General features: G+C 64.8%; 42 protein-coding genes, 1 tRNA gene and 1 pseudogene. 12 read left to right on the forward strand and 32 right to left on the reverse strand.

Translation table 11 applies throughout. The annotated features are described in order from the left end of the window. Positions 1–177: 177 nt before the first annotated feature. Together prfB and OP498_RS16070 are read right to left on the reverse strand one after the other, a co-directional pair. Positions 178–1,273, reverse strand: a protein-coding gene (gene prfB, locus OP498_RS16065; RefSeq protein ID WP_280550104.1) for a peptide chain release factor 2 whose coding sequence is annotated in 2 segments (ribosomal slippage) — positions 178–1,200 and positions 1,202–1,273 — 1,095 coding nt in all. Because the reading frame shifts where the segments join, the coding sequence is not laid out codon by codon here. Positions 1,274–1,726: 453 nt separating this feature from the next. Further along, positions 1,727–3,094 carry an OmpP1/FadL family transporter gene (locus OP498_RS16070; RefSeq protein WP_280554390.1) on the reverse strand — a complete coding sequence of 456 codons (1,368 nt, stop codon included), beginning with the start codon at positions 3,092–3,094 and terminating at the stop codon, positions 1,727–1,729. Positions 3,095–3,367: 273 nt separating this feature from the next. Between OP498_RS16070 and OP498_RS16075 the strand changes: the two genes are divergently transcribed. The 3 genes from OP498_RS16075 (at position 3,368) to OP498_RS16085 (ending at position 7,124) form a co-directional block, all read left to right on the forward strand. Further along, positions 3,368–3,811: a MerR family transcriptional regulator gene (locus OP498_RS16075; RefSeq protein WP_280554391.1), complete on the forward strand. Its 444-nt coding sequence runs from the start codon at positions 3,368–3,370 to the stop codon at positions 3,809–3,811. After that, positions 3,808–6,588 (forward strand): heavy metal translocating P-type ATPase, encoded by a 2,781-nt coding sequence (locus OP498_RS16080; protein WP_348533493.1) that lies wholly within the window; start codon positions 3,808–3,810, stop codon positions 6,586–6,588. The genes OP498_RS16075 and OP498_RS16080 overlap by 4 nt, the downstream gene beginning before the upstream one ends. Before the next feature lie 116 nt (positions 6,589–6,704). After that, on the forward strand, positions 6,705–7,124 hold the full coding sequence (locus OP498_RS16085) for a VOC family protein (RefSeq protein WP_280550071.1): 420 nt from the start codon (positions 6,705–6,707) through the stop codon (positions 7,122–7,124). An 11-nt stretch (positions 7,125–7,135) separates the two neighbouring features. Here the strand turns inward: OP498_RS16085 and OP498_RS16090 are convergent, their stop codons facing one another. The 12 genes from OP498_RS16090 to ffh form a co-directional block, all read right to left on the reverse strand. Beyond that, positions 7,136–7,753, reverse strand: a complete 618-nt coding sequence (locus OP498_RS16090; RefSeq protein ID WP_280550070.1) for a YitT family protein — start codon at positions 7,751–7,753, stop codon at positions 7,136–7,138. 11 nt (positions 7,754–7,764) lie between these two features. Further along, a complete protein-coding gene (gene recJ, locus OP498_RS16095) occupies positions 7,765–9,576 on the reverse strand; it encodes a single-stranded-DNA-specific exonuclease RecJ (protein WP_280554392.1) in 1,812 nt (603 codons plus the stop codon). A gap of 184 nt (positions 9,577–9,760) precedes the next feature. Next, complete coding sequence (gene thrC, locus OP498_RS16100; protein WP_280554393.1) at positions 9,761–11,149, reverse strand: threonine synthase; 1,389 nt, start codon at positions 11,147–11,149, stop codon at positions 9,761–9,763. Positions 11,150–11,152: 3 nt separating this feature from the next. Further along, positions 11,153–12,469 carry a homoserine dehydrogenase gene (locus tag OP498_RS16105; protein WP_280550102.1) on the reverse strand — a complete coding sequence of 439 codons (1,317 nt, stop codon included), beginning with the start codon at positions 12,467–12,469 and terminating at the stop codon, positions 11,153–11,155. An 86-nt stretch (positions 12,470–12,555) separates the two neighbouring features. Further along, complete coding sequence (locus OP498_RS16110) at positions 12,556–13,296, reverse strand: DsbC family protein (RefSeq protein ID WP_280554395.1); 741 nt, start codon at positions 13,294–13,296, stop codon at positions 12,556–12,558. Positions 13,297–13,299: 3 nt separating this feature from the next. After that, on the reverse strand, positions 13,300–14,202 hold the full coding sequence (xerD, locus tag OP498_RS16115) for a site-specific tyrosine recombinase XerD (RefSeq protein WP_280554396.1): 903 nt from the start codon (positions 14,200–14,202) through the stop codon (positions 13,300–13,302). A 118-nt stretch (positions 14,203–14,320) separates the two neighbouring features. Then, entirely contained in the window at positions 14,321–14,677 is a 357-nt protein-coding gene (gene rplS, locus OP498_RS16120; RefSeq protein WP_280550065.1) for a 50S ribosomal protein L19, read from the reverse strand. Between the two features lie 161 nt (positions 14,678–14,838). Beyond that, on the reverse strand, positions 14,839–15,600 hold the full coding sequence (gene trmD, locus OP498_RS16125) for a tRNA (guanosine(37)-N1)-methyltransferase TrmD (protein ID WP_280550100.1): 762 nt from the start codon (positions 15,598–15,600) through the stop codon (positions 14,839–14,841). A 29-nt stretch (positions 15,601–15,629) separates the two neighbouring features. After that, on the reverse strand, positions 15,630–16,178 hold the full coding sequence (gene rimM, locus OP498_RS16130) for a ribosome maturation factor RimM (RefSeq protein ID WP_280550064.1): 549 nt from the start codon (positions 16,176–16,178) through the stop codon (positions 15,630–15,632). Between the two features lie 45 nt (positions 16,179–16,223). Further along, entirely contained in the window at positions 16,224–16,472 is a 249-nt protein-coding gene (rpsP, locus tag OP498_RS16135) for a 30S ribosomal protein S16 (RefSeq protein ID WP_133637530.1), read from the reverse strand. A 110-nt stretch (positions 16,473–16,582) separates the two neighbouring features. Continuing rightward, the gene (locus OP498_RS16140) at positions 16,583–16,729 is read right to left on the reverse strand and encodes a hypothetical protein (protein WP_280554397.1); all 147 of its coding nucleotides are present in this window, start codon (positions 16,727–16,729) and stop codon (positions 16,583–16,585) included. 30 nt (positions 16,730–16,759) lie between these two features. Continuing rightward, positions 16,760–18,169, reverse strand: a complete 1,410-nt coding sequence (gene ffh, locus OP498_RS16145; protein ID WP_280554398.1) for a signal recognition particle protein — start codon at positions 18,167–18,169, stop codon at positions 16,760–16,762. 222 nt (positions 18,170–18,391) lie between these two features. On the opposite strand from ffh, the gene ccsA reads away from it, so the two are divergent. Together ccsA and OP498_RS16155 are read left to right on the forward strand one after the other, a co-directional pair. Further along, positions 18,392–19,192, forward strand: a complete 801-nt coding sequence (ccsA, locus tag OP498_RS16150; protein ID WP_280554399.1) for a cytochrome c biogenesis protein CcsA — start codon at positions 18,392–18,394, stop codon at positions 19,190–19,192. A gap of 76 nt (positions 19,193–19,268) precedes the next feature. Continuing rightward, entirely contained in the window at positions 19,269–20,552 is a 1,284-nt protein-coding gene (locus OP498_RS16155) for an HlyC/CorC family transporter (RefSeq protein ID WP_280550061.1), read from the forward strand. 3 nt (positions 20,553–20,555) lie between these two features. Here the strand turns inward: OP498_RS16155 and OP498_RS16160 are convergent, their stop codons facing one another. Continuing rightward, positions 20,556–21,266 carry a 1-acyl-sn-glycerol-3-phosphate acyltransferase gene (locus tag OP498_RS16160; protein WP_280554401.1) on the reverse strand — a complete coding sequence of 237 codons (711 nt, stop codon included), beginning with the start codon at positions 21,264–21,266 and terminating at the stop codon, positions 20,556–20,558. Continuing rightward, entirely contained in the window at positions 21,266–21,883 is a 618-nt protein-coding gene (locus OP498_RS16165; RefSeq protein ID WP_280554402.1) for a TetR-like C-terminal domain-containing protein, read from the reverse strand. Before OP498_RS16165 ends, OP498_RS16160 begins: the two co-directional genes overlap by 1 nt. A gap of 186 nt (positions 21,884–22,069) precedes the next feature. On the opposite strand from OP498_RS16165, the gene OP498_RS16170 reads away from it, so the two are divergent. Together OP498_RS16170 and OP498_RS16175 are read left to right on the forward strand one after the other, a co-directional pair. Continuing rightward, positions 22,070–22,756 (forward strand): SOS response-associated peptidase, encoded by a 687-nt coding sequence (locus OP498_RS16170; protein ID WP_280554404.1) that lies wholly within the window; start codon positions 22,070–22,072, stop codon positions 22,754–22,756. Then, positions 22,756–25,614, forward strand: coding sequence for an insulinase family protein (locus OP498_RS16175; protein ID WP_280554406.1), 2,859 nt, complete (start codon positions 22,756–22,758; stop codon positions 25,612–25,614). Before OP498_RS16170 ends, OP498_RS16175 begins: the two co-directional genes overlap by 1 nt. 253 nt (positions 25,615–25,867) lie before the next feature. On the opposite strand, the gene OP498_RS16180 is transcribed toward OP498_RS16175, so the two are convergent. The 11 genes from OP498_RS16180 to minC all read right to left on the reverse strand — a co-directional run bounded on the left by OP498_RS16180 (position 25,868) and on the right by minC (position 41,126). Next, positions 25,868–27,472, reverse strand: a complete 1,605-nt coding sequence (locus tag OP498_RS16180) for a type I restriction-modification system subunit M (RefSeq protein ID WP_280554408.1) — start codon at positions 27,470–27,472, stop codon at positions 25,868–25,870. Further along, entirely contained in the window at positions 27,469–28,038 is a 570-nt protein-coding gene (locus OP498_RS16185) for a Fic family protein (RefSeq protein ID WP_280554410.1), read from the reverse strand. The genes OP498_RS16180 and OP498_RS16185 overlap by 4 nt, the downstream gene beginning before the upstream one ends. Further along, positions 28,016–28,192, reverse strand: coding sequence for a hypothetical protein (locus OP498_RS16190; RefSeq protein WP_280550453.1), 177 nt, complete (start codon positions 28,190–28,192; stop codon positions 28,016–28,018). Before OP498_RS16190 ends, OP498_RS16185 begins: the two co-directional genes overlap by 23 nt. Next, a complete protein-coding gene (locus OP498_RS16195) occupies positions 28,189–28,761 on the reverse strand; it encodes a zeta toxin family protein (RefSeq protein WP_280554411.1) in 573 nt (190 codons plus the stop codon). Before OP498_RS16195 ends, OP498_RS16190 begins: the two co-directional genes overlap by 4 nt. A 191-nt stretch (positions 28,762–28,952) precedes the next feature. Next, the gene (gene dsr2, locus OP498_RS16200) at positions 28,953–32,885 is read right to left on the reverse strand and encodes an anti-phage defense-associated sirtuin Dsr2 (RefSeq protein ID WP_280554413.1); all 3,933 of its coding nucleotides are present in this window, start codon (positions 32,883–32,885) and stop codon (positions 28,953–28,955) included. Between the two features lie 82 nt (positions 32,886–32,967). Then, the gene (locus OP498_RS16205; protein WP_280554414.1) at positions 32,968–34,218 is read right to left on the reverse strand and encodes a restriction endonuclease subunit S; all 1,251 of its coding nucleotides are present in this window, start codon (positions 34,216–34,218) and stop codon (positions 32,968–32,970) included. A 4-nt stretch (positions 34,219–34,222) separates the two neighbouring features. After that, positions 34,223–37,270, reverse strand: coding sequence for a type I restriction endonuclease subunit R (locus OP498_RS16210; RefSeq protein ID WP_280554415.1), 3,048 nt, complete (start codon positions 37,268–37,270; stop codon positions 34,223–34,225). 362 nt (positions 37,271–37,632) lie between these two features. Next, positions 37,633–39,123 (reverse strand): exodeoxyribonuclease I, encoded by a 1,491-nt coding sequence (gene sbcB / locus OP498_RS16215; protein ID WP_280554416.1) that lies wholly within the window; start codon positions 39,121–39,123, stop codon positions 37,633–37,635. Positions 39,124–39,219: 96 nt separating this feature from the next. Then, on the reverse strand, positions 39,220–39,471 hold the full coding sequence (gene minE / locus OP498_RS16220; RefSeq protein WP_040184914.1) for a cell division topological specificity factor MinE: 252 nt from the start codon (positions 39,469–39,471) through the stop codon (positions 39,220–39,222). After that, complete coding sequence (gene minD / locus OP498_RS16225; protein WP_280550442.1) at positions 39,468–40,286, reverse strand: septum site-determining protein MinD; 819 nt, start codon at positions 40,284–40,286, stop codon at positions 39,468–39,470. Before minD ends, minE begins: the two co-directional genes overlap by 4 nt. Before the next feature lie 72 nt (positions 40,287–40,358). After that, complete coding sequence (minC, locus tag OP498_RS16230) at positions 40,359–41,126, reverse strand: septum site-determining protein MinC (protein WP_280550440.1); 768 nt, start codon at positions 41,124–41,126, stop codon at positions 40,359–40,361. 270 nt (positions 41,127–41,396) lie between these two features. Here minC and OP498_RS16235 point away from each other — a divergent pair, with 270 nt between their 5' ends. Beyond that, the gene (locus OP498_RS16235; RefSeq protein ID WP_280554418.1) at positions 41,397–44,177 is read left to right on the forward strand and encodes a DUF349 domain-containing protein; all 2,781 of its coding nucleotides are present in this window, start codon (positions 41,397–41,399) and stop codon (positions 44,175–44,177) included. A 105-nt stretch (positions 44,178–44,282) separates the two neighbouring features. Here the strand turns inward: OP498_RS16235 and phbB are convergent, their stop codons facing one another. Next, positions 44,283–45,029 (reverse strand): acetoacetyl-CoA reductase, encoded by a 747-nt coding sequence (gene phbB / locus OP498_RS16240; protein WP_280550438.1) that lies wholly within the window; start codon positions 45,027–45,029, stop codon positions 44,283–44,285. A gap of 189 nt (positions 45,030–45,218) precedes the next feature. On the opposite strand from phbB, the gene OP498_RS16245 reads away from it, so the two are divergent. After that, positions 45,219–45,295, forward strand: a tRNA-Met gene (locus tag OP498_RS16245). A 184-nt stretch (positions 45,296–45,479) separates the two neighbouring features. Here OP498_RS16245 and OP498_RS16250 read toward each other — a convergent pair. Both OP498_RS16250 and OP498_RS16255 read right to left on the reverse strand, forming a co-directional pair. After that, on the reverse strand, positions 45,480–45,689 hold the full coding sequence (locus OP498_RS16250) for a helix-turn-helix transcriptional regulator (RefSeq protein ID WP_280550437.1): 210 nt from the start codon (positions 45,687–45,689) through the stop codon (positions 45,480–45,482). Positions 45,690–45,791: 102 nt separating this feature from the next. After that, positions 45,792–46,202: pseudogene (locus OP498_RS16255) on the reverse strand (IS1595 family transposase); the annotation flags it as partial. Between the two features lie 332 nt (positions 46,203–46,534). On the opposite strand from OP498_RS16255, the gene OP498_RS16260 reads away from it, so the two are divergent. Next, positions 46,535–47,695 carry an ATP-binding protein gene (locus tag OP498_RS16260; protein ID WP_280554420.1) on the forward strand — a complete coding sequence of 387 codons (1,161 nt, stop codon included), beginning with the start codon at positions 46,535–46,537 and terminating at the stop codon, positions 47,693–47,695. A gap of 560 nt (positions 47,696–48,255) precedes the next feature. Here the strand turns inward: OP498_RS16260 and OP498_RS16265 are convergent. Continuing rightward, positions 48,256–49,041 carry a DUF3750 domain-containing protein gene (locus OP498_RS16265; RefSeq protein WP_280554421.1) on the reverse strand — a complete coding sequence of 262 codons (786 nt, stop codon included), beginning with the start codon at positions 49,039–49,041 and terminating at the stop codon, positions 48,256–48,258. 77 nt (positions 49,042–49,118) lie between these two features. On the opposite strand from OP498_RS16265, the gene OP498_RS16270 reads away from it, so the two are divergent. Then, a complete protein-coding gene (locus OP498_RS16270; RefSeq protein ID WP_280554422.1) occupies positions 49,119–50,057 on the forward strand; it encodes a tetratricopeptide repeat protein in 939 nt (312 codons plus the stop codon). Positions 50,058–50,212: 155 nt separating this feature from the next. Here the strand turns inward: OP498_RS16270 and OP498_RS16275 are convergent, their stop codons facing one another. Next, positions 50,213–51,391, reverse strand: a complete 1,179-nt coding sequence (locus OP498_RS16275) for a PatB family C-S lyase (RefSeq protein WP_280554423.1) — start codon at positions 51,389–51,391, stop codon at positions 50,213–50,215. Between the two features lie 43 nt (positions 51,392–51,434). Between OP498_RS16275 and OP498_RS16280 the strand changes: the two genes are divergently transcribed. Then, positions 51,435–51,866 carry a hypothetical protein gene (locus OP498_RS16280; RefSeq protein ID WP_280550458.1) on the forward strand — a complete coding sequence of 144 codons (432 nt, stop codon included), beginning with the start codon at positions 51,435–51,437 and terminating at the stop codon, positions 51,864–51,866. Positions 51,867–52,140: the final 274 nt, after the last annotated feature.

The following is a 52,140-nucleotide window of genomic DNA, read 5'->3' on the forward strand; positions in this document are numbered from 1 at the left end:
GGTTGCTCTCCACCCCGCCTCGCGGCGACGCAGTTACCTTCGGCTACGGGGCCATGGCTTACCCCGACTCGGACTTTCACCGAGTTGTGTGCACGCCTTCACGGGCGCACTGGGAGCCCAGCTTGCTGAGCGAATGGAGGCCGAAGGCCTCCCCCGCAGGCGGCATCGGGCTTGCGGCTAGAGGCCTTGTTTAAGGCTGGCGACGATAAACTGATCCAGGTCACCGTCCAGCACCTTGTCACAGCTGCTCGACTGCACGCCGGTGCGCAGGTCCTTGATGCGCTGGTCATCCAGCACATAGGAGCGGATCTGGCTGCCCCAGCCGATATCGGCCTTGGAGTCTTCGGCCTCCTGCTTGGCGGCGTTGCGCTTCTGCATCTCGTGTTCCCACAGCTTCGCCTTGAGCTGCTTCATGGCGAAGTCGCGGTTGGCGTGCTGGCTGCGCTGGCTCTGGCAGGCCACCACGATGCCGGTGGGCTCGTGGGTGATGCGTACGGCCGAGTCGGTGGTGTTGACGTGCTGGCCACCGGCCCCGCTGGAGCGGTAGGTATCGGTGCGCAGGTCAGAGGGATTGATTTCGACCTCGAAGCTGTCATCGACCTCCGGCGACAGGAACACCGAGGCGAACGAGGTATGCCGACGGCCACCGGAGTCGAAGGGGCTCTTGCGCACCAGGCGGTGAACGCCGGTCTCGGTACGCAGCCAGCCGAAGGCATACTCACCCTGGACATGCACCGAGGCGGACTTGATGCCCGCCACCTCGCCGGCGGAGACCTCGATGATCTCGGCCTTGAAGCCGTGGTGCTCGGCCCAGCGCAGGTACATGCGCAGCAGCATGTTGGCCCAGTCCTGGGCCTCGGTGCCGCCGGAGCCGGCCTGGATGTCGAGATAGGCGTTGTTCTCGTCCATCTCGCCGGAGAACATGCGCCGGAACTCGAGCTTCTCGAGGCTGGCCTGCAGCCCCTCGAGCTCCTTCTGGACCTCGGCGACGGTGCCCTCGTCGTCCTCCATCTCGGCGAGTTCGAGCAGGTCGCGGCTGTCGCCGAGCCCCTGGTCGAGATCATCGATGGTAGCCACGATCACCTCCAGGGTCGCCCGCTCCTTGCCGAGCTTCTGGGCATTGTCCGGGTCGCTCCAGACGTTCGGGTCCTCGAGCTCGCGGGTGACTTCCTCTAGCCGATCCTTCTTTTCAGCATAGTCAAAGATACCCCCTCAGGACGTCTGTCCGCTCAGACAGGTCCTTGATCAGGTGGTGAATCGGGTTGGTTTCCAGCATGGGGCTCATCCGAGTCTGCGATGGAACGATGGCCGCCGGGGCGCGGGCTCGACACCAGGGCCCCGACGGCACGGAAAAGGCGCCTAGTGTAGCGAAAGTGCCGCCCTGCCGCATCCATCCCCACGCCGACGGAAGGGTTGCCGCGGTTACCCCGATCGAGAGGCGCCGGGGACAGGTCGAAGGGGAGGTCCTATGCCAGGGGTGAGGAGCACTGCTCCGAACGGGCTGGCCATGGATGGCCAGCACCGGCCCTGCAAGCGGAGCAGGACGCGAGAGCGACGCAGGGCATCGGTAGCGCCCAGGGAGGGGTTCACAGCGCCTCCCCGAAGTCCTGTCGCCGGAACAGCCTCGAGAGACACTTCAATCTGCAATAGCCCTGATGCCGGCGGGAGCCCATGACGACGAGACCCGGCCGAAGCCGGGTCTCGAGGTCGGGCGCGTGATCGAGGCTTAGAAGCGATAGTCCACCGAGAGGGCGAAGACATCCGCCGAGACCTCGTAGGTGCCGGAGAGGTTGCCCTTGCTGGCGTTCTCGTTGGTGGCGGTCGCCTGCTGGTCGATATCGCCATCGTCGGCGAAGACATGCATGTAGCCGGCGGTGACGCCGAGCTCGGGCGTGGGCATCCAGGTGGCGCCGAGGGTCGCCCACTGGCGGTCGGCATCCGGCACCCGCGGGGTGCGGAACTCGGCGCTGGGCACCGGGCTCTCGTCGAGGCCCAGGCCGGCACGCAGTAGCCACTGCGGGGTCAGCGCATAGTTGGCGCCCACCGAGAAGGCCCAGGTATCCTCCCAGTTCTCGGTGGTTGGGCTATTGGTGCCGTCCTCGAACTCGACCACCAGCTCATCGAAGCTGCTCCACTCGGTCCATTCGGCATTGGCCATCAGCGCCAGTCGATCGGTCAGCTGGTGGTAGACGCCCAGATTCAGGCTGGCCGGCGTCGTCAGGTCGGCCTTCCCTCCTTTATCGGTGATACGTGGATCGGACTCATTCGCCACGGCAGCGGAAGAATACGCAGTCGTTCCGCTGAACCCGACATCCCCTTCGAGGGTCAGGTCAATTTTGGAGCGGTAGCTGGCACCAAGCCGTGTCTTGTCAGTGACCTGGAAGAGCGCACCCAGCGTATAGCCGTATCCCCAGTCATCACCCTCAACCGTACCGATCACGTCGTCACGCCCGGGGATCGCTCTAGGATCTCCCTTCAGAGCAGCCGCGGAGCCAAAATCCACCGCATTAGACAACGTCGCATCCACATATTGCGCCCTCAGGCCCACGGCCAGGTTGAGGCGGTCGGTGGCCCGGTAGTTGAGTGTCGGCTGGAAGTCGATCGTCTTCAGCTCGGTCTCGATGGCGTGGTAGCGGCCGACCCAGTCCTCGTCATACTTGGTGGAGAGCCCGTAGGGGGCATAGATGGCCAGGCCCAGGTCGAACTGCTCGTTCAACTGGGTCTTGGCGGCGAAACTCGGCACCACCGCCGTCTCGCCCCCTTGTCGCGAACCACCTCTATCGTAGCTAAGTAGGGGGGACGTTCCGGTAGGGTAGGCTTCGGCATCCTGCAGGTCGAAATTGGCATCGATATAGGCCACCCCGCCGACGACCTGGTTGCCGTCGATATTGCCGATGGCGGCCGGGTTGTAGGCCATGAAGCTGGCGTCCTCGGCCCCCGCGGCGGCATTGGAGAGGGCATTGGCCAGGGTCTTGGCACTCTGCTCGCGGACCTGGAAGCCTGAGGCGGCGGCCTGGCTGGCGATCAGCGTCGTGGAGGCGAGGGCGATGGCAACGGTCAGCTTGTTGAAGGTGTTGGGCATATGGCGAGGCATCCCTTTTCCTGGTGAAGGATTGTTGTCGTTCTTGCCGCGGGGCGGCCAGGTCCAGGCCAGTGTTTGCGAATCCACCATCCGGGATCAAGCACAAACGGCCGTTTGAAAACAAAAAATGCTAATACTTTGGTCGCACGGCCGTTTCATCCCTCGAACTTTCATTGACTTAGGTAATTCATGCTCACCGTGGCCGGCGCGGTTCCATTGTCCCTTGACCTATGGGTAACCCAAGGGTTTTACACTTGCCGGATGACATCCCCGAGAGGCTCCGCCATGAAGGTCAGCGAACTGGCACGCCTGGCCGGCGTCACCGCCGAGACCGTGCGCCACTACACTCGCGAGGGGCTGCTGCATCCCGAGCGCCATCCCAAGAACGGCTACCAGCTGTTCGGGCAGGGTGACCTGGACCGGCTGCGCTTCATCCAGCGGGCCCGCACCCTGGGCTTCGGCGTGGCCGAGATCCGCGACATCCTCGACCACGCTGACCATGGCGACTCGCCCTGCCCCATGGTGCGCGACCTGCTGGCCAGCCGGCTGCCGCAGATCCACGAACGGATCCGTGAGCTGCAATCCCTGGCACAGCGCATGGAGCAGGCCCTGGCCGCCTGGGAGGAGATGCCCGACGGCACCCCCGACGGCCACAGCCTCTGCCGCCTGATCGAGAGCTTTCCCGAACCGCTCACTGCCGGCCACGAGACCGGCGAGGAGACCCAATGAACGCCAGACAGCCCCTGGAACGCCAGGTCCCCGGCATGAACTGCCAGGGCTGCGTGGCCACGATGCGCCGGGCCATCCAGGCCCGGGACGCGAAGGCCGAGGTTACCGGCACCCCTGCCGAGAAGCGCCTCGAGGTCACCACCACCCTGGCCGATGGTACCCTGGACGAGGCCCTGGCCGAGGCAGGCTACCCGGCCACCGGCAGGCAACGTCACGAGCGCCGGGTGCCCGGCATGAGCTGCCAGGGGTGTGTGGGCAGGATGCGCAAGGCGATCCAGGCCGAGGACCCGGAGGCCGAGGTGGTCGGCATCCCGGACGAGAAGCGCCTTGAGGTGGAGACGGCCCTGGAGGGCGCCATTCTTGACCGGCTGCTGGAAGAGGCCGGCTACCCGGCCGCTCGAGCGTCGCAGTCTGCCGAGCCCTCCCCCGCGCAAGAGCCCGAGCGTCCCTCCGCCGAGGAAACACCCGAGAAGGCGAGGGTTCCAGAGGCGGAAGAGGGCGACACACGTGCCACCACCCGGCGGCTGTCGATCAGCGGCATGACCTGCGCCAGCTGCGTGAAGAGCGTGCAGCAGGCCCTGGAGCGCACGCCCGGGGTGGTCGGCGCGGAGGTCAACTTCGGCACCCATACCGCCCAGGTGCGCGGCAGCGCCGACCCGGATGCCCTGGTCCGTGCCGTGGAGGACGTGGGCTACGGTGCCGAACCCATCGTCGACATGCGCGAGGCCGAGCAGGCCCGCGCCGAGCGTGACGAGCGGGACTATCGCCGGCGCCTGAAGGGGAGCGCCTGGTCGCTGGCCCTGGCCGTGCCGCTGATGGCCAGCATGTTCGTCTTCCACCCCCAGCCCGTGGGTAGCGGGCGGCTCTACTGGCTGGCGATCGGGGCGCTGACGCTGGCGGTGATGGCCTTCCCCGGCCGCCACTTCTTCATCAATGCCTGGAAGAACTTCCGGCACCACCAGGCCAACATGGATACCCTGATCGCCATGGGTACCGGCACCGCCTGGCTCTACTCCATGGCGGTGGTCGCCTTCGGGCCCTGGCTGCCCGAGGTGGCCCGCGGCATCTACTTCGAAGCCTCGGCGATGGTCATCGGCCTGGTGCTGCTGGGCAATGCCCTGGAGCTACGGGCGCGGGGCCGGACCAGCGACGCCCTCAAGCGGCTGCTCGACCTGCAGAGCCGCACCGCACGGGTGATCCGCGACGGCGAGGAGCGCGAGGTCGAGATCGATGAGGTCCGCGAGGGGGACCACATCCGCGTGCGCCCCGGCGAGCGCCTGCCGGTGGACGGCGAGGTCACCGAGGGGCAGAGCCATATCGACGAATCCATGCTCACCGGCGAGCCCCTGCCGGTGACCAAGGGCGAGGGCGACGAGGTGAGTGCCGGCACGGTCAACGGCAAGGGTTCGCTGGTCTATCGCGCCACCCGCGTCGGCAATGACACCCGCCTGGGGCAGATCACCGAGCAGGTGGCCAGCGCCCAGAACTCCCGCCCCCCCATCGGCAAGTTGGCCGACAAGGTGTCGAGCGTCTTCGTGCCCTCGGTGATGATCATCGCCGTGATCACCGCGCTGGCCTGGTTCAACGTTGGTGCCGAGCCACGGGTGATCCATATGCTGGTCACCGCCACCACGGTACTGATCATCGCCTGCCCCTGCGCCCTGGGCCTGGCCACACCGATCTCCACCATGATCGGCGTCGGCAAGGCAGCCGAGCACGGCGTGCTGGTGAGAAGCGGCGATGCCCTGCAGACCGCCAGCAAGCTCACCACCCTGGTGGTGGACAAGACCGGCACCCTGACCGAGGGCAAGCCCGAGGTGACGGAAGCGGAGGTGATCGAGGGCGACGAGCAGGACGTATTGGGCCTGGTAGCGGCCCTGGAGCGCGGCTCCGAGCACCCGCTGGCGGCCGCCCTGATGGGGCATGCGGAAGCCCGGCAGGCCACACCCGGCGAGATTCGCGACTTCGATACCGTCACCGGCGGTGGGGTCAAGGCGACCAGTGCCGACGGCCGAGCGCTGCTGCTGGGCAATGCCCGCCTGCTGGAAGAGGCCGATATCGACCTGGCCAGCGGCCGCGAGATCGCGTCGGGTCTCGAGCAGAAAGCACGCACCGTGGTCTACCTCGCCGTAGACGGGCGGCTGACCGCGCTATTCGGCATCAGCGACCCCTTGCGCCAAGACACCATCGCCGCCGTGAAGCGCCTGCAGGCCGACGGCCTCAAGGTGGTGATGCTCACCGGCGACAACGCCCACACCGCCGGGGCCATCGCCCGCGAGGTCGGCATCGACGACTTCCGCGCCGGCCTGCTGCCCGAAGACAAGCACGCCGAGATCGAGCGCCGTCAGGCCGAGGGCGAGGTCGTGGGCATGGTCGGCGACGGCATCAATGACGCCCCGGCACTCGCCCGCGCCGACGTGGGCTTCGCCATCGGCCAGGGCACCGACGTGGCCATCGAGAGTGCCGGCATCACCCTGGTACGTGGCTCGCTGCATGGCGTGGCTGCCGCCATCGAAGTCAGCCGGGCCACCCTGCGTAACATCAAGCAGAACCTGGTGGGCGCCTTCGGCTACAACACCCTGGGCATTCCCATCGCCGCCGGAGTGCTCTACCCCCTTACCGGCACCCTGCTCTCGCCGATGATCGCCGGGGCCGCCATGTCGCTCTCCTCGATCACCGTGGTCAGCAACGCCAACCGGCTGCGCCTGTTCCGCCCCTCCGCCGAGGCCGCGGGCGATGACAGGGTCAACCCCCAGAAGCAGGAGGACGCACGATGAGCTGGATCGTCAATCTCGCCGGCCTGGCCCTGATCGCCCTGATCGCCTGGTGGTTCTGGGGGAGCCAGCGCTGACCCTTGCTAGACTGAAGGAACATGCAAGGATCGGAGGTGGCCATGCCCGGGCTCAACGGTGTGCTGGAGACCGCGCTCTACGTGGAGGACATGGCCCGGGCGCGGAGCTTCTTCGAGGGCGTGATGGGGCTTTTGCCCTTCAACGCCGACCATCGCTTCACCGCCTATGACGCCGGGGCCGGCTCGGTGCTGTTGCTCTTCCTGCGCGGCGAGACACTGGAGACCGTGGTGCTGCCCAACGAGATGGGCACCATCCCGCCCCACGACGGCAGCGGCCGAGTGCACCTCGCCTTCGCCATCGCCGCCCGCGAGCTCGCGGCGTGGGAAGGCCAGCTCGAGGACCACGGCATTGCCATCGAGGGGCGCACCCACTGGCCGCGGGGCGGAGAAAGCGTCTATTTCCGCGACCCCGACAGCCACCTGCTGGAGCTGGCCACCCCCGGCGTCTGGCCCAATTACTGAGCCACCATGCCTCAGCTGACCCCCATATAACGCCCCGGCTTGTGGTTCAGCGCGATGATCAGGTTGAGCGCCACGGCGCCGAGCACCGAGAGCCCCACCCGCTCCACCGGCAGCACCAGCAGGGCGACCAGCATGATGAGCGCATCGATGCCCAGCTGCACGTAGCCCGCCCGCCAGCCGTAGCGGTCCTGCAGGAAGAGCGAGAGGATATTGATGCCGCCGAGGCTCGTGCGGTGGCGAAACAGCACCAGCATGCCGATGCCGATCAGGCTGCCGCCCATCAGGGCCGCGTAGAACGGCTGCAGCCACTCGATGCGGATCCAGCTGGCGGTGAGTTCCGAGAACACCGAGACCAGGCCGATGGCCACGAAGGTGCGCAGGGTGAACGACCAGCCCATGCGACGCACGGCCAGCCAGTAGAACGGCAGGTTGATCAGGAAGAACCAGATGCCGAAGCGCCAGCCGGTGGCGTACTGCAGCAGGAAGGCCAGGCCCGCAGTACTACCGGTGAGCAGCATCGCCTGGGTATAGAAGCTCACGCCGAGGGCGACGAAGAGCGTGCCGACCAGCATCGCCATCACGTCCTCATGGGGGCGATGGGGGTCGGTGGGTAGTTCCTGGGGATCCATCAAGGGCTCCTTTAGAATTCGTGAGCGCTCGCGTGCTCGATCATCAGCTGGAGACTCTCGCGCCCCCGCCAGCGGTTGCGGTTGAGCTTGAAGGCGCAGTGCAGCGTGGCGCCGACGCCGAAGGCCGGCATCTCACCGGGGGTCAGGGCACGGAACCAGATCGCCTTGAGGCTCGTGGCCCCAGCGGAGAGCTCCAGCATCAGGTGGCTGCCATCAGCCCCCACCGGACGCAGCGCCTCGACCAGGAACTCGCCCTGGAACAGCGGGGCATCGAACTCCCGGCCGTAGGGCGCAAGTCGCTCGAGCTCGTCCAGGGTGGCGAGGCCGAGCTGATGGGGCGCCAGCTCGCCGTCGGTGAATATCCGAGGACAGAGTTCGGTATCGCCCAGCTGCTCGCCCACCGCCCGCAGGAAGGCCGTACGGAAGGCCGCCAGGTGCTCGCGCGGTACCCCCACCCCGGCGGCGCCGCGGTGGCCCCCGAAGCGCGGCAGCGCCTCGGGGGCCAACTCGAAGGTCCGCTGCAGGGCGTCGCGCAGGTGCAGCCCCTCGATGGAGCGCCCGGAGCCGGTGAGCATGCCGGGGGCCGCCGCCGGGGTCAGCACCAGGGCCGGTCGGCCAAAGGCCTGCACCAGCCGGGAGGCGACGATGCCCTGCACGCCCGGGTGACCATCCTCCAGGAAGACGACGATGGCGGGCTCTTCGGCGACCAGGGCCGGCAGGGCCAGGGCCTTGGCCTCCTCGGCCATCTCGGCCTCGATCGCCTTGCGCGACTGGTTATCCTGATCCAGCGTTTCCAGATGCCGTGCCGCAGTGGCGTCATCCGCCGCCAGCATGTAGTGCAGCGCCGCATAGGGATCGTCGAGGCGCGAACGGGCATTGATTCGCGGCCCCATCTGGAAGGCCAGGGTCTCGGCGTCGAAGGGCACGCTGTCGGCCCCCAGGCGCGCCGCCATGGCCCGCCAGCAGGCGGCCTCCATGCGATTGATCAGCGTCAGGCCGTGGGTCACCACCGCGCGGTTGGCCACGCTGCCACCCAGCGAGACGCAGTCGGCCACCGTGCCCAGCGCCACGTAGGAGAGCCAGGGCGAGAGCTTCGGGGTGGCCGGCGCCAGCACGCCCCACTCGACCAGCACCCGGCGGGCCAGCGACATCACGAGCCACGCCACCATGCAGCCGGCGATGGTCGGGTCGGGATAGTCGCAGTCGTCGCGGGTGGGATTAACCACGGCGTAGGCCGAGGCCGGCGGGCCCTCCTGCGGCAGGGCGTGGTGGTCGCTGACCACCACCTCGATGCCGGCGGCCTTGAGTCGGGCGATGCGCGGCTCGTCGGAGCTGCCGCAGTCGGCGGTGATCACCAGGCTCGGCTGCGGCGAGAGTGCCAGGGTGCGCTCCACCAGCGGCAGGCTGATGCCGTAGCCGTCATGGATACGGTGGCCGATCAGGCTGTGCAGCTTCGCCTCGGGCACCCCGAAGAGCTCGACCAGGGTGCGCCGGATCACCACGTGGGAGGTGATGCCGTCCACGTCGTAGTCGGTGAGGATGCCGATATGCTCGCCATCCACCACCGCCTGGGCGATGCGCTCTGCCGCACGGCGTGCGTCGGCGAGCTTCTCGGGGTGGGCCAGGTGGCGCAGGCTGGGCGAGACCAGCGGCGCCAGCTCGCCCTGGTAGCCGGAAAGCCGCCCCGCCAGCACCCGCGCCTGGAGCTCGGTCAGGCCCTCTTCGCGGGCACGGGCATAGAGCGCCTCATCGCGGGGCCTGGGCTGGATGCGGGGGCGCAAGCGCGCCTGCAGATCAATGGGATCGGTGGTGGCGGCGTCCAAGCCTGACTCCTGTAATTCGCACTCATCGGCATGGCGATGGATCATCGCCGTGCCAAACGAGGGGCGCCGGGGACAGGCCGAAGAGGAGGTCCTATGCCAGGGATGGCATCGGTAGCGCCCATGGAAGGGTTCACAGCGCCTCCTCGCAGGCCTGTCGCCGGATCAGCCCCGAGAGGGAAGGCTACTACCGACGGTTCTCGGCCACGAACTGCTGCACGGCGGAAAGCTCCGCGGGCAGCACGGTATAGCGCTCCTCGCGCTCCAGCAGGTCGTCCATGTGCGGCGGCAACGGCACGCCCGGGAAGCCGGCCTTGACCACCGCCTCGGCGAACTTGGCCGGGTGGGCCGTGGCCAGGGTGATCACCGGGGTCGTCGCATCGGCGCGCGCCCGCTCGGCGGCACGGTAGCCGGTGGCGGTGTGCGGGTCGAGGATCTCCTGGGTGCGGTGATGCGCCTCACGGATCACCTCGAGGATGGTGGCATCACTCACGCTGTGGCTGGCGAAGGACTCGCGCAGCCGGGCCAGCGGCGCCTCGGCCAGCGCCGAGGGCTCGCTCTGGAAGCGCTCGAGCAGGGCCTTCACCGCCGCCCCGTCGCGCTCGTAGGCCTCGAACAGCAGTCGCTCGAAGTTGGAGGACACCACGATGTCCATGGAGGGCGCCAGGGTGGCCACCAGCGCCTGCTTGGAGAAGTCGTTGTCGGCCAGGGTGCGGTGCAGAATGTCGTTGGCGTTGGTGGCGATGATGAACTGCTTCACCGGCAGTCCCATGCGCTTGGCCATGTAGCCGGCGAAGACGTTGCCGAAGTTGGCCGAGGGCACGCAGAAGCTCACTTGGCGGTGCGGCGCACCCAGCGCCACGGCCGAGGCGACGTAGTAGACGATCTGGGCCATGATGCGCGCCCAGTTGATGGAGTTCACCGCCACCAGCCGGGTGCCATCGAGGAAGCCCTGGTCGGCGAAGCTCGCCTTGACCATGGCCTGGGCGTCATCGAAGTTGCCCTCGATGGCGACATTGAAGACGTTGTCGGCCAGCACCGTGGTCATCTGGCGGCGCTGCACCTCCGAGACCCGCTGGTAGGGGTGGAGGATGAAGATGTCGAGGTTGTCGCAGTGGCGGCAGCCCTCGATGGCCGCCGAGCCGGTGTCGCCGGAGGTCGCCCCCATGATGACGGCCCGCTCGCCGCGCTTGCGCAGGAAGTGGTCGAGGATGCGGCCGAGCAGCTGCAGGGCCACGTCCTTGAAGGCCAGCGTCGGGCCGTGGAACAGCTCCAGCAGGAAGTGGTTGGCATCGAGTTGATTGAGCGGCACCACGGCGTCGTGGCTGAAGGTGGCATAGGCCTCCTCGACGATGCCGCGGAAGGTCGCGTCGTCGATCTCGCCGTTGACGTAGGGCTTCATGACCCGGAAGGCGATCTCGGCGTAGGAGAGCCCGGCCATGGCCGCCAGGTCGTCATGGGAGAGCCGCGGGACATCCTCCGGCACATAGAGGCCGCCGTCGCTGGCCATGCCGGTGAGCACGACTTCCTCGAAGGAGAGCGCGGGCGCCTGCCCGCGGGTACTGATATAGCGCATGGCTTACTCCTGCTCGTCCAGCGACTCGACGCGGATCCGCGTCACCGGGCCGGCGATGTCGGCCAGCGACTCGATCAGGCGCATCGCCTCGTTCATCTGCTTCTCGCGGGTGCGATGGGTCAACAGGATGATCGGCACCAGTTCGCCCTCGGTGGCCTCCTTCTGGATCAAGGCCTCGATCGAGATCCCCTGCTCGGAGAGGATCGTCGCCACCCGTGCCAGCACGCCGGGGCGGTCCACCGCCAGCAGCCTCAGGTAGTAGGCGGTGATGATGTCTTCCATGGGCATGATCGGCAGGTCGCACTCCGGCTCGCCGATGCCGCTGAAGGCCAGGTAGGGCACCCGATAGTGGTGGTCGGTGGCGATGTCGCGCGCCACGTCCAGCAGGTCGGCGACCACCGCGGAGGCGGTGGGCTCGGCGCCGGCACCGGCGCCGTAGTAGAGGGTCGGCCCCACGGCATCGCCCATGATGGCGATGGCGTTCTTGACGCCATGGACGCTGGCCAGCAGCCGCTCCTTGGGAATCAGGGTCGGGTGCACGCGCAGCTCGAGGCCCGCCTCGGTGCGCTTGGAGATGCCCAGGTGCTTGATGATGTAGCCCAGGTTGTCGGCCTGCTCCACGTCATCGGCGGTGATGCGCGAGATGCCCTCGGTGTAGGCCTTGTCGAACTGCAGCGGCACGCCATAGGCGATGGAAGCGAGAATGGTCAGCTTGTGGGCGGCGTCGATGCCCTCGACGTCGAAGGTCGGGTCGGCCTCGGCGTAGCCCAGTGCCTGGGCCTCGGCGAGCACGTCCTCGAAGGCACGCCCCTCGTCGCGCATGTGGGTCAGGATGTAGTTGCCGGTGCCGTTGATGATACCGGCCACCCACTCGATGCGGTTGGCGCCCAGGCCCTCGCGCAGCGACTTGATCACCGGGATGCCGCCGGCCACCGCCGCCTCGAAGGCGACGATCACGCCCTTCTCGTGGGCGGCGCGGAAGATCTCGTTGCCGTGCACGGCGATCAGCGCCTTGTTGGCGGTGACCACGTGCTTGCCGTTGTCGATGGCGGTGAGCACCAGCTCGCGGGCCACGTCGTAGCCGCCGATCAGCTCGACCAGCACGTCGATGTCGGGGTTGGTGGCCACCTCGAAGACGTCGGAGGTGGTCCGGATGCCGGTGGTGTCACAGTCGGGATTGAGGCTGCGGAAGGCGACCTGCTCGATGACGATCGGACGCCCCGCGCGCCGGGCGATGTCGTCGGCATTGCGTGTCAGCACGTTGAAGGTTCCGCCACCGACGGTCCCCAGGCCACAGATTCCCACTCTCACCGGTTTCAATGTCATTCCCCTCGTTCTGGCGTGTGTCTCAGCGTGGATCGGGCCCCGTCCGGGCCCGCCGTGCCGACGTTCGTCGACGTCGGTCATCACTCGTTCAGGCCGAGCATGGCGGCCAGGCGCTCCGCCGGCACATAGCCGGGCACCAGGCGACCGTCGGGCAGCACGATCGCCGGTGTGCCCTGGACGCCGAGCTCCATGCCCAGATGATACTGTTCCTCGACCGGATTGTCGCAGTCGGCAGCACCCGGCAGCGCTTCGTCACGCTTGGCCGCGGACAGGGCCTCGGCCGGATTGTCGGCGCACCACACCTGCTGCAGCTGCCGCCCCCCCGGCGAGCGCAGGCCGCTGCGCGGGAAGGCCAGGTAGTGCACCTCGATGCCCAGTTCGTTGAGCCGCGGCACCTCCTCATGGAGCTGCCGGCAGTAGGGGCAGGTGGTGTCGGTGAAGACCACCAGCGTGGCGCGTGGCTCGCCGGTACCGCGGAAGATCACCCGCTCGCTCTCCGGCACCGCGGCGAGACGCGCGGCGCGCTCGGCGTTGCGCCCCTGCTCGGTGAGGTTGACCAGGCCGCCCTCGCCATTCTCGTAGAGGTCGCCGACCAGGAAGTGGCTGCCCTCGGCGTTGCTGTAGAAGGTCTCGCCGCTCTCCAGCCTGACCTCAAAGAAGCCGTCCAGCGGTGTCTCGCGCACGCGTTCCACGGACATGGACTGGCCATTGACCGTGAGCGTCTCGGCCAGCTGCTCGGCCATATCGGCCTGGGCGACGGGCAGCAGGGCCAGGGAGACGGCGAACAGTGCGCCGCCGAGGGTAAGGGTCGATCGTCTCATGAGTCAGCCTCGAGGATGATGGTCGGCGTGCAGGGCTTCCAGTCGCACCTGCGCGACATGGGTATAGATCTGGGTGGTCGAGAGGTCGCTATGACCGAGCAGCAGCTGTACGACACGCAGGTTGGCCCCATGATTCAACAGATGGGTGGCGAAGGCGTGGCGCAGGGTGTGCGGCGACAGCGGTCGGTCGATGCCGGCGGTACGCGCATGGGCCTTGATACGGTGCCAGAAGGCCTGGCGCGTCAGGCAACGGTCGCCGCGCCCGGGAAACAGCGCCGGCCGGGTGATGTCGACCATCAGCGCACCCCGGGCGCCACGCAAGTAGCGCGACAGGCACGCCACGGCCTCCTCGCCCAGTGGCACCAGGCGGTCCTTGTCGCCCTTGCCCCGCACCCGAACCACGCCCTGGCGCAGATTGACCGCGTCGGTGGTCAGCCCGACCAGCTCGCTGACCCGCAGCCCGGCGCCATAGAGGACCTCGAGCATCGCCCGGTCGCGCAGGCCCAGATCGGTGGAAAGGTCCGGGGCGGCGAGCAGGCGCTCCACCTCGGCCTCCTCCAGGGTATCGGGGAGCGAGGGGCGCACCCGGGGCAGTCGCACCTCGGCCAGCGGGTCGTGATCGACAAGCCCCTCGGCCAGCGCCCAGCGGTAGAAGCCGCGCAGGCTGGAGAGCAGCCGAGCGTTGCTGCGCAGGCTGTAACCGGCCTCGCGACGCGCGTCGAGCCAGGCCGGCAACACCGCGCCGGCCGGTGCCAGCAGCCGCTGGTCGACACTCTCGAGGCGAGCCTGCCAGGCGCTCAGGTCGTGGCGATAGGCGGCCAGGGTATTGTCGCTCGCGCCCCGCTCCAGCCACAGGCCGTCGAGGAAGGCGTCGACCAGCGCGCCCGCATCCATGGTGGTTTCCATACGGCTCCCGGACAAGTCCCAGCAGCACGAAACCCCGCCCCGCGGCAGCGGTGACGGGGTTTCGCAAGGGGTGCGGGGCCTGGGGTCCCGACACCACGGGCCGGCAGGGGCTCTCGCCTCAGGCCAGCTTTTCCTTAATGCGGGCAGACCTGCCGCTGCGCTCGCGGAGGTAGTACAGCTTGGCCTGGCGCACGTCACCGCGACGCTTGACCTCGATGGAGTCGACCAGCGGGCTGTAGGTCTGGAAGGTCCGCTCGACGCCGACCCCGTGGGAGATCTTGCGCACGGTGAAGGCCGAGTTCAGGCCGCGGTTGCGCTTGCCGATGACCACGCCTTCGAAGGCCTGGAGGCGCTCGCGGGAGCCTTCCTTGACCTTGACCTGGACGACCACGGTATCGCCGGGGGCGAAGGCCGGGACTTCCTTGCTCATCTGCTCGCTCTCGAGCGCCTGGATCACCTTGCTCTTGCTGCTCATGACATTGACTCCTTGATAACCTGATCCGCTGGTCGGCTTGCGTCGCCGGCGAATCGTGATCCCGGCGCCCGAGACGAGCTCGAGAGCGCGGGAATGCGTTGGTGACACAGGTCCGCCTGGCCCGCTCATGGGGTCGTGGCGTCCTGCACCTCCGCCCTGACCTACCGGGTGGACAGGGCGTAGTCCTCGAGGAACTCCTCGAGCAGCTCGCGCTGCTCGGCACTCAACGTCCTGCCTTCCAGCAGGTCTGGACGCCTGAGCCAGGTCCGCCCCAGGGACTGCTTGAGCCGCCAGCGCCGGATAGCACCGTGGTGGCCGCTGAGCAGGACCTCCGGCACCCGCCGCCCGTCGACTTCCTCCGGGCGCGTGTAGTGCGGACAGTCCAGCAGTCCGTCGTTGAAGGAGTCCTCGACCGCGGAATCCTGATGGCCCAGCACCCCGGGCACCAGCCTTGCCGCGGCATCGATCAGCACCATGGCCGGCAGCTCGCCGCCGCTGAGCACATAGTCGCCGATCGACCACTCCTCATCGATGTCGGCTTCCACCAGCCGCTCATCGATGCCTTCATAGCGTCCGGCCACCACCACCAGGGGTGGGCCCGATGCCAGTTCCTGCACGCCGCGCTGATCCAGGCGGCGCCCCTGGGGCGACAGGTAGATGACCTTCGCCCGTGTCCCGGTGGCCGCCTCGGCCCGCTCGCGGGCGGCGTGGATGGCCGAGCGCAGGGTGTCGACCTTCATCAGCATCCCCGGGCCACCGCCATAGGGGCGGTCGTCAACGGTGCGATGCCGGTCGGTGGCGTAGTCCCGGGGGTTCCAGAACTCGAGCGCGATGCGCCCCTTGTCCACCGCCCGGCCCGTGACGCCATGGCAAGTGATCGCCTCGAACATCTCGGGAAACAGCGACACCACCCCGATCCACATGGCCGGCCCCGCCGGGGTCGAGCCGGGCGTCAAAATTCGGGATCCCAGTCGACGGTCATCACGCCGGCCTCGAGGTCCACGTCCCGCACCACCTCGCCGGGCAGGTAGGGCAGCAACCGTTCGCGGGCCTCGATGCCCTCGTCGACCTCGCCCTTGACGACCATGACGTCGTTGGCGCCGGTCTCGAACAGGGAGTCGATGCACCCCAGCGCCAACCCGTCGCGGGTCACCACCCGGAGCCCTTCCAGCTGATACCAGTAGTAGTCATCAGCGTCGAGCGCGGGCAGTTCGGCCTTGGGCAGCAGGATCTCGGCGCCGGCCAGGGCCTCGGCCGCTTCGCGGCTATCGATGCCCTCGAGCCGGGCCACCAGGCCCTTGCCCTGGCGACGCCCCTGGACGACGCCCACCCGGGTCAGCGTTGTCCCCTGGCGCAGCACCCAGGACGCGTAGTCGAGGATGCCCTCCATGGGGCTGGTGTACGAGTACACCTTCAGCCAGCCCTTGACGCCGTAGGGGCTGGTCAGATTGCCCAGCACCACATGATCGTCGGCGGGCTGCGCTTGCGCGTGTTCGCTCATCGACGACCCCTGGACCGTTGCGTTGCAGCAGGCAAGTCAGGCCCTTCAGGCCTGCTTGCGGGCTTCCTTGACCAGCTCGGCGACGCGGTCGGAGAGCTGTGCGCCCTGGCTCTGCCAGTGGCTGATGCGTTCCAGGTCGACGCGCAGGCGCTCTTCCTGGCCACGGGCCACGGGGTTGAAGAAGCCCAGGCGCTCGATGAAGCGGCCGTCACGGGACTTGCGAGAATCGGTCACGGTGAGGTGGTAGAAGGGACGCTTCTTGGCGCCACCACGTGCCAGACGAATGGTAACCATGCGTTGATTATCCTTCGGGTTGAAGTTGCGGATGTTTCGGCCGAGGTGCCGATACCCTGCTGGCCCTCGACGAACTGCTACGGAAAGCGGGCCGACGGCCCGGCTTCGGGTCATTCGGTCACGACGATGGCCGCGTCGATCGCGGTCTTGCCAGTGAAGACGCGACATTCTACGGAAAACCGCCCGACTTGGAAACCTTTTTGCGCTCGACGCCGCGCCATGCGCCGCGCCATGCGCCGCGCCATGCGCCGCGCCATGCGCCGGCTCAGCGCCGGCTCAGCGCCGGCTCAGCGCCGGGGCATGCCGCCAGGGCCGCCCATACCCCCCATGCCGCCGGGCCCACCCGGGCCGCCACCGCCCATCATGCCGGACATGCCGCGCATCATCTTCTGCATGCCGCCCTTCTTGCCCGCCTTCTTCATCATCTTCTGCATCTGCTTGTGCTGCTTGAGCAGGCGGTTAAGGTCCGGCACCTGCAGGCCGGCCCCGGCGGCGATGCGCCGCTTGCGCGAGCCGTTGATGATCTCGGGCTTGCGCCGCTCCTGGGCGGTCATGGAGTTGATCAGCGCCTCGAGCTTGCCCAGCTCCTTCTCGGGGCCGGGGCCCTGGGCCATCTCGGCCATCTGCCCCATGCCCGGCAGCTTGCCCATCAGGCCGCCCATGCCACCCATCTTCTTGAGCTGCTGGAGCTGGTCGCGGAAGTCCTCGAGATCGAAGCCCTGGCCCTTCTTGACCTTCTTGGCCAGCTGCTCGGCCTTCTTCTTGTCAACGGTGCGCTCGGCGTCCTCGATCAGCGACATCACGTCGCCCATGCCGAGGATGCGCGAGGCCACGCGGTCCGGATGGAAGGGCTCGAGGGCGTCGACCTTCTCGCCCACGCCCATGAACTTGATCGGCTTGCCGGTGATGTGGCGCACCGAGAGCGCCGCACCGCCGCGGGCATCGCCATCGGCCTTGGTGAGGATCACCCCGGTCAGCGGCAGCGCCTCGTGGAAGGCCTTGGCGGTATTGGCGGCATCCTGGCCGGTCATGGCATCGACGACGAACAGCGTCTCGTCAGGCACCACCGCCTTATGCAGCGCCTGAATCTCGGCCATCATCGCCTCGTCGATGGCCAGGCGACCGGCGGTATCGACGATCACCACGTCATGAAACTGGATCCTGGCGTGCTTGATCGCCGCCTCGGCGATATCGACGGGCTTCTGGTCGGAGCGCGACGGAAAGAAGTCGACCTCGACCTCGCGGGCCAGGGTCTCGAGCTGGTCGATGGCCGCCGGCCGATAGACGTCGGCGGAGACCACCAGTACCTTCTTCTTTTCCCGCTCGCGCAGGTAGCGTGCCAGCTTGGCCACCGAGGTGGTCTTGCCCGCGCCCTGCAGGCCGGCCATCAGCACCACGGCCGGGGCGCTCTTGAGAACCAGCCCCTCGTTGGCCTCGCCCATGATCGCCTCGAGCTCCTGCTGGACGATCTTGACGAACTGCTGCCCCGGGGAGAGGCTCTGGGAGACCTCCTGCCCCACGGCGCGCTCGCGCACGCGGTCGATGAACGCCTTGACCACCGGCAGGGCCACGTCGGCCTCGAGCAGCGCCCGGCGCACCTCGCGTAAGGTATCCTTGACGTTCTCCTCGGTCAGGCGCGCCTGACCCTTGATCGACTTGAGCGTCTGCGACAGACGCTCGCTGAGATTCTGGAACATGGGCCTCTCCAGTGACGATGGCCGGAGAGCCGACCCGGCACCGGCCGGGGGCTCCCTGCAATGGTCGAAAATTATACGCCCTGTGGCCACCAGTCTCCATGCATGGCGGGCATTCGCCGCTGAGGGGCGCGCCGCCGGCTGGGCGCGGCCGGGCGGATTCGGTATAGTGGCGGCTCCATTCCCCACCACCAGGCGCTGGCGAAGGCGCACGGACAGCGATCGATGCAGCCGCTATCACTTGCCGTCATGGCCTTCATCTTCTATCTCGGGGCCGCCTCCTGGCAGGGGCTGACCCTGATCCGGCGGGTGCCACCACGCGCCATGCTGGTGCGCGGGCTGGGCCTGCTCGGCCTGCTCTGCCACCTGCCCCTGGCCGCCACTCTGCTGGTCCGGGGCGACTCCCTGCTGCCCGGGCTCTCCACCAGCGCGGTGCTGGCCAGCGGCCTGGCCGTGCTGGTGCTGCTGGTGGTCAGCCTCGTCAAGCCGGTCCTCAATGTCGCCACCGGCCTGCTGCCGCTGGCCGGCCTGACCCTGCTGCTGGCCATCGAGCTGCCGAGCCCCGAGCGCGCCACCGGCATGACGCCGGGGATCGCCCTGCACGCCCTGAGCAGCGCACTGGCCTTCGCGCTGCTGGCCATCGCCGCCATCCAGGCGGTGCTGCTCGGCATCCAGAACCAGGCGCTGCGCCACCACCACATCCGCGGTGTGGTCCAGTCGCTGCCGCCGCTGACCACCATGGAACGGGTCCTCTTCGAGCTGATCTGGGCCGGCATGATCCTGCTGACCCTGTCGATCGTCAGCGGCTTTTTGTTCCTCGACAACATGTTCGCCCAGCACCTGGCCCACAAGTCGATCCTCTCCTTGGCCGCCTGGGTGATCTTCGCCACCCTGCTGTTCAGCCATCATCGGCTGGGCTGGCGAGGCATGCGGGCGGTGCGCTGGACCCTGGGGGGCTGCCTGGTGCTGTTGATGGCCTACTTCGGCAGCAAGTTCGTGCTGGAGATCCTGCTCAACCGCGGCTGAGGCCGGCACGCGCCTTGACACCGGATGACCGACCCCCTACAACTCGAGCCTGATACGCCGTTGAGGACCCTTCGACTTGAGTGACGACTTCCCGCTGGGACTGCTGTTCGGCCTGCTGTTCCTGCTCGTCTGTCTTTCCGCCTTCTTCTCCAGCTCCGAGACCGGGATGATGTCGATCAACCGCTATCGCCTGAGCCATCAGGCGAACAGCGGTGAGCGCGCCGCCCAGCGCGTACTGCGCCTGCTGGCCCGCCCCGATCGGCTGATCGGCGTGATTCTGATCGGCAACAACCTGGTCAACAACCTGGCCGCGGCGATCGCCACGGTGGTCGCCATCCATTTTTTCGGCGAGGTCACCGGCCCGGCCATCGCCCCGCTGATCCTCACCATCGTGATCCTGATCTTCGCCGAAGTGAGCCCCAAGACCTATGCGGCGGTCAAACCGGAGCGCATCGCCTATCCCGCCTCGCTGGTGCTCGAGCCGCTGCTCAAGCTGCTCTACCCGCTGGTATGGCTGGTCAACGCGATCTCCAATGGCCTGCTGCGCCTGCTCGGGGTCAGGTACATCGACGGGAGCGCCGACAACCTGACCCGCGACGAGCTGCGCACCGTGGTGCACGAGGCCGGCACCCTGATCCCGCGCCGCCACCAGGCGATGCTGCTGTCGATCCTCGATCTGGAGAACGTCACCGTGAACGACATCATGGTGCCGCGCCACGAGGTGATGGGCCTCGACCTGGACGACGACCTGGAGGAGATCCTGGCCAACATTCGCACCAGCCAGCACACCCGGGTGCCGGTCTACAAGGGCGATATCAACAACATCATCGGCATGCTCCACCTGCGCAATGCGGCGCGCTTCCTGTCCCGCGGCGAGGTGACCAAGGCCGCCATCGTCCAGGAGGCCCGTGAGCCCTACTTCATCCCCGAGTCCACCCCGCTGCACACCCAACTGCTCAACTTCCAGAAACAGAAGCGACGCATCGGCATCGTGGTCGACGAGTACGGCGACGTGGAGGGGCTGGTGACCCTGGAAGACATCCTCGAGGAGATCGTCGGCGAGTTCACCACCGACGTGGCGGGACTGCATCAGGAGATCCACCCGCAGGAAGACGGCAGCCACGTGATCGACGGCACCGCCAATATCCGCGACATCAACAAGGCGCTGGGCTGGCAGTTGCCCACGGATGGCCCCAAGACCCTCAACGGCGTGATCCTCGAGCACCTGGAGTCCTTCCCTGACGGACCGGCCTGCCTGCAGATCGGCAGCGTGCGCATGGAGATCCTCGAGGTCCGCGACAACTTGATCACCGCGGCACGCTGCTGGCAGCCGGTACGGCGCCCCCCGCGCCGCGGCTGATGCCTACCCTCGCCGCGGAACGCTGTCGGCCCAGCCGTCGGCCTCGGCCTTGAGCGCACGCACTCGGGCCTCGACGCTAGGCCGACTCGCCTCGCCGGCCGGCAGAGGCTCACCGAAGAACAGGGCCACCCGCGCCCGGAACCGGCGAGGCGGCTTGGTCAGCGCCTTGCCGTCATGGTGCGAGGTCCAGGAGCCCCAGAGACCGGCCAGCCCGGCGGGCACCACCGGCACCGCATCCCGGGCCAGGATCAGCTCGAGGCCGCGGCGGAAGTGTTGCACCTCGCCGTTCGGCGTCAGGCGGCCTTCGGGAAATACCATCACCACCTCGCCCTGGCGTAGCGCGCGACTGACTTCGACCAGGGCATGGCGCACGCTGCCCGGATCGCGACGGTCGGCATCCACGGGGATGGCCCCCACCAGACGGAACAGCCAGTTGAGCCAGGGCGACTCATAGACCGGCTTGTCCATCAAAAAGCGCAGCGGCCGAGGGCTTGCTCCACCCACCACCAGGGCATCCATGAAGCTGACGTGGTTGCAGACGACGATGGCCGGGCCACGCGGGGGGATGTGGTGTCGGCCGCGAAAGCGCAGCCGATAGACGAGATGGAGCAGCAGGAAGACCAGCCAGCGCAGAAAGGGCCGGGGCGCACTGGCCAGTCGCCAGCTCCCCGCCGCCACCGCCAGGCCCGTGACTCCCCACAGCCAGGAGGTCATCACGTCACGCCGGGCGCGTGCCTGAGGCCGGCCAGGATGGTCACGAGCAGCTGGTCGAGCAACTCGCCCACTTCCAGCGGCTCGCCCTGCCAGTACCCGAGGCGCTCGTTGAGCCCCAGCTGGACCAGGCCATGGACGCTGCCCCAGAGGGTGCGGCTCAGCCGCCGTGCCTCCAGGTCGTCCAGCGCCGGCTGGTACTCCTTGAGGGTCGCCTCCACGCGCAGGAAGAGGCCCTCGATCATCTCGTTCTGGCGCTGGTCCAGCTCCCCCTCCTGGGCCAGGGGGTAGTCGAACAGCAGTTGCCAGCGGTAGGCATCCTGGCGGGCGAACTGCCAGTAGGCCCTGGCCAGCGCCTTGAGCCGCTCCTCGGGGGCGATGTCGGCGAGCAGCGGCTCGATCACCCCGCGCAGGCGCGCCAGGGTCTCGATGTTGACGTGCTGCAGCAGGTTGCTGAAGCTGCCGTAGAGCTTGAGCAGGGTACTCGGCGCACAGCCGACCTCCCGGGCGAGAGCACGCAGCGATAGCGTGTGGGCCGGATGCTCCTGCAGCCAGGCATCGCATGCGGCCATGACCTGGGCATGGAGTGCCTCGGGGGCATGCTGTCTGGGACGGGCCATCGGCTTCCTCGCAGGGGTGGCGGGCATCGCGGGTCGGGCAACAAGGATACTCTCATCGAACACTGTTTTCGACAGGATATCCCACACGAATGACGGCGCAAGCCGGCGACAGGATCGCCGCCCGTTCGCCGCTTTCCTCGCCAGGACGACTTGGTTACCCTGACGCCCCACCACCCCGGAGACCTCATGGCCGGCCGACTGCACATCGCCCCCCTCGAACTCGAGCGCCTGCTGCCTGACCTGGTCGCCGAGACCACCCTGATCACCGGCGCCAATCTGGCCCCGCGTCGCCCCCTGTCGATCCTGCGCCTGGAAGGGGGCCGGCTGCGCCTGGTGAACGCCTTCTGGGGGCTCACGCCACCCTGGCTGAAGGTGCTCGACCATGCGCCTCACTGCGCCCGGGCCGAGGCGCTGACGGCCCGCCCCATGTTCCGCGAGGCCTTCGGCGCGCGCCGCTGCCTGGTGCCGGCCAGCGGCATCTATGTGTGGAAGCCGCAGCCACGCGCCAAGCAGCCCTTCCTGGTGACCCGTGTCGACCGGGGCCCGCTGCTGCTGGCGGGGCTCTGGTGCCGCTTCCATACCACCCTGAGCGAGTATAATGATTCCATGGCGCTGATCACGGTACCCACGGGAACGCTGCTCGCCCCGCTCACCGACCGCCTACCGGCGGTGATCACCCCCGAGGATGCCCGGCGCTGGCTCGACCCACAGACCCCATTGGCCGAGGCGCAGTCGCTGCTCGCGCCCGCTCCCGGGGAACTCTTGGGCGCCTTTCCGGTATCAAGACGAGTGAACGATCCCGCCAACCAGGATCCGGCCTGCGCCCACCCCACCGGGCCCATGCTGCGCCAGCCCATGCCACAGGAGCGATGATGACACAGCCCTTGCCTGCCCCCTTGCGCCAAACGGCCCGCCTGTTCGCCTGGCTCGCCGTGGCCGCGACCCTGATCACGGGCCTGGCCGCCCGGGCCGAGGCACCCGAGCCGGCGGCAACCGTCGACGACGTCGTCTCGCCGCGGGTCAGCCCCCACGATGACCGCGACTACCGCGCCCTGACCCTCGACAACGGCCTGAGCGTGCTGCTGGTCAGTGACCCCGAGGCCGACCAGGCCGCCGCCTCGCTGAACGTCGGCGTGGGCAGCGCCCAGGACCCGGAGGACCTGGCCGGCCTGGCCCACTTCCTCGAGCACATGCTGTTCCTGGGCACCGACGCCTACCCCGAGTCGGATGCCTACCAGGCCTATCTGTCGCGCCACGGGGGCAGCCACAACGCCTTTACCGCCCCCCATGACACCAACTACTTCTTCAACATCGAGCCCGACGCCCTGCCCGGGGCCCTGGACCGGTTCAGCCGCTTCTTCGTCGCCCCGCTGTTCAATGCCGACCGCCTGGAGAGCGAGCGCAGCGTGGTGCACTCCGAGTACCAGGCGCGCATCCGCGATGACGGGCGCCGTGCCCAGGACGTGCTCGACCAGTTGCTCAATCCCGACCACCCGACCACCGGCTTCTCCGTGGGCAGCCGTGAGACCCTGGCCGACCGCCCCGCGGGCGAGCCGAGCCTGCGAGAGCGCGTGATCGGCTTCTACGAGGATCACTACGATGCCAACGTGATGCACCTGGCCGTGGTCGCCCCCCAGCCCCTCGATGACCTGGAGGCCATGGTTACCGCGCGCTTCGCCGAGATACCCGACCGCGGCCTCTCTCGCCCGGTCATCGAGGCGCCGCTGGTGGCGGAACAGACCCTGCCCCGCGCGGCCGAGATGCAGTCGGTGCGCGACAGCCAGCGGGTCAGCTTCCTGTTCCCGGTGCCCGACCCCCAGGAGGCCTACCGCCACAAGCCCGCCGACTACCTGGCCCACCTGCTCGGTCACGAGGGCGAGGGCAGCCTGCTCGCGGTGCTGCGCGAGGCGGGCTGGGCCGATGGCCTCTCCGCCGGCGTGACGCGTGGCGACGGCCGCCATGCGCTGTTCGCCGTGGACATCAGCCTGACGCCGGACGGCGCTGAGCAGCTCGAGCGCATCCAGGCCAGCCTGCTGGCCACCATCGAGCGGATCCGCGCCTCGGGCCTGGAGGCCTGGCGCTACCAGGAGCAGGCGCGCCTGGCCGAACAGCAGTTCCGTTTCCAGCAGCACGGCTCGCCGCAGGGCGATGCCATGCGCCTGGCCATGAACCTGTCACGCTATCCGCTGGAGGATGTCAACGTCGCGCCCTACCGCATGGACGGCTTCGATCGCGACCAGATCACGCGCTGGCTCGACGGCCTGCGACCCGACCGGCTGCTGCGGCTCTACAGCGGCCCGGACGTCGAGGGCGACCAGGTCTCGCCCTGGTTCGATGCGCCCTGGCGCGAGGTCGAGGCAACAAGCGAGGCCGAGCCGCTGGCGGGCATCGCCCTGCCCGAACCCAACCCCTATATCGCTGAGGACCTCGAGCTGCTCGACGGCCAGGACGAGATTCCCGAGCTGCGCATCGAGGCGCCGGGCTTCACCCTCTGGCACAAGGCAGATGACAGCTTCGACACCCCCAAGGTGGAGTGGCGCTTCAGCCTGCAGCACCCCGCCGCCAGCCAAGAGGCCCGCGAGGCGGCGCTTTCCCGTCTGCTCGCCGGCTGGCTCGGCGACAGCCTCAACGAGACCCTCTACCCGGCACGCCTGGCCGGCCATGACTTCGAGGCCTATGCCCACGCCCGGGGCATCACCCTGTCGTTCTCCGGCTGGCGGGACCGCCAGGACCGACTGATCGCCCGGGTCCTCGCCCAACTGCAGGAGGGCGAGATCGACGCGGCGAGCTTCGACCGGGAGCACTACCGCCTGCAGCGCGAATGGCGCAACGCCCCCCAGGATCCTCTCTACCGGCAGGCCCATCGCACCCTGGCCGAGGCACTGGTGCGCCCCCAGTGGCCCACCGATACCCTGCTCGAGGCGAGCAAGTCGCTCGATGTGGAAGACTTGCGCGACTTCCGCGAGCGCTTCCTAGCCGACCTGCGCCTGGAAGCCATGGCCGTGGGCAACCTCGGCACCGCGCTTGCCGAGCGCGAGGCCCGGCTGGTCGCCGAGGCGCTCTCTCCGTCCCTGGCGGCCGAGGCGATCCCGGACCTCGTCCCACTGCAGGTGGACGACCTGCCCGCGCTGACCCCGGCCACCACCCGGGAGGAGTCACTGGCACTGCGCTACCTCCAGGGGCCGGACCGCTCGCTCGACAGCCAGGCGCGCCTGGCGGTGCTGGGCCAGCTACTGGAGACACCCTTCTACCAGCGCCTGCGTACCGAGGAGCAGCTCGGCTATGTGGTCAACGCGGGTTACTCGCCGATGCTGGACGCGCCGGGCATCAGCCTGCTGGTGCAGTCTCCCGACACCGCAAGCGAGGCGATCCAGGCCCGCATCGATGCCTTCCTGGACGATTTCACCGGGCGGCTCGCGACGCTCGACGATGACGACCTGGCCCCCTATCGCCAGGCCGTACACGACAGCTTGATGCAGCGCGACACCAGCCTCTCCGCGCTCACCAACCGCCTGTGGCGCGCGCTCGCCTATGGCGACACCGCCTTCGACCGCCACCGCCGCCTCGCCGAGCAGGCGCTGGCCGTGACCGCCGAAGAACTTCAGGCGAGCTGGCCGACGCTGCGCGAGGACGCCGTGGCGCGGGTCAGCTTCGATCCGGGTGACAAGCCCAGCGACGTGCTCGCCCTTAGCCGCCAGCTGGAGCCGTTGCCGGAAGGGGAAAGTGAGTAATAGTGAGGGGTGAGGGTCATCTCAATTCGGCGTGAAAATGACAGAGTCTCGCGTAGGCTGGATAAGCCGAAGGCGCATCCGGCGTGGGGTGTCTCCCGCGGCCGAAGGTGGCCATCACCCCCGCCCGGTGCGCTGGCGCTTACCGGGCCTACGGATTGGCCTTTGAACCGGCGGTAATGGAATGCAGCGGAATGACCGTCCGGTCTAGCGCCTTGTTATGGGATTTTCACCGACACACTCCCCAGGCGCCCCATCACACAGGCGGAAGGCCCAGCTCTTTCAGATATTGGTTGTGCTTGGCTGAGGCCTCGGTAATGCGCTTTTCGACTTCGGACAATCGCGCATGGACGGAGGCCAGGTCGATTTCCGGCTCGGCTTCGGCGGTACTAACGTAGCGGGAGAGATTGAGGTTGTAATCGTTCTTCTCGATCTCCTCGATCTCTACCCGACGGGCGTAGCGTTCTTCTTCCTTGCGATACTGGTAGGTATCAACAATCTTTTCGATATGCTCCGGCAAGAGCAGGTTTTGACGCTTGCCCTTCTCGAAATACTCGCTGGCGTTGATAAAGAGCACATCATCGGGCTTCTTGCATTTCTTCAGCACCAGAATGCAGACCGGGATGCCGGTGGAGAAGAACAGGTTGCTCGGCAGGCCGATGACGGTATCGATATGGCCGTCTTTTAGCAGCTTGGTGCGGATGCGGCTCTCCACGCCGCCCCGAAACAGCACCCCGTGGGGCAGGATGATCGCCATGGTGCCTTCGTCGCCGAGGAAGTGAAAGCCGTGCAGCAGGAAGGCGAAATCCGCGGCGGATTTGGGCGCCAGGCCATGGTTCTTGAACCGGAAGTCCTCGCCCAGCGCGTCATTGGGCTGCCAGCGGTAGCTGAAGGGCGGGTTGGCCACCACCGCATCGCACTGGAGTTTCCTGGCCGGGTTCATCTCGTTGAGTAGATCCCAGTCGTTGGTCAGGGAGTCGCCGTGGCGAATCTCGAACTCACTGTCCTTGACCCCGTGCAGCAGCATATTCATGCGCGCCAGGTTGTAGGTGGTGATGTTCTTTTCCTGGCCGTAGATCTTGCCGACGCCGTGCGGCCCCATCTGGTTGCGCACATTGAGCAGCAGCGAGCCGGAGCCGCAGGCGAAGTCCAGCACATTGTTGAGCTTTTTCTTCTTGCCGGTGGCGGGGTCCTGACTGTCCAGGGTGACGATGCGCGAGAGGATGGTGGAGACGCTTTGCGGGGTGTAGAACTCCCCGGCCTTCTTGCCGGACCCGGCAGCGAACTGGCCAATCAGGTACTCATAGGCATCGCCCAGAATATCGCTGTCGGTGGAAAACTGCGCGATCCCCTCGGCGATCTTGGTGATGATGATGCAGAGCTTGTCGTTGCGCGCCTTGGGTGTCCGGCCCAGCTTTTCCGAGTTGAGGTTGATCTCGGAAAACAGCCCCTGGAAGGTGCTGGCGAAGGACTGGTTCTCGATGTAATTGAAGCCGCTCTCCAGGGTTTGCAGCAGCTCGGCATCCTGGGTACGGGCGCGCTCGTAGATGCTGCTCCACAGGTAATCCGGGTGGATGACATAGTGCATCTTGCGGCGCATCTGCCTTTCGAAGGCGGACACATCCCCGGCGTTGTCCGCGTACCAGACCGCCAACGGCGAGCGTCGGTCATTCTCAGCCAGTTGGGGATAGTCCGCTCCCAGTTCCTTTTTCGCTGCCGCCTCGAAATTGTCGGAGAGGTAGCGCAGAAACAGAAACGACAGCATATAGTCGCGGAAGTCGTCGGCGTTCATCGCCCCGCGCAGATCGTCGGCGATGGCCCAGAGGGTCTTGCCCAGTTGGCTCAGTTGATCTTTTGTCATGGTCTTTCCTTTCCTTCTCTCAGCCATGCCTTGCCTTTACTCGTCAGCCGGTATTTCTGAAGGCGGCTACGGGGTTTGTCGGGGATCGTCATTTCGATAAAACCCTCATCCAGCGCTGGTCGCAGGTAGGCTTCGCGGAAGTGATCTTCATGTTTTAACGCCAGAACCGACTGGATTTCCGTGCGTTTCATTTCGCCTTTCATCACACCCAGCAACTTTATGACTTCCCCGGCGACTTCCCCGGTGACTTCCCCGGTGACTTCGGGGGTAACTTCCCCAGCAAACCCCTCATGCACCGGCAGGCGGATCAAAAACGAACTGCGCTCGTCGCCACTTTCAAAGCGTGGCTTGGGTGAACTGTTGGCTTGCATCACCCGCAACACCTTGGGTATGCCGGTGGAGCGGCCTTCGGTGAGGTCCAGTTCTTTCAGAAACTCCCCGATACGGCGGTTGCGGTAGCGGCGGCTGACGGCGCGGCCTGCTTGCAGGTCTTCCATGCGGATGGAGCGATCCGGCCTGGGGAAGCTGAGCATCGGCATTCCCTTACCGCTTCTGAACTGGAGCATCATCACCTACAACAACGGGTTGGCCGTTCTGCCAAATCACAGCGTATTGACCCAGCCGCCGCTTTTTTTCCAACGCTTCGGCCACGGATTGGCGCAGAGATTGCAGCATCAATTGCCCTGCCTGTGAAACAGGCTTATCTTTGGCTTCATTCATTGTTCGGCTCCGTTAAGTAACACATCGTAGCAGCTTTGGTCGATAACTTTACGGCCTGCACCCTGCTGCTCGAAAACCAGTGTTGGCTCTCCACCATCATTCATGAAACAAATACAACAATCCACACGATGGCTGAACAGATTTAGTAGATTATATAAACTGCGTGGATATCTACGCTCAATGTCGCTGAGGGGGATATTGTGGCCACCATGCGCTACCCGCTCCGCCACGCGCATCCTGGACATTTCCACATCGGGAAGCGCCAGATAAACAAGGTCAACTCGCCAGCCGTCTTTTCTCAGACGCTCAATCAATCGCAAATAGCTCCGACCAGCCAGAGTTGTTTCGAAAGCAAAATCTTCTCCCGCACTGATATGCTCTTCGATCTCTCGAAGAAAAATTTTACTGGCCGCCAAAAGCTCCTTCTCCGGCGCCAAGGGCGACAGTCCGGCCGCAATCAGGTCGGCATTGATAAAGTTTCTACAGCCTGCAAACTTTGGCAGATAGCCCAAAGCAAAGGTGGTTTTACCCGAACCATTTGGCCCGGCAATTATCCAGCACGTTGGCATCGCCTTAACTCCTTTGGATCCTTGAACACATAACCGCCCTCTTGATAGTGAACGTCATTGGTGAAGGCGCAAATGCTGTGCAGCACCGCCTCCGGATTCCAGCCCGCCTTGTATTCCACTCGTTCACTCTCGATGGTGCGGTGGTGGAGCAGGGAGTCGAGGTTGATGGGAAATTTATACATAGAATCCTACTAATCAAACCAAGGAGTCCGAATTTCTGCAAACTCGTCAGGTGCAAGAGCCAGCTCTTTCCATTTCTCAATAACTTCTGGAACGGAGGTTCCTTTGGATTCGTAATATTTCAAAAGCGCTGCCGACAAAATGGATGATACTCGGCGAACCTCTAACCTCTCGTCGAAGTTAAGGAATTGGCTATCACTATCATATGCTGATTCGGCCAGCAATCGATCAAGTCGCCTTTGGGTGGCCACCTCCAAGCTGTGATCGAAGATAGTTGGTGATTCTTTCAAAATTCGGACGATAATCCACAGCGCCGAGATTATGGTATGAGCTGGACACCACGTGAGGTATTGGCTAAGCATTGATGCTGGATCAGGTTCTACAGAACTTGCAACAGCATTGTTGCCATCCAGAATAATTCTAGCAATTGCCCTGAGACCATCTCTTTGGATAAGATACTGATTAGAAATCAATGCTTCGTTGATACGGTTATAAACGTCACCCTTCTGATCAGGGTATATGTGAAGAGACGCCGCTTCAGCTTTAAGGCCAGGCAATCCATACTCCCGGACTTCCTTAAGGAGTCGACTGAGGGATGTTTCAATTTCGTCAGGTGAATCTGTGCTGAGCTTGGGGCATACGACCTCAGCGAGCAGTTCGAGCATACGGGAAAATCTTGCCAGAAACTCCTCTGGTATGGATGAAAGAAGACCAGCAGGTTCGTTTTCCTTTTCGTTCAACCTGTTCTTGTCAGCGTCCCACCATTCGAGCAGGCGTTGCAAGATCTCGGCGGCATCTTCCGCTGTCCAGATGCTTTCCCCATCATTGTTGGCTCCGATAATTTCGTGCACGATGGAGATATCCCCACCAGTCATTCTGACACCCGTCCCCGGCTCATCTCGCTGTATCGGGAAAGGTGTACTTTTGACATAGCTTTTGAAAAGGCAGGTAGGGTCAACACCTTTGGGATAGGGAAATCTCAGAAACGCAAATTTGTAAAAATCGGTACCATCAGGCAGGCCGTACTGGTCAGTTACGCGCCAGATAGCTTCTGCGAGGTTCTTGCTCTGGCTTTCGTCGAGCAGCTGTAACGTGTGCAGTGTTACCAGGGATGTTATCGCCCACCGCCGTCGATCTGAGTTATCCAACGCTGCTTGCCGGAACAACTGGTCTACCAATTCAGGCTGAATTGCCACGGCTGGGGCACATTCGGGCTTCTGATTAAGTTCGAGCAGCAGGAAGGGGTTCAGGAACTCATCTTTAACGAGTAGATTCAAATCTTCAGGGTAAGGAATTTCCAGTAAGTCCGGTATCAGACTATATTGCTCCACTTCGGTCATAGAGCTTATGAGCCGATTAAGTAGGTTTTTCACATTCCGGTAATTGGTCTTATCGGGTGACGCATAGATTCCGGTAACAAATTCAAGAACGCGGCGCTTCGTTTCGCCAGAACATTTGCAGCAAAGTCTAGAGATGACTTCCGGCAGAAACTGGGCGAGGCGCACACCGTAACTGTCATTTCGGAAAGCACTGCCCGCGTGGATTTCATCGCGGCATTTGTTAAGCGTATCCAGGTAGTTTTGAATGAGTTGATCGGCTTCATTGGCAGTGAATCTGTATACGGACTCGCGGCTGAATAGGCTATCAACGGCCTTCGCATCTCCAAGTCTGGCGAGGGTCGCAATCGCCCAAAATGAGGAAAATTTCGAAATGCGTTGCAGGCTTGCCAAGGCCGTTTTTGTCGCCATAGTATAGTTGCCAACCCGATATGGTAAGCCAACCTCTTCACAGAATCGAAGAAATGAATAGGCGTTTATTATCTCCTGATCCACTCCGAGAAAATGGGATGTCCTGGAGACTCGGCCGATATCAAATTCACGTTTCTCCGTGAGACTTTTTCGCTGAACAGACGGCCTATCCAGCTTTAGTTCGTACAACTTTAGCTCGTTCCACGGATCACAGCGGAACGCTTTTAGTTCATCCCAACGGGCATTTTGTTGCTGTAGTTCATTCCTTCGCTGATTATTCCTAACCCTTCTAAGGCGCTGATCCCACTCTGGCTTTCTACTAACTTGCTCGCGATTAGCATACAGGTCAATCCAATCCTGCTCAAAGCTAGTGAAATTTTCTGACGATTTGACGGTGATGCTTGATTGCCGCTCTGATTCAGACCACTTTTCTCTTTGGCTCCACTCGTTAGCGAGATCCTCCCTTATTAGCTGTTCCTCTTCATAGGTAGTAATGTTCTCCGCACCCCATCTACTGGCGTCTTTAACATGACGAAAGAGAAGCATCTGATACGATTCTTCGGAAACCGATAAATAGCCTGTTGAAGTATCTTGGTCATCACTCTTTTTGCGAGACTCAACCAGCGCCCAGAGAATCTGCTCATCTGTATCATTAATTTCGCCAATTTCAGCAAGACAGGCAGCACGCTTTGTCATCCAGTAGGGTTGCGCTTCGTTGGGCCGCCAATTTTCAAGCCGATGTTTAGCGTTGGGCAGATCCAGGGTAAAAAGGCTGAACAGAAAGCCTTCGTAATTCAGAAATTCCTTTTGTTCCGCCGAAAAATGGTCGGAAAGAGTCCTGAGCCGGATTTCTGATTCCTTCCATTTATCGAGATGTCCCTCTTCGCGATAGAAGCGCAGCATCGCCACCGCGATGCCCAGCCACGCCTGCCGGAGGTCATTCCATGGCAGATCTTGGAATTTATTATCTCCTGGGTGGAACTGGCAGTTTGTAGGCGGATTTTCGTTTTGAAATGGCCAGTACTTTGCGAGGATTTTCTCGCAGAACTCTGCGATATTGTCGAAAACCGGCAGCAAACAACGTTCAAGCCGCCAGATCAACTCGAAGGCGTATTGAATATCCAACCCAGGAGGTGTCTCCGTGTCTGGAAGGTAGTTTACCCATGTGTCCGTGTACACCCATAAGGTCTCACGGTTACTATGTGGCAGGATCAGCCAGCCGGGGTAGACCTGCCGCTGCCGCTGCCATTCATCAGTAACCTTCTGAATCTCTTGGATACGATCCGCACCGTGGGTAGGATGCATTGCTTTGGGGTTGTACGGCCAGTCGAGGGCATCCGGCTTTTTCGCCCGAATGTACTTGAAAAACCGACTCAACACTTTTCTGTGGTCGTGCTTCTCGATTCCGTCACAACACGAAAGGTCAACGACAATAATTCCGCGCTGCGCCAGAAGTTGCAACCTAGCGGCCGAAAGGTCGAATACCCCGACCAGATAGATTTTCTGAGTCTTGTCCCTGCCGAGATTGTCGCGAATCCAGCCAATCCACTGAAGAAAATTGGGGTCGTCCCCGGAGAAACCAATCAGACAGAAGGTATTCTCAAGGAGCGCCTGTTGAACGGTATTCACGAAAGGGGCGTAGTCGTGTGGATAGCGCCGATAATCCTCTTCGGTGATGATAAAGGGTCGCTCCGAAGGGAAGCTGCCATGGAGCTTCACAATTCTGGGCTTGATGGCGTAAGGGAGATCCTCTTTGTTGACCACCGGCTCATATCGCCGGGTCACGACCTTGGCGCTGGCCCGTTCAAGCAAGGTATCGTAATTGGTGGTGAACACATCCACCCACGGTAGCTCAAGCAACTCGACATGGAGGCCGGATGGTTCGATATTCAGGTCCGAGATGTTGGAGCGCAGCAAGTTCTCCAGCGCGGGCCGACCGATGGCCACTTGCACCTCCTCAGCCAACCGCAGGACATTCAGATACTTTTGTTTGGCTGGATCTGCCTTAACGCCATGCGCCCTTTGATAAAGAAGTTCGCCTAGCTGGTTCCAATCGGGAAACCCATTCCCAGCGTTCTTGCTGAAACCCGCGCCGACCATCACAGCGGCTCGCTCGGCCCATAAATGTTCTGCAATTTCGTTTAAATAGGGTCGGATGGAATCCGGCACATCAACTTCGTTCTCAATATCGTTCATGTGACACAAATCTGCTGGAAGCTTCTTATCGAAGAAGGCGTTTTCAAGATAATCTGCAGCAGGATATCTGGAGTATTTTTCATCAACTCAAATCCTCTGGCGATGGAAAGAGCTGCTGCATCAGCCCTTTTTTGTGGGCCTTGAGGGCTTCGAGTTTGTCCGCCTGGGCGGCGATCAGCGAGTCGAGGGAGGAGAGGCAATCGGCAATGTTTTTCTGTTCACTTACACTTGGCGCGGCAATTACCATCGATTTAAAATAAAATAAACCAATGGTTTTAATAGTATTCCCCACTGCAATTGACTCCAGCTCGGGCTTAAGCCTCTGAAGCAGGTAATAGAAGAACCAGTTGTTTAACTTTGCATTATCACATCGCCATGCAATAAAGTGCTGACTTACCGCCATAGGTGTGTGTAAAACTGCGCTTTTCCCGACCCCCGCATCACGACTTAGAACAACAGTTTCGGCCGGATGCAAAACCGCTGAAGAATTTTGCAAACCTTCTTTAGATATCTCATTCTTTGTTTTATATAAATAGCCTTTGTCTAGCTTATCTGAGTCCGCAAGGGAAACCCACTTTATACCGCCATTATAATAGCTTGGGTACTTCTTGTTCGGGGTATGCCCTGACCCCCTTATCGCCATATTCTCAAGCTCTTGATCAACCCACTCCCCTGCCTCCAAAAACCCGGGAAAGCGCAGGCGGGGGACGGTTTCGCCTTCGCGGGGCAAGAGCTGCTGCATCAGCCCTTTTTTATGGGTCTTCAGGGCGTCGATCTTGTCCGCCTGAGCGGCAATCAGCGCATCGAGAGACGAGAGAAAATCGGCGATTTTTTGTTGCTCATCAGGCACTGGGATCGCCAGATGCACCTTGGCTAGATCGGATGAATTTATCGCAGGATAGTTTGACCCTGTGCATTTTGACAGTACTCTTGCAACAAAATCATCAGTATGAATGACTTGATACAAGAACCCTTCCGAACCAAAAGCCCTTAGTTGTGCGTAACCTGTCGAGGCTACATAATTCTCATCGTTATCAAACTCGAAAAATAGATTATTCTTCTGATAAGGCCGCACTATTTGAAATATGACATCTCCGTTTTTCAATATTCTTTGTGCTCTGCTTGGCGCCCCCTCTCGTGATATATTTTTCTTCTTTATTAGCTGCCCAGCTTCTACTGATTCCAAATCAATATAGACAAACGACTTCGGCAGCGTTGAGTTGGATGGGTTCACTTCACAAGCATCATCGAGTTCCCGAAAATCCCACTCCCCCGCATCTCGAAACTCGGGAAAGCGTAACCGGGGCACCAATGCCTGCTTCTCGGTCTTCATCGCCTTATTCATACACCGCTAACCCCGAAATCTCGCGCCCGCCGGCCTGTTTCTTCAGGAACGGCACCAGTTCTTCCATCAAGGCCAACTCGGCCCGGCTGCGCGCCTTCCAACCCAGTTCCAGCGGCTCGAACAGATCGCTTAGTTGCTCGCCGTCGAAGATCATGCGGTCCAGGATGCCGTCCACGAAGCCTTGAAGGGCGTCGCGGTCCAGCCCGTGGCGTTCAGCCAGGGCGGTGACTTCATTGTGAGCTTTTTGTTCTTTGAAGGCCTGATAGCCTTCGCGGATGGCAGCCTCGCTCAGGCCCTTGCCGGCTTCCAAGGTGTTGATATAGGCGATGATGTCCTCGCGTTCGTCCATCAGGTTGCTGCTGGCCGCGAGCAGGTTGATGAGCTGGTCGCGGCTCATGGCCTTCTTGCCGGGCTTGTCCTGACTGAAGCGGGCGATCAGACCCATGATGTAGTCGTAGTCGATCAGCGCCGAGGAGAAGAGCACGAACTCGAAATCCAGTTGCTCGATGGCGTCCTGGGCCTCGGACGCTTGCTCGCCGGTCTTGCCCTGCTGTTCCTTGAGACGCTGGGCGGTCTCGAGGTAGGCACCCCGTAACGAGCGCAGATCGTCCTCGGGCAGGACGATGTCGATGCGTTGCTTTTGTGTCTCGTCAAGATCGGTGTACTGGTCGAGTTGGGTCTTGAGGCGCTGCACCTCCTTGAAGCGGTTGACGAACTCGATGCGTGCCCTATCTCCCTTTAAGTTGTAGGCGCCCTTGAGGTTGTAGACGCCCTTGGGTTCGGCCACGACATCCCGCTCTGTCAGGAAGTGTTCGATGGCGGCAACGGCCTCTTCGTATTTTTCGATCACCGCGGGCGCCGGGTCCACCAGCCAGATCTCGCGGGAGCGGCCGGTATCCTCACCGGAGAAGAGCGCGATGGCATCGTCCACGGCCGGTTGCTGGCCGCGAAAGTCGAGGATGTTGCCGTAGGGCTTGGTGTCGTTGAGCACGCGGTTGGTGCGCGAGAAGGCCTGAATCAGGCCGTGGTGCTTGAGGTTCTTGTCCACATACAAGGTGTTGAGGTACTTGGAGTCGAAGCCGGTGAGCAGCATGTCCACCACGATGGTGATGTCAATCTTGTGCTGGTGCGGCAGGTCGCTGTTGGGGTATTGCTGGTCCTTGATGCGCTGCTGAACGTCCTGGTAGTAGCGGTCGAACTCGCTGACACTATGGCTGGTGCCGTACCGGGTGTTGTAGTCGGCAATGATCTCTTGCAGGGCGGCCTTCTTCTGCTCCGGCTCCTGCTGGTTGTCGGCTTTCTCCTGGGGAAGGTCTTCCTGTAGCTGCTTCACATCCTTGTCGCCATTGGCCGGGGGCGAGAATACGCAGGCGATGTTGAGCGGTTGAACGTTCAGCGCGGTGTCGTCCGGGCCTTCGGCCTGGCGCTCGGCCTGGATCTCCTTGAACAGGCGGTAATAGCCGATGGCGTCGTTGATGGAGGCGGTGGCCAACACGGCGTTGAAGCGGCGCTGGTTGGTGGCGGCATCGTGCTTGGCCAGAATGGCCTCCACCACCGCCCGCTGGGTGAGCGCCTGATCGGGTTTGAGTTTGGCGTCGGTCTTGCCTTCTGGCTTGAAGTAGTCGATGTGAAAGCGCAGCACATTGCGGTCATCGATGGCGTGGGTGATGGTGTAGGCGTGCAGCTGCTTTTCGAAGATGTCTTTGGTGGTGCGGTAGCTGCCCACGGTGCCGTCGATCTGCTTGTAGTTGGCGTTGTCGTCAAAGATAGGCGTGCCGGTGAAACCGAACAGTTGCGCCTTGGGGAAGAAGGCCTTGATCGCCTGGTGGTTGTCGCCGAACTGGGAGCGGTGGCACTCGTCGAAGATGATAGCGATTCGCTGGTCGCGCAGCGGAGCAAGCCGTTCCTTGTAGGTGCGCCTGCCTTTTTCCATATGCTGCTGGGCCCGGATGCTGGTTTCATCCAGCGCCAGGCCGAGCTTCTGGATGGTAGTGACGATCACCTTGTCGGCGTAGTCCTCCGAGAGCAGGCGGCGCACCAGGGTTTCGGTGTTGGTATTTTCCTCGACACAGCCTTCCTGAAAGCGGTTGAATTCCTCGCGGGTCTGGCGGTCCAGATCCTTGCGGTCCACCACGAACAGGCATTTCTCGATATCCGGGTCGTCCTTGAGCAGGGTGGACGCCTTGAAGGATGTGAGCGTCTTGCCGCTGCCCGTGGTGTGCCAGATATAGCCATTGCCCCGGTTCTGGTGGATGCAGTCGACAATCGCCTTGACCGCATAGATCTGATACGGCCGCATGATCATCAGCTTCTGCTCGCTGGCGACCAGCACCATGTAGCGGCTGATCATCTGGCCCAGGGTGCATTTGGCCAGGAAAGCGTCGGCGAAGTCGTCCAGATGGGTGATCTTGCGGTTGGCTTCATCGGCCCATTGATAGATGGGCAAGAAGCGCTCGTCGGCGTTGAAGGCGAAGTGCTGGCTCTGGTTGTTGGCGAAGTACCAGGTGTGGTCGCGGTTGCTGACGATAAACAGCTGCATGAAACACAGCAGCGTGTTGGTGTAGCCGTTGCCGGGTTCATTGCGGTATTCGACGATCTGCTCCATGGCGCGACGCGGGTTGATGCCCAGCGTCTTCAGCTCGATCTGCACCACCGGCAGGCCATTGATGAGCAGGATCACGTCATAACGATGGTGGCTGTTGTCGGTGTTGATGCGTAGCTGGTTGATGACTTCGAAGTCGTTCTTGCACCAGTCCTTGAGGTTGACCAGCATGTAGTGTAGCGGGGTGCCGTCTTCGCGCTGGAAGTAGCCGTGCTCGCGCAGGGTCTTGGCGGCCTGGAAGACATCGGCGTTGATGATCTCGTCGCGCAGGCGGGCGAATTCTGCGTCGGTCAGGCGAACGCGGTTGAGCGCCTCGAACTTGTCGCGGAAGTTCTGCTCAAGCGTAACTTTGTCGCGTATGTCGGGACGGTGGGTATATTTGAGCTCATCGAGCTTGCCGATCAATTTTCGCTCGATCTGGCTTTCTTTCAGGGACATCCTGTCATCTCGTTTCTTGATGTTTGGCGCGACGTGTCCAGGCCGGCTTAGGGCTTCAATCTATCATGCCGACCAACCGGCTGCCGACCATGAATCGGTGAGGTGCGGGTCTGTGCTAATAGCAGGCGCCTGTCGGCGCCATTCGCCCTGCGAACTGACCGCAGACAACGCCCGGTGCGCTGGCGCTTACCGGGCCTACGAGGCGGTGTTGCCGGAGTTGCGGGTTCATGATGTTGTAGACCGGATAAGCCGAAGGCGCATCCGGCGTGGGGTGTCTCCCGCGAACGAAGGTGGCCATCATCCCCGCCCGGTGCGCTGGCGCTTACCGGGCCTACGGCTCGACCTTCGGGCCTCGCGATCCGCTAGTCGAAGGCCTGGGGCGGCATGATCGCCTCCACGTGCATCACCAGTTCCTCGAGGACCTGCCGGTCACGGTCGGACAGCGGGACGCCATTGAGCCGCTCGATCTCCCGGGCGAACTCCTTGAGGGTCAGGCTGGCGACGGCCGGATCGTTCATGCGCTCCCAGCGGAAGACCTCCCAGCGTGCCTGCTCCTCGCTCTCCAGGGTCTCCGGATAGCTGCGGGCCCGGTAGCGGAACAGCATCTCCTCGAGGCGCGGGTCCTGGAAGGCGAAGCGTGCTCCCACCAGGTCCCAGGGGTCGGTCTCGCGCACTCGCTGCATCTGCTGGCGATCGGCCGGCGAGAAGAAGCCACCGGCATAGAGCATCAGATCCGGGTCATGCGGCGGCTCGGGATGCGGCGCGGCGAACACCTCGGCGACCCGGGAGGCCACCTCCGGGCGGGCCGACAGCAGCTTCCAGTGTGCTCGGCAGGCTTCCAGGTCCAGCCCCAGGCGCTCGACGATCGCGCCGTACTCGCCCTTGTGCGGCCCTTCCACGTCCTTGAGGGCGCTGGTCGGGAACAGCACCGGACACTTGTTGAGGTGGATCACCTTCAGCGGAATGCGCTCGGCACCCTCCGCCAGGTCATCGTTGCTGACGAAGACTCGCTCGCGGATCTGCTCCGGGGTGAGCTCCAGCAGCGGAGCCGGATCCATGGAGAGGTCGAAGACGATCACCCCGTTGGGGTTGGAGGGGTGCTCGGCCAGCGGCATCACCAGGGCGCTGCAGCCGCGACTCGCCGGGTAGCGCCGCGAGATGTGCAGCACCGGCTTGCGCCCGGCCAGGTTCAGCTGCCGGGCGACGGCACGCTTGCCGCGCAGCCCCAGCAGGTAGTCGAAGAGCTTGCCGTTGCGCTCGCGCAGCAGCCTCGCCAGGGCAATGGTGGCGCGGACGTCGGCCAGGGCATCATGGGCCCCCGCATGGGCGATGCCGTTGGCGGCCGTCAGGTGTTCCAGCTTGAAGCTCGGCGCGCCATCGTCGCGCGTCGGCCACTCGATGCCTTGGGGGCGCAGGGCATGGAAGGCACGCACCACGTCGATCAGATCCCAGCGCGAATTGCCGTTCTGCCACTCCCGGGCATAGGGGTCAAGCAGACTGCGGTAGAAGAGGTGGCGGCTCACCTCGTCGTCGAAACGCAGGCTGTTGTAGCCCAGGGCGCAGGTGCCCGGCTCGCTCATGGCCGCCTCGACCACGCCGGCGAACTCGGCCTCGGGCAGGCCGCGGCGGCGGGCCTGCTGGGGCGTGATGCCGGTGATCAGGCAGGCCTGGGGATGCGGCAGGAAGTCATCGGACGGCTTGCAGAAGAGCTCGAGGGGCTCACCGATCTCGTTGAGGTCGGCATCGGTGCGAATGGCCGCGAATTGGGAGGGCCGGTCGCGACGCGGATCGGCACCGAAGGTCTCGTAGTCGTGCCACAGGAAGGACTGCGGGGCGGCGGGGGACTGCGCCATGGGCGGAAGCTCTCCGAAGGGCGTGAATTCTCGGCTCCAGCCTAGCACAGCCCCGCGGGGGACTCAGCCGACGGGCTTTCGCTCAGGACTGTCCACTCAGGACTTGGGCAGGGTCACGTTGAGTTCCAGCACCGAGCAGTTGTCCTCGCTATCGAGGGTGATGTTCACCGCGTCGTCATCGATCTGCACGTAGCGACGGATCACCTCCAGCAGCTCCTTCTCCAGCAGCGGCATGTAGTCCGGCTGCCCCCGCTGGGTGCGCTGATGGGCCACGATGATCTGCAGCCGCTCCTTGGCGACCGACGCGGACTTCTTGCGCTCTCGCTTCAGGAAATCGAGCAACTTCACCGGCGGACTCCTCCAAACATGCGGCTCAACAGGCTCTTCTTCTGGTACTCGTGGAAGCGCAGGGTCACCTCCTCCCCCAGCAGGCGGGCCACGGTATCGGCATAGGCCTGGCCGGCATCGCTGTCGTCATCGTGGGTGACCGGCACCCCCTGGTTGGACGCCCGCAGCACCGCCTCCGACTCCGGGATCAGGCCAAGCAGGTCGATGGCCAGGATCTCGCGGATGTCGTCCAGGTTGAGCATGTCTCCCAGGTCGACGCGACTCGGGTTGTAGCGGGTGATCAGCAGATGTTCCCGGATGGCGTCGTCGCCACGCTCGGCGCGCCGGGTCTTGGAGGCCAGCAGGCCGAGGATGCGGTCGGAGTCGCGCACCGAGGAGACCTCGGGATTGGTGACCACGATCGCCTCGTCGGCGAAGTACATGGCCAGCTGGGCGCCGCGCTCGATGCCCGCCGGGGAGTCGCAGATGATGAAGTCGAAGTCTTTGCTCAGGGTATCGAGCACCTTCTCGACGCCCTCCAGGGTCAGAGCATCCTTGTCGCGGGTCTGGGAGGCCGGCAGGATGTGCAGATTGTCGACCCGCTTGTCGCGGATCAGCGCCTGGTTCAGACCCGCCTCGCCCTGGATCACGTTGACCAGGTCGTAGACCACGCGACGCTCGCAGCCCATGATCAGGTCGAGGTTACGCAGCCCCACGTCGAAGTCGATGACCACGGTCTTCTTGCCACGCAGCGCCAGCCCTGTGGCGATGGCGGCTGCGCTGGTTGTCTTGCCGACCCCACCCTTGCCGGAGGTCACAACGATGATCTTGGCCAAGTGTCGCATCCTGTCTTGTGATGATGAAAGGGAATGGTGGTACAAGCGCGGCTGCCACGCAGGCCGCCGACATCAGGCCAGCGGCGTGATGCCCAGCTGGTCGTCGCTCAGCCGGACCTGAACAGGAGTGCCCAGCAGCCGCGGATCAATATCCTCGAGACGCTTGTAGTTGCCGGCCACAGAGAGCAGCTCGGCATGCAGTTCACGGCAGAAGATGCCGGCCTGGGGATCGCCATGGATCCCGGCCAGGGCACGCCCGCGCAGGGCACCGTAGACATGCACGCTGCCGGCGGCGAGCACCTCGGCGCCGGCATTGACCGCCCCCACCACCACCAGGTCGCCCTCGGGGGCGGTTACCTGCTGGCCGGAGCGCACCGTGCCGCGGTAGATGCGACCGCCCGCCGTGGTGCCCGGCAGCGCGTCGGGCATGTCGGCCTCCCCTGCCGGTGCTACCGGCTCGGCCATCTCGGCATCGCCGTCACCGGCGACGCTCTCCAGGGGGCGCGGGCGGGAGGCCTCCTGGGGCGGGAACCAGCCCAGCCCCAGGGCCCAGGCCGACTGCTTGACCGGGTCCGGCCCGCCGCGCACCGCCACCGGCAGCAGCTTGTGGGCCCGGCAGACCGCGCAGATGCGCTCCAGGGCCAGGTGCGGTTCATCGAGCTTCTCGACGTTGAGAACGACTGGGGTATGCTGGAAGAAGGCCGGCGACTGACTGAGCTTTCCCGCCAGCTGCTCACGGATGCGCTCGGGGTCCGCGCTGGTCAGCTCCATGACCGTCATCGGCAGCATCCCCCCCTTGAAGGTGAATGCCATGCTGTCCCTGTCCACTTTGAGACTCATTGCCGAACTCCACGTCGGGTGATGATCGGGGTGCTGCAACAAAGCTAAGCGAGTGGCCGCGCCCCTGCAACCGATCATACGGTCATGGAGGGGCCGTTGTCAGTGTCTCCGGATGGCCACACTTCCCCGCCGGCTGGACTTTTCTGCAGCCTCGACACGTGCTTAGATACTCTCGACCCAGGCCCTGCGCCGTTGCCGCCAACGTTGCCGCCAACAATAACGATCCTCCTGCGCTCCCGCCGGGGCGCGCTCCCTTTGTCAGGATGCCCCATGTCAGGACTCCTTCGCCGCCTGTTCGCCCCGCGCTGGAAACACCCGGACCCCGAGGTCCGCCGCCAGGCCGTGGCACGTCTCAACCCGTCCCGCGATGACCAGCGCCGCGCCCTCGAGCAGCTCGCCCTCGACCCCGACGCCGCGGTGCGCGAGGCGGCCCTAGCCCGCCTGGAGGATCCCGAGCGCCTGCTGGCCCTGTGCGAGGAGGGCGACGCCTCCGCGGAGCTGCAACGCCACCTGGTGGCCCTGCTCGCTGGCCGACGAGGCCAGCATGACCTGCCGACACGCATCGCCCTGATGGAACGGCTCGAGGACCCTGAACTGCTCAACCAGCTGGCCCTGCAGGGCGACAACCAGCAGCTGCGCCTCGCCGCCCTGGCCCGCCTCGAGGCGGAGGAGGACCTGATCCGCCAGGCCTGCGACAACGGCATCGCCGCCGTTCGTCATGCCGCCGCCGCCCGGGTCGAGAGCGAAGCGGGACTGTCCCGGCTGGCCCACGAGGCCCGCCGAGACCGCCAGGTGGCCCGCAAGGCGCGCGAACGCCTCAACCGACTGCGAGCCGACGCCGCCTCCCTGGCGGCTGCCCGGAAACGCCGCGTGGCCCTGCTCGAGACGCTCGAGCAGCACGCCAACAGCCCCTGGGAACCGCTCTATGCTGGCCGTTTCCGCCACCTGATGCGCGAATGGGCCAAGCTCGAGGACCTGCCGGATGCCCGGCAGGAGCAACGCTACCAGGATGCCTGCCTGCGCTGCCGCAAGGTCATCAACGACCACGAGGCCCAGGAGCATGCGCGGGATGCCGATCATCGTCAGCGCGAGAGTGCCGACCAGACCCGGGAATCCCTGGTCGAGGCCCTGGAGGAGAGCCTCGAGGGCCTGCATCAGGGCGACCGGCTCACCGACCAGGACATCGCCAGCCTGCGCGCCCAGAAGCGCCTGCTGGCCACCCGCTGGCAGGCCCTCTCCGACCAGCACCTGGCCGACGAGGCACTGCGTGAACGCTATGATCGGGCGCTGGCCGCCTACGAAGGCATCGTCCGGGCGCGGGTGCGCCTGGACGAGCGTGCCGAGGCGATCGAACAGGCCCTGGCCGACGGCGATGACCCACGCCTCGAGGCCCTGGTGAAGGCCTGCGGCTGGCCGCAGGACCTGGCACCGGCGCCGCTCATGCAGAGGGCGCGCCAGCGCCTCGCCGCCGACACCCCCCGGGATGACGGCGACCTGGACGCCCGCCTATCGCGCTTCGTCGAGGCGCTCGACCAGCTCGAGCGCCTGCTGGAGAGCGGCGCCTTCAAGGGCGCCAGCCGGCTCCACCAGCACCTGCGCCAGCAGGCCGACCGGCTGCCCCAGGCACCACTACAGCCCCATCAGGCGCGCCTCAAGCGCCTCGCGGCACGACTCGCCGAACTGCGCGACTGGCGCGGCTTCGTCGCCGGCCCCAAGCGCGACCATCTGTGCCTCGCCATCGAGGAGCTCGCCGACAACCCCGCGTCGACCGAGACCGAGCTCGACCACCGCCATCGTCAGCTGGTCAGGGAGTGGAAGGCGCTGGGCGATGCCGCCGCCAACCGCGAGCAGTCGGCCCGCTTCCGTGCCGCCTCCGATCGCATCCACGAGCGCCTGGCTCCCTGGCGGGAGCGCCAGCAGGCCGAACGCCAGCACAACCTGGCGGCCCGCGAGGCACTCTGCGAGCAGCTCGAGACGCTGCTCGAGCAGCCCGCCCACGAGGCCGACCCCGATGCGCTGCGCGAGATCCGCGACCGCTCGCGGGAGCAGTGGCGCCGCTTCGCCCCGGTACCCCGGGAGCAGGCCGAGACCATCGGCCGACGCTTCGGGCGCATCCGCCATGACCTCCAGGCCCTGATCGACCGGCGCGCCCGGGAGATCGCCGAAGCCAAGCGTGACCTGATCGAGCAGACCCGCGAGCTACTGGCCCGGGACATGCCCGCGACCAAGCGGGCCGACCAGGCCAAGGCGCTGCAGCGCCGCTGGCGCGACATGGGACGCGCCCCCAAGGGCGAAGAACAGGTCCTGTGGCGGGAGTTCCGCACGCTGTGCGACGACATCTTCGCCAGCCGAGAGGCCGCCCGGGATGACCAGGCACAGCGCAACCGGGCCCGGTTGGATGCCATGCAGGCGCTGATCGACCGACTCGACGGCTGGCACCCGGTGCACAGCCGCGAGGCCAGCGTGCTGGACGAGGCCGTGCGCGAGGCCACGGCACTCGAGCCCCTGCCCTCGGGACGGCGCAGCGAGGGCATGCAGCGGCGCTGGAGCGGCATCGTGCGGGCCCGCCGTGAGCGCCTGGCTCGCCTGTCGCTGGCCGAGGAGGCCGAGCGCTGGCAGGCCATCCGGCCACTGCTCAATGCCCACCTGCAGGCGGACGCCCGGTGCCTGGGCGGCGGCCCCGTCGAGGAGGTCGCCCTCCCGCAAGGCCTGGCCCTGCCGAGCGCACTGCATCACGCCCACGAACGTCGCAATGCCGCCCGCCAGGCCGGCACGGACGACGCGGTGAAGGAACGACTGGCACGCCTGCGGGCCCACCTGTCGCTGCTGGCCGGTGGTCGCGTCAACCCGCGTGACGACCCGCTGCGCCTGGCGATCCAGGTCGAACGCCTCAACGACAGCCTGGGCCAGCAGACCTCCCGCACCGAGGAACTCCACCAGGTGCTGGCCGACCTGCTGGCCACCGGGCCGATGCCCGAGGAGCTCTGGGAACGCGAGGTGGGCGAGCTCAACCGCATGCTCGAGAGCCTGGCCGAGCTGCCGCCGCCCTGAGCCAGAAGCCCGCCCACACACAACACAGCGCGAGGCAGATGCCTCGCGCTGTCGTATCTGCCGCCAGGGTCACCGGCGGCAGGGGGACGTGCGGCGGCCGGGCGATCAGCCCATGAACTGCCCGCCGTTGATATCGATGTTGGCGCCGGTGATGAAGCCTGACTCCTGGTCGGCAAGGAAGCTCACCAGGCGACCGATCTCCTCGGGCGTCCCGTAGCGCTTGACCGGAATGGTCTCGCGGATCGCCTCGCGCACCTTCTCGGGGATGTTCATGATCATGTCGGTGGCGATGTAGCCGGGTGATACCGTGTTCACGGTGATGCCCTTGGTGGCGGTCTCCTGGGCCAGCGACATGGTCAGGCCGTGCATGCCCGCTTTGGCCGCGGCATAGTTGACCTGGCCGAACTGGCCCTTGCGGCCATTGATGGAAGAGATGTTGATGATCCGGCCGTAGCCCTTCTCGAGCATGTCCTCGATCACGCTGCGGCAGGTGTTGAAGACGCTGTTGAGGTTGGTGTCGATGACCTCGTGCCACTGTTCCGGTGCCATCTTCTTCAGGGTGCCATCCCGGGTGATCCCGGCACAGTTGACCAGCACGCTGATGGGCCCATGGGCCTCACGGATCTCCTTCACGCCGGCCACGCAGGCATCGTAGTCGGTGAGGTCGATACCGGACAGCGCGATGTTGTCGAAACCCTCGGCCTTCTGGGTCTCCAGCCAGGTCTTGGCCTTGTCCGGATTGTGGTATCCCGCAACCACCGTGTAGCCCTGCGAGGCCAGCGAACGGCAGATGGCGCTACCGATACCCCCGGTACCACCGGTGACCCAGGCGACGGATGCTTGTGTTGTCATTGACTACCTCCCTGATATGCATGACATCTTGTCTGGCGTGGCGCCAGGCAGGCCATCACCAGTCTTGTTCATTGATCTGTCACCTTGATGACAGCCCAAGAAGTATGGACCAGGGAGTGCCTCGGGACGAGCGTTTGAAATCCACCCTTGACCAAAGGCGCATAGCCTGTAGAATACCCCACACGTTGATGCGGGGTGGAGCAGTCTGGTAGCTCGTCGGGCTCATAACCCGAAGGTCATCGGTTCAAATCCGGTCCCCGCTACCAATATTTTAGAGGCAGGTCAGTATCTTACTGGCCTGCCTCTTTTCGTTGCCTGCGGGAAAAGTAACCTGTGACACCACTGTGACACTCCCGCGCCACCCCTCGGAAATCTCCCCAGCCATTGCTGTCGACCAACGACCTTCAGGCAGGCACCGTCACAAGGCCCCTGAAGTGGCCCCATCCTTCCTCATGGCTCCTCATGCACGTACTCCAAAAGATCGCCTACCTCGCACTGGAACAGCCGGCACAGTTTCTCCAGCGCTTCCAGATCGATGCGCTGAGCCGTCTCCTTGTAGAGAAGCGTCACCGTATTGCGGTTTAACCCGGTCTCTCTCGCCACGTCCACGATCTTCATCTTGCGCTCCCCCATCAGGCGCGCCAAGTGGCATCGAATCATGCTCACTCCATCCAAGAGTTGATTTTTTCATCCTGGATAACAAAACCTGATCCTGATTACGCATAAGGCTCAGCCATCTTCAGGAACCGGTACGGCATCGGCGGCGACAAAGGGGAACTTGTGCTCAGCGCCGCGCCCGCGCTTTCCGGGCCGCTCATCGCCCAGGTAGGCGTCATCGATCTCAATGCGCCCGGAAAGCCTCTCTCCCTGATTGCGCTCGTGCATGACCTGCAGCAGCTTGTGCTTGAGCTTCCAGGCGGTGTTGTAGGCGACGCCGGGCTCCCGGGACAGCTGCAGCGCCGAGAGGCCGCTCTTGCGTTGGGTGAGCAGGTAGATCGCCAGACACCAGGTGGTCAGCGGCAAGTGCGTGCCATGGAAGATGGTACCGGCAGTCAGCGAGGTCTGATGATGGCAGCGATGGCACTGGTAGAGCCCCCGCGACAGCTGGCAGCCGGTGTTATTGCCACAGTCGGGGCACACGAACCCTCTGGGCCAACGATGCTGGACGAGCGCCAGCCTGGACAGACTGCTGGAGAGGATTCGCGAGCAGGTACCGAAGGGCAGCGGTTATTTCGCGAGCGTCCGATTCCGGCCATGCCAGCACTGGAGCAGCGCACCCAGAGCGACGGCTGAATGAAACGTCCAACCACTGAGTGTCAACTCATCTCGAGTGGGGCATCCTCTACCGAGAACCAGCGTAACCGCCCTCGCCCTACCTACAGAACGCTCTTCCATCCTGGACAGTCCGCTCGGAAGGAGAGCCATCACAGCCTGAGGCGTTGCTTTACGCCATTTTACGGATAAACTGATAAATTATCAAAATTCAGATAAAAATTGGTAAAGCCGTGATCTACTTCCCCAGGCATCAGCTGGCCGCGGACATGGTGGACGCCCTGAGGGGGCACACCCTCTTCAGCGACGCGCCCAATGGCCTATTCCTCGCCGCCCCTCGAAGGACCGGCAAGACCACCTTCCTACGCAACGATCTGCTGCCCACGCTGGAGGCGCAAGGCGTCGAGGTGGTCTATGTCGACCTCTGGTCGGATCAGCAGCGCGACCCCGCCCAGCTGATCCAGGCCGCGATCCAGGAGGCCATGGCCCCGCACCGCCCCATCATCGAAAAGGTGGCAGCACGGTGGGGTATCAGCAAAGTAGGGCTCGGGCCATGGATTCAGATCGACGCCAACCCCACAGAAGACGGGGCTGCCTCCCTCCCCGAGGCACTGCGCCTGCTCATTGAGGCCGGCGGCAAGACGGTTGCCCTAGTGATTGATGAGGCCCAGCAAGCGGTGACCACCGACGCCGGCAATAACCTCATGGCCGCCCTGAAGTCGGCGCGAGACCAGCTCAACACACCCGACCACATCCAGCTGATGCTGGTCATGTCTGGGTCCGATCGCGACAAGCTGCTCCGGCTGGTCAACAGCCATGCCGCCCCCTTCTACGGATCGCAAATCCAACAGATGCCGCTGCTCGGCAAGGCCTTTATCGAGCACATCGCCGATCTGATCGAGCGCCAGCAGCCAGCGCAGGCTCCGGTGGACACGGAAATGCTGCTGCAGGCATTCACTGCCTATGGGTTTCGCCCCCAGTTGTTCATGGAGGCGCTCGGGCAAGCGATGAGCCCCTTGGCCACGGATGGAGACCGGTTCGAGCAGCGGCTTTTGTCCCTCGCGCAGGCGCGACAGCGAGATGTCGAACAGGACATGGCGAGTGATTACCTCGGCCTGGATCCCCTCCAGCAGGCGGTGCTGTGGCGGATGCTCGAGATGGGAGAAGGGTTCCGTCCGTACAATGCTGAGTCACGGGCCTTCTATCGGCAGATCACCGGCAAGCCGGTTTCTGCACAACACGTTCAACGAGCCCTGGAGAGCCTTCGAGAACGAACCCCGCCCCTGGCTTGGAAATCAAGCCGGGGTGAGTACGCGGTGGGGGATGCCGCCATGTCCAAATGGTTCCGGGCCCTTGCTGACGCAGGCCGCTGGCCACCCGGAGTCGACGAGTGATCCGCAACCATGGGTGCCCGCCGTCGAACATCGCGAACCCCTCGACGATAGACGCGATGATAGGCCGAGGAACACAGTCCTGCGCAACAGCATTACCGCCGGCCGTGACCAGGCGCCTCTGGAAAAGCGGGGCCCGACTGTTGAGCCGTGCGGCCTCCTACTGCAGCGATGAGAGAGCGGATAGGTCATTAGAGCCCGATACCAGGCCTTCATAAATGAGAATGAATAACAATACCTGGCACCTTAAGGTCATTTTTGCTGTCAATTTCGTGCCAATTTTTGGTTCTTCGCAGACTGGCGTGATGGCTCACCCACGACACAGGCTGGCACACAATCCCCGTAGACCCGGTAAGCGCCAGCGCACCGGGCGTAGAGTGCGGCCTCCGCCGCGCCGGATGCGCTTTCGGCTTATCCGGCCTCCCTCAATAGTGGCTCTGCGTTTAGGTCCCTCCTCAACGTAACCCACGACGTTGAGGAGGGGCAGGTCAATCCATGATGTCTACGCGATATTCCCATGGTTTTCACGCCGAATTGCGATGACTCCGATTATTGTGACGGCATCAGTGGTCACCGTCGCCTGCTCCTCGCCCCTTGATGGCGGGGGCCATGCCCAGCCGGCCGATGCCCGGCAGCTTGAGCGCCGGGCGTCGCGGATCGATCCCCAGCGAGAGGCCCAGCAGGTTGAGCTCGAGGCCCTCGTCGCGCCCCAGGGTCAGCCCCAGCAGGCCGCCCAGCGAGGCGGTGACGCCGAGCCCACCCGGCGCCGCGGCCAGCACGCCGTCGAGCAGGTAGTCCTTGCCCACCGCGGTCACCGGCAGCGTCGCCTCGAGCCCCGCCACCTCGCGGACCATCCAGGCGGTGAAGGTGTTGCTGTTGGGCCCCGGCCAGGCACGGTAGGTCGAGGGGGCCGGATAGGCCGCCACCGCCACCTCGATCTCGGGAATCAGCCCCGCGGCCGCCTCGCCCCGGTAGTCGGCCAGCAGCACCGGCTGGCTGCCGTACCAGGCCCGGTCCGGCGTGGTGGTCGAGCGCGACTCCAGGGCCGGCCGACGCCAGCTGAGCACATGGTGCATCCGCCAGGCCTCGGCCCCGGCCTGCCGGGTGGCGATCCAGGTATGCACGCCGAAAGCGCCGCGCCATCCCCAGGCCCTGGCCGCATAGAGCTGCACCACCGCTGTGGAGGCCTCGCCAGGGGGCGGGGCCAGGCCGGACGAGGTACGATCGGCCGTGGACCAGTGGCCACGGCCTTCCACGCGCTCGGTGGCCAGCATCCACAGTGGCCCGGCCAGCAACAGGGCCAGCATCACCGCCAGGCCGGAGACCACACGCAGAATTCGTCGTACCACAGGCCGGCTCCCCTTGAAGTCGCGGGCGATCACCCGCATCTGTACAACAAATTCATCCCTACGCAAGGCTAGCGATCATGCCCATTGTCGACCCCCGCACCGGTGAGCCGCTCACCGACGACATTCCCGCCGGCGAGAATGCCGACGCCGCGTCTTTAAGCGGCCAGAACGCCGAGATGATTATCGACGTCGACGCCAGCAACATCCAGCAGCTGCTCGAGACCTCGATGCAGGTGCCCGTGCTGCTCGGCTGCTGGGCGCCCGGGAGCGAGCCCTGCAAGACCCTGATGCCGGTCCTCGAGAAGCTGGCCCGCGAGTACCAGGGCACCTTCATCCTCGCCAAGCTCAACATCGACGAGAACCAAGAGATCGCGGGCCAGCTCGGCGTGCGCTCGGTACCCGACGTCAAGCTGATCAGCCAGGGCGGACTGGTCGACCATTTCCAGGATGCCCTGCCGGAGAAGCAGGTGCGCGAGTGGCTGGCTCGCTATTTCCCGGCGCCGGAAGAAGCCCCGGCGAGCCCCGAGGACCAGGCCGCCGAGGCCCTGGCCGCCGGCGATGCCGCGACCGCCCGGGGCATCTACCAGGAGCTGGTGCAGCAGTACCCTCAGCATGCCCCCTATCAGGTGGAGCTGGCCCGTGCCCTGGTGGCCGACGGTCAGGCCGAGGAGGCCCGCACCCTGCTGGACAACCTCCCCCCGGAGGAGCGCGATGCCGCCCCGGCCCGCGGCGTGCGCGCCAGCATCGAGTTCGACGAGCAGGCCCCCTCCGCGGAGGAGCTGGCCGCCCTGGCGGGCCGCGACGACAGCGAGGCCCACTTCAAGCGCGCCCTGCGCCAAGTGGCCGACGGCGACTACGAGGCAGGGCTGGATGCCCTGCTGGCGCTGGTGAAGCGCGACCGCGCCTACGGCGACGATGCCGCCCGACGCACCCTGCTGCAGGTCTTCGATGCCCTGGGGGCCGACCATCCGCTGACGGTCGCCTATCGCCGCAAGCTCTTCGCGCTGCTTTACTGACTGAGCCCGGCTGCGCCGGTAGCTGGAAACAGACTGTAGGCCTGGTAAGCGACAGCGCACCAGGCGTTATCTCTGACAGCTCCGGGCGCAGCCCGGCCCTTCCAGCTTCCAGGCGCGAAGCGCCGCTCTTCAAGCTTCGAGCGGCGCAGCCGGACTCACCCGCGCAGCACGGCATCCAGCCGCGCCAGGGCCGCCTCCAGCTGGGTGGCCGTGGTGCCGAAATTGAGCCGCGCAAAGCCCGGCCAGCCGAAATCGGCGCCGTCGGAGAGCGCGACGCCGGCCCGCTCGAGCAGCAGCCGCTGTGGTGCTCCCGCCAGCCCCGCGAGCGCTCGCGCCTCGCGCAGGTCGAGCCAGGCCAGATAGGTGGATTCGGGTGGGCTCATGGTCACCCCGGGCCAGCCGGCCACCCGCTCGACCAGTGTCTGGCGGTGGCTGCGCAGCACGGCGAGCAGCGCCTGTCGCCATGGCTCACCCTGGGCATGGGCGGCCTCGGCGGCGACCAGCCCCAGCACATTGCCGTCGGGCTGAAGGCCCTTTACCTTGGCAGCGAAGCGTCGCCGCAGGCCGGCGTCGGGAATCACCGCGCAGGCCGTGGTGAGCCCCGCCAGGTTGAAGGTCTTGGACGGCGCCCAGAGGGTCAGGATACGCGAGGCCAATTCGGGAAACTCGGCGGCCAGCGGCACATGGCGGGCCCCCTCGTCGAGCAGCAGGTCGCAGTGCAGCTCGTCGGAGACCACCAGCAGGTCGTGGCGCTCGACCAGCTCCACCAGCCCCGCCAGCTCCTGTCGCGTCCATACCCGTCCAGTGGGATTGTGGGGGTGGCACCAGAGCAGCAGCCGAGTCTCCGGGGTGATCGCCGCCTCCAGCGCCGCGAGGTCGAGCCGCCACGGCTCGCCGGGTGAGGCCGGGGCCCGCAGGGCCGCCTGCTGGGGCCGGCGGCCGGTGCGCTCGGCTACCTTCAGGAAGGGCGGGTAGATGGGCGTCACCGTCAGTACGCCGTCGCCGGGTTCGGTCAGCGCCAGGCTCGCCATGTGCAGCGCCGGCACCACGCCCGGCAGCCACAGCTGCCAGCCGGGCTCGATGGCCCAGCCGTAGTGCGCGGCACTCCAGGCGCAGAGGGTCTCGCGCAAGGAGTCGGGCACCAGACCATAGCCGAAGACACCATGCTCGACCCGGGCCCGCAGGGCCTCGATGACCTCCGGGGGCGAGGCGAAGTCCATGTCGGCGACCCACAGCGGCAGCACGTCATCCCCGTAGCGATGCCATTTCTGCGAGGGCCAGTCACCGCCCGAGGGGTGGCGACGCTCGACGGGCGTGGCAAAATCGAATTCCATGTGCAGTTCCCGATCCCAGAAGGCCAGCAAGATGCACGAGACCATGCACCAAGACGGCTTCTATGCCAAGGTACGCCGCGGCCTGCCCGCGCTGGTCGCCCAGTGGCTGACGCTCGGCCAGGGCGATGCCGACCGCCTGGCGCTGCTGCTCGCCGAGACCGCCCGGGTAACCCGCATCGGCCTCCCCGAGCAGACCCCGGATGGCGACACCCTCGCCGACTGGAGCCGTCCCGACGGCGAGGAACCGCCCCTATGGGCGGCCCGCACCGCGACCTTCCTGCTGGTGCAGATGCCCTCCCGGCCCCAACCGGCCAGTGACGACGAGGCCTGCGCCTGGACCTACTGCTGGCTGCGCAACCGCGACTTCGCGGAGCTCGAGACCGCCGAGCAGGCGCTACCCGAGCACCTTCGCGAGCCGCTGGCCGCCGCCCTGAGGGCCGCCTGGACCGACCTCAAGGGGCTGCGATTGGTGTAGGCTCTGTCCGATAACCGGCGACGCTCGTCCATACGGCGTTAAACCGGGTTTATCGCACTTCGGCGTGAGTGAGGGGGTGAATGGTGAGGGGTAACTACTCACTACTCACCAGCCGCGAAGCGGCGCTTACCATTCACAAGCGATAGCGCTCACAAGTGAAGTGCCGTAGACATCATGGATTGACCTGCCCCTCCTCAACGTCGTGGGTTACGTTGAGGAGGGACCTAAACGCAGAGCCACTATTGAGGGAGGCAGGTCATGACACAGTCTAACG

This window comes from Halomonas sp. 25-S5, from assembly GCF_029889845.1.
Classification (GTDB): domain Bacteria; phylum Pseudomonadota; class Gammaproteobacteria; order Pseudomonadales; family Halomonadaceae; genus Halomonas.

Coding starts and splice junctions, on each gene's coding strand:
- dsr2 (WP_280554413.1), bottom strand. CDS start 32,885: ATGAACGATATTGAGAACGAAGTTGATGTGCCGGATTCCATCCGACCC.
- ccsA (WP_280554399.1), top strand. CDS start 18,392: ATGCAGCCGCTATCACTTGCCGTCATGGCCTTCATCTTCTATCTCGGG.
- rplS (WP_280550065.1), bottom strand. CDS start 14,677: ATGAGCAGCAAGAGCAAGGTGATCCAGGCGCTCGAGAGCGAGCAGATG.
- trmD (WP_280550100.1), bottom strand. CDS start 15,600: ATGTGGATCGGGGTGGTGTCGCTGTTTCCCGAGATGTTCGAGGCGATC.
- OP498_RS16195 (WP_280554411.1), bottom strand. CDS start 28,761: ATGCCAACGTGCTGGATAATTGCCGGGCCAAATGGTTCGGGTAAAACC.
- thrC (WP_280554393.1), bottom strand. CDS start 11,149: ATGCGCTATATCAGTACCCGCGGGCAGGCGCCCGCGCTCTCCTTCGAG.
- OP498_RS16080 (WP_348533493.1), top strand. CDS start 3,808: ATGAACGCCAGACAGCCCCTGGAACGCCAGGTCCCCGGCATGAACTGC.
- rpsP (WP_133637530.1), bottom strand. CDS start 16,472: ATGGTTACCATTCGTCTGGCACGTGGTGGCGCCAAGAAGCGTCCCTTC.
- OP498_RS16175 (WP_280554406.1), top strand. CDS start 22,756: ATGACACAGCCCTTGCCTGCCCCCTTGCGCCAAACGGCCCGCCTGTTC.
- OP498_RS16140 (WP_280554397.1), bottom strand. CDS start 16,729: ATGGCGCGGCGCATGGCGCGGCGCATGGCGCGGCGCATGGCGCGGCGT.
- sbcB (WP_280554416.1), bottom strand. CDS start 39,123: ATGGCGCAGTCCCCCGCCGCCCCGCAGTCCTTCCTGTGGCACGACTAC.
- minC (WP_280550440.1), bottom strand. CDS start 41,126: ATGAGTCTCAAAGTGGACAGGGACAGCATGGCATTCACCTTCAAGGGG.
- xerD (WP_280554396.1), bottom strand. CDS start 14,202: ATGGAAACCACCATGGATGCGGGCGCGCTGGTCGACGCCTTCCTCGAC.
- OP498_RS16085 (WP_280550071.1), top strand. CDS start 6,705: ATGCCCGGGCTCAACGGTGTGCTGGAGACCGCGCTCTACGTGGAGGAC.
- OP498_RS16235 (WP_280554418.1), top strand. CDS start 41,397: ATGTCAGGACTCCTTCGCCGCCTGTTCGCCCCGCGCTGGAAACACCCG.
- ffh (WP_280554398.1), bottom strand. CDS start 18,169: ATGTTCCAGAATCTCAGCGAGCGTCTGTCGCAGACGCTCAAGTCGATC.
- OP498_RS16280 (WP_280550458.1), top strand. CDS start 51,435: ATGCACCAAGACGGCTTCTATGCCAAGGTACGCCGCGGCCTGCCCGCG.
- OP498_RS16165 (WP_280554402.1), bottom strand. CDS start 21,883: ATGGCCCGTCCCAGACAGCATGCCCCCGAGGCACTCCATGCCCAGGTC.
- OP498_RS16170 (WP_280554404.1), top strand. CDS start 22,070: ATGGCCGGCCGACTGCACATCGCCCCCCTCGAACTCGAGCGCCTGCTG.
- OP498_RS16190 (WP_280550453.1), bottom strand. CDS start 28,192: ATGAATGAAGCCAAAGATAAGCCTGTTTCACAGGCAGGGCAATTGATG.
- phbB (WP_280550438.1), bottom strand. CDS start 45,029: ATGACAACACAAGCATCCGTCGCCTGGGTCACCGGTGGTACCGGGGGT.
- OP498_RS16275 (WP_280554423.1), bottom strand. CDS start 51,391: ATGGAATTCGATTTTGCCACGCCCGTCGAGCGTCGCCACCCCTCGGGC.
- OP498_RS16110 (WP_280554395.1), bottom strand. CDS start 13,296: ATGAGACGATCGACCCTTACCCTCGGCGGCGCACTGTTCGCCGTCTCC.
- OP498_RS16070 (WP_280554390.1), bottom strand. CDS start 3,094: ATGCCTCGCCATATGCCCAACACCTTCAACAAGCTGACCGTTGCCATC.
- OP498_RS16160 (WP_280554401.1), bottom strand. CDS start 21,266: ATGACCTCCTGGCTGTGGGGAGTCACGGGCCTGGCGGTGGCGGCGGGG.
- OP498_RS16210 (WP_280554415.1), bottom strand. CDS start 37,270: ATGTCCCTGAAAGAAAGCCAGATCGAGCGAAAATTGATCGGCAAGCTC.
- OP498_RS16250 (WP_280550437.1), bottom strand. CDS start 45,689: ATGATTCGATGCCACTTGGCGCGCCTGATGGGGGAGCGCAAGATGAAG.
- OP498_RS16270 (WP_280554422.1), top strand. CDS start 49,119: ATGCCCATTGTCGACCCCCGCACCGGTGAGCCGCTCACCGACGACATT.
- OP498_RS16205 (WP_280554414.1), bottom strand. CDS start 34,218: ATGAAGACCGAGAAGCAGGCATTGGTGCCCCGGTTACGCTTTCCCGAG.
- OP498_RS16090 (WP_280550070.1), bottom strand. CDS start 7,753: ATGGATCCCCAGGAACTACCCACCGACCCCCATCGCCCCCATGAGGAC.
- OP498_RS16185 (WP_280554410.1), bottom strand. CDS start 28,038: ATGCTCCAGTTCAGAAGCGGTAAGGGAATGCCGATGCTCAGCTTCCCC.
- OP498_RS16075 (WP_280554391.1), top strand. CDS start 3,368: ATGAAGGTCAGCGAACTGGCACGCCTGGCCGGCGTCACCGCCGAGACC.
- OP498_RS16180 (WP_280554408.1), bottom strand. CDS start 27,472: ATGACAAAAGATCAACTGAGCCAACTGGGCAAGACCCTCTGGGCCATC.
- rimM (WP_280550064.1), bottom strand. CDS start 16,178: ATGAGCGAACACGCGCAAGCGCAGCCCGCCGACGATCATGTGGTGCTG.